44 protein-coding genes (1 of these 44 running past the window's edge) are annotated in these 50,594 nt (G+C 55.9%); 23 read left to right on the top strand and 21 right to left on the bottom strand.

Annotation, left to right across the window (positions count from 1 at the left end; genetic code table 11):
• Positions 1-261 (top strand): transposase (locus tag ACURWW_RS10345; RefSeq protein WP_458618486.1); only part of this gene is annotated, 261 nt, incomplete at its 5' end.
• A 145-nt stretch (positions 262-406) separates the two neighbouring features.
• On the opposite strand, the gene ACURWW_RS10340 is transcribed toward ACURWW_RS10345, so the two are convergent.
• Complete coding sequence (locus ACURWW_RS10340; RefSeq protein ID WP_458618485.1) at positions 407-1,003, bottom strand: hypothetical protein; 597 nt, start codon at positions 1,001-1,003, stop codon at positions 407-409.
• 320 nt (positions 1,004-1,323) lie between these two features.
• Between ACURWW_RS10340 and ACURWW_RS10335 the strand changes: the two genes are divergently transcribed.
• Positions 1,324-1,773: a MarR family winged helix-turn-helix transcriptional regulator gene (locus ACURWW_RS10335; RefSeq protein WP_445618266.1), complete on the top strand. Its 450-nt coding sequence runs from the start codon at positions 1,324-1,326 to the stop codon at positions 1,771-1,773.
• Here ACURWW_RS10335 and ACURWW_RS10330 read toward each other — a convergent pair.
• From ACURWW_RS10330 to ACURWW_RS10320, 3 genes are all read right to left on the bottom strand, one after another.
• The gene (locus tag ACURWW_RS10330) at positions 1,770-2,213 is read right to left on the bottom strand and encodes a DUF6932 family protein (protein WP_445618267.1); all 444 of its coding nucleotides are present in this window, start codon (positions 2,211-2,213) and stop codon (positions 1,770-1,772) included. The genes ACURWW_RS10335 and ACURWW_RS10330 overlap by 4 nt on opposite strands.
• Positions 2,214-2,322: 109 nt before the next feature.
• Complete coding sequence (locus tag ACURWW_RS10325; RefSeq protein ID WP_445618268.1) at positions 2,323-2,742, bottom strand: helix-turn-helix domain-containing protein; 420 nt, start codon at positions 2,740-2,742, stop codon at positions 2,323-2,325.
• Between the two features lie 141 nt (positions 2,743-2,883).
• Entirely contained in the window at positions 2,884-3,708 is an 825-nt protein-coding gene (locus ACURWW_RS10320) for an alpha/beta fold hydrolase (protein ID WP_445618269.1), read from the bottom strand.
• Positions 3,709-3,867: 159 nt separating this feature from the next.
• On the opposite strand from ACURWW_RS10320, the gene ACURWW_RS10315 reads away from it, so the two are divergent.
• Positions 3,868-4,782 (top strand): LysR family transcriptional regulator, encoded by a 915-nt coding sequence (locus tag ACURWW_RS10315; protein ID WP_445618270.1) that lies wholly within the window; start codon positions 3,868-3,870, stop codon positions 4,780-4,782.
• Positions 4,783-4,819: 37 nt separating this feature from the next.
• Here the strand turns inward: ACURWW_RS10315 and ACURWW_RS10310 are convergent, their stop codons facing one another.
• The 6 genes from ACURWW_RS10310 to ACURWW_RS10285 all read right to left on the bottom strand — a co-directional run bounded on the left by ACURWW_RS10310 (position 4,820) and on the right by ACURWW_RS10285 (position 16,753).
• Complete coding sequence (locus tag ACURWW_RS10310; protein ID WP_445618271.1) at positions 4,820-5,209, bottom strand: hypothetical protein; 390 nt, start codon at positions 5,207-5,209, stop codon at positions 4,820-4,822.
• Positions 5,210-5,237: 28 nt separating this feature from the next.
• Complete coding sequence (locus tag ACURWW_RS10305) at positions 5,238-5,510, bottom strand: hypothetical protein (protein WP_445618272.1); 273 nt, start codon at positions 5,508-5,510, stop codon at positions 5,238-5,240.
• A gap of 344 nt (positions 5,511-5,854) precedes the next feature.
• A complete protein-coding gene (locus tag ACURWW_RS10300) occupies positions 5,855-6,259 on the bottom strand; it encodes a hypothetical protein (protein WP_445618273.1) in 405 nt (134 codons plus the stop codon).
• Positions 6,260-7,094: 835 nt separating this feature from the next.
• The gene (locus tag ACURWW_RS10295) at positions 7,095-10,388 is read right to left on the bottom strand and encodes a transglutaminase-like domain-containing protein (protein ID WP_445618274.1); all 3,294 of its coding nucleotides are present in this window, start codon (positions 10,386-10,388) and stop codon (positions 7,095-7,097) included.
• Entirely contained in the window at positions 10,312-13,989 is a 3,678-nt protein-coding gene (locus tag ACURWW_RS10290; RefSeq protein ID WP_445618275.1) for a COG1470 family protein, read from the bottom strand. Before ACURWW_RS10290 ends, ACURWW_RS10295 begins: the two co-directional genes overlap by 77 nt.
• Positions 13,979-16,753 (bottom strand): carboxypeptidase regulatory-like domain-containing protein, encoded by a 2,775-nt coding sequence (locus tag ACURWW_RS10285; RefSeq protein ID WP_445618284.1) that lies wholly within the window; start codon positions 16,751-16,753, stop codon positions 13,979-13,981. Before ACURWW_RS10285 ends, ACURWW_RS10290 begins: the two co-directional genes overlap by 11 nt.
• Positions 16,754-17,118: 365 nt before the next feature.
• Here ACURWW_RS10285 and modB point away from each other — a divergent pair, with 365 nt between their 5' ends.
• The 7 genes from modB to ACURWW_RS10250 all read left to right on the top strand — a co-directional run bounded on the left by modB (position 17,119) and on the right by ACURWW_RS10250 (position 24,704).
• Positions 17,119-17,826: a molybdate ABC transporter permease subunit gene (gene modB, locus ACURWW_RS10280; protein ID WP_445618276.1), complete on the top strand. Its 708-nt coding sequence runs from the start codon at positions 17,119-17,121 to the stop codon at positions 17,824-17,826.
• Entirely contained in the window at positions 17,823-19,001 is a 1,179-nt protein-coding gene (gene modC / locus ACURWW_RS10275; protein WP_445618277.1) for a molybdenum ABC transporter ATP-binding protein, read from the top strand. Before modB ends, modC begins: the two co-directional genes overlap by 4 nt.
• 79 nt (positions 19,002-19,080) lie before the next feature.
• Positions 19,081-20,904, top strand: coding sequence for an anti-phage dCTP deaminase (locus ACURWW_RS10270; RefSeq protein ID WP_445618278.1), 1,824 nt, complete (start codon positions 19,081-19,083; stop codon positions 20,902-20,904).
• A gap of 176 nt (positions 20,905-21,080) precedes the next feature.
• Positions 21,081-21,527, top strand: coding sequence for a hypothetical protein (locus ACURWW_RS10265; RefSeq protein ID WP_445618279.1), 447 nt, complete (start codon positions 21,081-21,083; stop codon positions 21,525-21,527).
• A gap of 36 nt (positions 21,528-21,563) precedes the next feature.
• On the top strand, positions 21,564-22,496 hold the full coding sequence (locus ACURWW_RS10260) for a hypothetical protein (protein WP_445618280.1): 933 nt from the start codon (positions 21,564-21,566) through the stop codon (positions 22,494-22,496).
• 628 nt (positions 22,497-23,124) lie between these two features.
• The gene (locus ACURWW_RS10255) at positions 23,125-23,565 is read left to right on the top strand and encodes an HIT family protein (RefSeq protein WP_445618281.1); all 441 of its coding nucleotides are present in this window, start codon (positions 23,125-23,127) and stop codon (positions 23,563-23,565) included.
• The gene (locus ACURWW_RS10250; RefSeq protein ID WP_445618282.1) at positions 23,520-24,704 is read left to right on the top strand and encodes a DUF3883 domain-containing protein; all 1,185 of its coding nucleotides are present in this window, start codon (positions 23,520-23,522) and stop codon (positions 24,702-24,704) included. The genes ACURWW_RS10255 and ACURWW_RS10250 overlap by 46 nt, the downstream gene beginning before the upstream one ends.
• Before the next feature lie 115 nt (positions 24,705-24,819).
• Here the strand turns inward: ACURWW_RS10250 and ACURWW_RS10245 are convergent, their stop codons facing one another.
• Together ACURWW_RS10245 and ACURWW_RS10240 are read right to left on the bottom strand one after the other, a co-directional pair.
• A complete protein-coding gene (locus tag ACURWW_RS10245) occupies positions 24,820-24,981 on the bottom strand; it encodes a DUF1737 domain-containing protein (RefSeq protein WP_458618484.1) in 162 nt (53 codons plus the stop codon).
• A gap of 22 nt (positions 24,982-25,003) precedes the next feature.
• Positions 25,004-25,219 (bottom strand): helix-turn-helix domain-containing protein, encoded by a 216-nt coding sequence (locus tag ACURWW_RS10240; RefSeq protein ID WP_445618283.1) that lies wholly within the window; start codon positions 25,217-25,219, stop codon positions 25,004-25,006.
• 312 nt (positions 25,220-25,531) lie between these two features.
• Between ACURWW_RS10240 and ACURWW_RS10235 the strand changes: the two genes are divergently transcribed.
• From ACURWW_RS10235 to ACURWW_RS10215, 5 genes are all read left to right on the top strand, one after another.
• Positions 25,532-26,401: a lysozyme gene (locus tag ACURWW_RS10235; protein WP_445617169.1), complete on the top strand. Its 870-nt coding sequence runs from the start codon at positions 25,532-25,534 to the stop codon at positions 26,399-26,401.
• Entirely contained in the window at positions 26,395-26,889 is a 495-nt protein-coding gene (locus ACURWW_RS10230; RefSeq protein WP_445617168.1) for a hypothetical protein, read from the top strand. The genes ACURWW_RS10235 and ACURWW_RS10230 overlap by 7 nt, the downstream gene beginning before the upstream one ends.
• Before the next feature lie 106 nt (positions 26,890-26,995).
• Entirely contained in the window at positions 26,996-27,271 is a 276-nt protein-coding gene (locus ACURWW_RS10225) for a hypothetical protein (protein WP_445617167.1), read from the top strand.
• A complete protein-coding gene (locus ACURWW_RS10220) occupies positions 27,268-27,648 on the top strand; it encodes a Bax inhibitor-1 family protein (RefSeq protein WP_445617166.1) in 381 nt (126 codons plus the stop codon). The genes ACURWW_RS10225 and ACURWW_RS10220 overlap by 4 nt, the downstream gene beginning before the upstream one ends.
• A 386-nt stretch (positions 27,649-28,034) precedes the next feature.
• Positions 28,035-29,816, top strand: a complete 1,782-nt coding sequence (locus tag ACURWW_RS10215) for a histidine kinase (RefSeq protein ID WP_445617165.1) — start codon at positions 28,035-28,037, stop codon at positions 29,814-29,816.
• A gap of 229 nt (positions 29,817-30,045) precedes the next feature.
• Here ACURWW_RS10215 and ACURWW_RS10210 read toward each other — a convergent pair whose 3' ends face one another.
• Positions 30,046-31,899: a hypothetical protein gene (locus ACURWW_RS10210; protein WP_445617164.1), complete on the bottom strand. Its 1,854-nt coding sequence runs from the start codon at positions 31,897-31,899 to the stop codon at positions 30,046-30,048.
• Positions 31,900-32,713: 814 nt separating this feature from the next.
• On the opposite strand from ACURWW_RS10210, the gene ACURWW_RS10205 reads away from it, so the two are divergent.
• Complete coding sequence (locus ACURWW_RS10205) at positions 32,714-33,061, top strand: hypothetical protein (protein WP_445617163.1); 348 nt, start codon at positions 32,714-32,716, stop codon at positions 33,059-33,061.
• A 208-nt stretch (positions 33,062-33,269) separates the two neighbouring features.
• Here the strand turns inward: ACURWW_RS10205 and ACURWW_RS10200 are convergent, their stop codons facing one another.
• From ACURWW_RS10200 to ACURWW_RS10180, 5 genes are all read right to left on the bottom strand, one after another.
• Complete coding sequence (locus tag ACURWW_RS10200; RefSeq protein WP_445617162.1) at positions 33,270-33,503, bottom strand: hypothetical protein; 234 nt, start codon at positions 33,501-33,503, stop codon at positions 33,270-33,272.
• A 241-nt stretch (positions 33,504-33,744) separates the two neighbouring features.
• The gene (locus ACURWW_RS10195; protein WP_445617160.1) at positions 33,745-33,933 is read right to left on the bottom strand and encodes a hypothetical protein; all 189 of its coding nucleotides are present in this window, start codon (positions 33,931-33,933) and stop codon (positions 33,745-33,747) included.
• Positions 33,934-33,976: 43 nt separating this feature from the next.
• Positions 33,977-34,501 carry a hypothetical protein gene (locus tag ACURWW_RS10190; RefSeq protein ID WP_445617159.1) on the bottom strand — a complete coding sequence of 175 codons (525 nt, stop codon included), beginning with the start codon at positions 34,499-34,501 and terminating at the stop codon, positions 33,977-33,979.
• Positions 34,502-34,507: 6 nt separating this feature from the next.
• Positions 34,508-38,251 (bottom strand): RHS repeat domain-containing protein, encoded by a 3,744-nt coding sequence (locus ACURWW_RS10185; RefSeq protein ID WP_445617158.1) that lies wholly within the window; start codon positions 38,249-38,251, stop codon positions 34,508-34,510.
• A 185-nt stretch (positions 38,252-38,436) separates the two neighbouring features.
• A complete protein-coding gene (locus ACURWW_RS10180) occupies positions 38,437-40,242 on the bottom strand; it encodes a SpvB/TcaC N-terminal domain-containing protein (RefSeq protein ID WP_445617157.1) in 1,806 nt (601 codons plus the stop codon).
• Positions 40,243-41,582: 1,340 nt separating this feature from the next.
• On the opposite strand from ACURWW_RS10180, the gene ACURWW_RS10175 reads away from it, so the two are divergent.
• On the top strand, positions 41,583-41,984 hold the full coding sequence (locus tag ACURWW_RS10175; RefSeq protein WP_445617156.1) for a VOC family protein: 402 nt from the start codon (positions 41,583-41,585) through the stop codon (positions 41,982-41,984).
• 15 nt (positions 41,985-41,999) lie between these two features.
• Here the strand turns inward: ACURWW_RS10175 and ACURWW_RS10170 are convergent, their stop codons facing one another.
• Positions 42,000-43,856 (bottom strand): hypothetical protein, encoded by a 1,857-nt coding sequence (locus ACURWW_RS10170; RefSeq protein WP_445617155.1) that lies wholly within the window; start codon positions 43,854-43,856, stop codon positions 42,000-42,002.
• 579 nt (positions 43,857-44,435) lie between these two features.
• Here ACURWW_RS10170 and ACURWW_RS10165 point away from each other — a divergent pair.
• Together ACURWW_RS10165 and ACURWW_RS10160 are read left to right on the top strand one after the other, a co-directional pair.
• The gene (locus ACURWW_RS10165) at positions 44,436-44,843 is read left to right on the top strand and encodes a helix-turn-helix domain-containing protein (RefSeq protein ID WP_445617154.1); all 408 of its coding nucleotides are present in this window, start codon (positions 44,436-44,438) and stop codon (positions 44,841-44,843) included.
• A 93-nt stretch (positions 44,844-44,936) separates the two neighbouring features.
• Positions 44,937-45,323 (top strand): VOC family protein, encoded by a 387-nt coding sequence (locus ACURWW_RS10160; protein WP_445617153.1) that lies wholly within the window; start codon positions 44,937-44,939, stop codon positions 45,321-45,323.
• A gap of 51 nt (positions 45,324-45,374) precedes the next feature.
• Here the strand turns inward: ACURWW_RS10160 and ACURWW_RS10155 are convergent, their stop codons facing one another.
• Positions 45,375-46,490, bottom strand: coding sequence for a cellulase-like family protein (locus ACURWW_RS10155; RefSeq protein ID WP_445617152.1), 1,116 nt, complete (start codon positions 46,488-46,490; stop codon positions 45,375-45,377).
• A 108-nt stretch (positions 46,491-46,598) separates the two neighbouring features.
• Here ACURWW_RS10155 and gcvA point away from each other — a divergent pair, with 108 nt between their 5' ends.
• The 3 genes from gcvA to ACURWW_RS10140 all read left to right on the top strand — a co-directional run bounded on the left by gcvA (position 46,599) and on the right by ACURWW_RS10140 (position 48,673).
• Complete coding sequence (gene gcvA, locus ACURWW_RS10150; RefSeq protein WP_458618483.1) at positions 46,599-47,522, top strand: transcriptional regulator GcvA; 924 nt, start codon at positions 46,599-46,601, stop codon at positions 47,520-47,522.
• Between the two features lie 16 nt (positions 47,523-47,538).
• On the top strand, positions 47,539-48,018 hold the full coding sequence (locus ACURWW_RS10145; RefSeq protein WP_445617150.1) for a GNAT family N-acetyltransferase: 480 nt from the start codon (positions 47,539-47,541) through the stop codon (positions 48,016-48,018).
• Between the two features lie 202 nt (positions 48,019-48,220).
• Positions 48,221-48,673: an SRPBCC family protein gene (locus tag ACURWW_RS10140; protein WP_445617149.1), complete on the top strand. Its 453-nt coding sequence runs from the start codon at positions 48,221-48,223 to the stop codon at positions 48,671-48,673.
• 115 nt (positions 48,674-48,788) lie between these two features.
• Here ACURWW_RS10140 and ACURWW_RS10135 read toward each other — a convergent pair whose 3' ends face one another.
• Positions 48,789-49,184, bottom strand: coding sequence for a hypothetical protein (locus tag ACURWW_RS10135; RefSeq protein WP_445617148.1), 396 nt, complete (start codon positions 49,182-49,184; stop codon positions 48,789-48,791).
• Positions 49,185-49,423: 239 nt separating this feature from the next.
• On the opposite strand from ACURWW_RS10135, the gene ACURWW_RS10130 reads away from it, so the two are divergent.
• A protein-coding gene (locus ACURWW_RS10130; RefSeq protein WP_445617147.1) for a choice-of-anchor D domain-containing protein crosses the window boundary here: on the top strand, positions 49,424-50,594 show its 5' portion. It continues 1,331 nt past the right edge of the window; only the first 1,171 of its 2,502 coding nucleotides appear in the window; the start codon lies at positions 49,424-49,426; its stop codon lies beyond the right edge, outside the window.

Raw genomic sequence — 50,594 nt, 5'->3', positions numbered from 1 at the left:
ATCATGGTCCAGTCAGGCACATCGGTCGATCAGCGGCCACGCTTGAGCAAAGCGGGGGCCGGTCGACTACGCAGCAAACTGTACATGGGGGCCGTCGTCGCGATTCGCCGCAACCCGCTCATCCAGCAGCAGTACGAACGCTTGCTCGCACGAGGAAAGGCTAAAATGAGCGCTCTTGGTGCCGCCATGCGCAAACTGGTGCAGATCGCCTTTGGTGTCTTGAAACACCAAACGGCATACGACCCGCATTGGGCAACATAGCCCGTTGCGGGAAGTTAGGGCAGATGGTATCTACGGGTTGTTCCGCTGCGCACCTTGATCTCTGCAAGGAATGTAGGTTGGGTTAGCGAAGCGTAACCCAACAAAAACCACCTCCGATGCTCCTACCAGGCCCGGCACATCCCGTTCAATTCCCCGCCCCAAGGCTGCGCTGCAGCGCCGCCAGCGCCTGCTTTTCCACATCGGACAATGCAGGCTTCTCTGCACATCGCGGGTCGGTTTTCTGAATGGCCCGAACCATCGCGGGCGTAAATGGCAAAGGGTCGCAGCCGTGGCCCTTTTCACACACCATGTCCCACTGTGGCTCCGCCTTGGCATGGCAGTCCAGACACTTGCCGCCGAACCGGTTGACCACATCCTCAAAGCCCCGCTTGGCAATCTGGCTCCCTCCCGCCGACACCGTCAGCTCGAAGAACTCCCAATCACCGGTCGCGGGGCTGGTGCCCTCGGGCTGCTTTACCATCACCTCCGTGGGCACCAACTGCACCACCGAACCGGCGGGATAGCGCCCCCCGGTGGGCGACTCAGCCACCTCAACAGTCGCCTCAACATCCCCCAACAGGTTGTCCACAAAGAACCCCCGCACCGGCGTCATCTCCGCCAGGCAGGTAAAGCTCTCTTCCGAAATATCGATGCCCTCCTCTGCCGACCCCTGCACAACAAAGCCAACCAGCAGCACCAGGCCCAAAAATGTTCGCCCCACAATCCTCATAAAATGCTCCATTTGTTTTCCAATCAGTTTATTCGTCCACTGTCCCAAATCGCCGGATTCCAAAGTCCACCCCGCGCCTCTCACAAAGCCTCACCACCTGCAGATGCTTGATCTCGCTCGGCAACCCCCATCCCACCTGGTCCTCGTAGGTTGGGTTAGGCGCAGCCGTAACCCAACACATGCACCTCTAACCGGCCAGATCCAACCGGCCAGATTCGGCGCAATCCAATTTATTTTGCGCACAAACTATTTGCACACTCTAAACACTCCAGCTTGCAAGCGCAAACAATTTGCGCGCAAAATAATGTAAATCGCTTCTGGAAAACGACACCATGTCACTGCTGAATCTGGACCTTCAGGTCTGTCACGCCCTGTATTCAAGCACCAACGCGCTAGTGCGCGCTTACCGACCGCTACTGGAGCCCCTGGGCCTCACCTACCCCCAGTACCTGGTCATGATGAGCCTCTGGGAACGGGACGGGGTCAGCATTCGCCATCTGAGCCGCCACACGCGCCTGGACGCAGGCACTCTCACCCCCATCCTCAAGCGTCTGGAAGCGAAGGGCCTGCTGCGGCGGGAGCATTCAAAAGAGGACGAACGGCAGAAGCAGATCGTATTGAGCAAGGAAGGAAAGGAGCTGAAAGCCAGGGCGGAGCAAGTCCCCGAGACCATGGCCTGCCGCTATCTGAAAGACCTGGACAAAGCGCGGAAACTCAGGGAGCTGTGCGAGGAGTTGTACCAGACTCTGGAGCAGAGTGAACCCACCTCCGGCTCACGCTAAACCCGCACCCGCACGATCCCCACCTCCTGGTCCTCGGGCAACCGGGTGTTCCAGCGCAGGAAGTATTCGTGGCTTTGTTCATAGGGCACCTCCAGCACCCCATCAATCTTCTGATCCATCAGGAATTTGGCGCGAGCCGCGCGGCGCTCCGGCAGCTGAAAGACCGGGTCCAGCACCGACCAGTTGATGGCCGGATCGTACCACCAGGCCACATCCACATCCCGGGGCTCCCGTTTGCGGGAGATGAAACTCCCGCCCAGAATGATCCGTTTCACGCCGCTGGCGAACATATTGTCCACCCCCGCCGCCAGCCCCTCGAAAACGTTGCGGCGCGCGTGATTGCCGCGTCCGAAGGCGTAGCGAATCTCGCTCAGATCCAGTTCGTAAGGTTCATTGCGCGGCAGCAGCGTGCCATATCGGGAAAAAAGCAGCTCGTCCATGGTCCCGCATTATTGTTGTTCGTGGGCCTGTGATTTTATACAGAACCGCGCACGCGGGCAGGTTTGAGCCGCAATTCTGTGAAGTGTCCCGGAAAGGGGACCGCCGGAATCAGCCCGCCTCGGAGATGCGCGCGGAATATTGCAAGCTGAAGTGCTCCAACACCCGGTTCACCACATTTGCTGGCGCATTGCGGTAGGCGTGCACTTCGTAACGCTTGAGCTGGCTGAGACTGATCCCCACCTGGTCCGCAAACTCCTGCTGACTCATGCGTTTGGACAGGCGGATCACAATCGGGAATTTGAGGAAATCATCATAGGTATGAAATACGTAGTTGTGCAGATCCGCCCGACAGGCGGCGTCGTATTCCTCAAGTTCGGCGCTCAGGTCCGCGATATGATCGTGAATCTGGGCCCGTGCCATCTCCAGAATATGGGGCGGCACGCCAGCCTTGGCCGGCGCATCCAACTGTGTGCGGAGCGAATCAATCCGCTCCGCCACCGCATTGCGTTGCTGCGTACTGGTGATCATTGCACCTCCCGCCGTTGGGCTTCGATCCCGGCTGCCGGGGCCAGTCAGCATTTGAGCTACCTGCGGGCAGTTTAGCCCCTTTCTCAACATAGTTCAAATGTGAACCATTTCGGGTTGTGGGCGAGCACCAGGCGTCGCGGGTCAGGCCCGGCTTGCCTTTCGCCGGGCCGAAGCCGCGGACAGGAAGCTGGCCACCGCATTGTGAAACTCAACCGGGCATTCGATGTTCGACAGGTGCACGGCATCCAGGACGCACAGTTCCGCGCCGGGGATCGTCTCGGCGATCTGCGTACCATGGCTGGCGAGCGTCACTGTGTCGTGCTGCCCCGCAATCACCAGGGTGGGGCACGAAATCAGCGCATTCGTTCGCCGCAGGTCCGCGTCGCGAACGGCCGCGAATGACCCCGCAAGCCCCAGAGGATCTGTGCTCAGAACCATTCGCCGAAACTCATTCATCAACTCTGTTTCCCGCTCTCGCATCCCAGGAGGAAACCAGTTCCCGAGAAACATTCCCGCGAACTCCGACAAATCCGGTGCTTTATGCACGGCTTCGATTTGCCGGTCCCATTGATCGGCCGGCCCCAGGTAGGGGGATGTATTACACAGGATCAGATGGTCGATCCGCTCCGGCGCATGGACGCCCAACCACTGGCCGATGAAGCCGCCCAGTGACAGACCGCAGAAATGAACACGGGAAAGGCCTAACAGGTCGAGCATTTCCAGCACGTCCCGCCCAAGCCGGTCAAAGGAATAGGCGCCCGGCGTAGCGGCGGATCCGCCATGGCCGCGGGTATCGTAGCGAAGAATACGAAAATCCCCAGAGAGCACCTCCACCACTCCATCCCACATCTCAAGTGTCGTGGCAATGGAGTTTGAAAGCACCAGGACAGGCTTATCCGCAGGCCCATCCCAGCGATAAGCGATTCGGCAGCCATCCCCCAGGGTCAGCAGGTTTCGATCAATCATTGTCATCACTCCGTCAGTTTCATAGAACACACCGCCGGGGGCAGCAGGATCTTCCCGCAGCTCCCGGGGGACGGCCGTGATACTAGGGGCGAACAATGAAAGGCGATATTATAAAGTTTGACTAAACTATGTAATTTTCCCAAACATTTGGGGAGCAACATGACACCATTCACCCTGCACGAGCTCCAATGTTTTGACGCGGTGGTGCGTTGCGGCGGTTTTCAGGCTGCCGCTGACAGCCTGCACCGTTCCCACCCCGCCGTTTTCGCGGCCGTCGGCAAGCTGGAGCGGCAGTTGGGCCTCACCCTGCTGGATCGCAGCGGTTACCGGGTCCAGCCAACCGGAGTTGGCCGGGCCTTCCACCGCCATGCCCGGAACCTGCTGCAGGAAATGGAGCGGCTGCGACTGCACGCCGCCCAACTCGCCATCGGCGAGGAGAGTGAATTGGGAGTAGTGATCGGCGACTTGTGTCCGCGGCCGGAAGCATTGACCCTGCTCGGAAGGTTCTTTGCGCAGAGCACTTCTACACGCATTAACCTGCATTGTGAATCCGTGCGCGGCCCTTGGGAGCGGTTGTTCGCGGATGAAGCTGATCTGATTCTGCACCGAGTGGACAAGAGCGACCCGCGAATCGAATGGATGGATCTCGGCTCGGTGCCCTTTCTACCGGTCGTGGCCCCCGATTTTCTGCCCTTCCCGGTCGGCCCCGCCATAACGCCCGAACAGATGCGCGACTTTACCCAGTGCGTCATTCGCGACTCAGCCCGCCAGTCGGACCCGGTGGATTACTTCATCATTGAGGGCGCGCACCAATGTACTGTCCCCGACCAACTGATCAAGAAAGACATCATCCTGCACGGCATGGCCTGGGGTCACATGCCGCTCTTCCTGATTGAAGACGAGTTGCGCCGCGGGCAGTTGATCTCCATCGAAGGCCGCCACCTGCCCGGCACAGTGGAAGAACTGGTCGCCGCCCGCCGCCGCGACCGACCCCACGGTCCAGTCGCGGAACGCCTGTGGCGCTACCTCGACGAACACTCAACAGAACTGCGCAAGGCAGTACAGGCAGCCTGATACAGCCGGAACCCGCGGGCTGCTCCATCGGCAAGTTTCATGCAGTCAAAAAGATATAAATCAGAACGGCGAAGAGCAGTTGAAAGCCGAGAAGTACCAGCAGATAAAACCATCTGCGGTCGGGACAGCTAAGCCCGACGGAAATCGGGTTCACTCTCATCATAACCACATCTCCTACTCGCACATTCGGAGCGAACCCCAAGCGAAAGAACAGTCCCTGTCTATCCAAAACGTGTTTATTGTTCCCGTACTCGAACTCATAATCCACAACCTTGAACTTCCTTCGACTTGAGGCAATGCTCGGAAATTCTTGAATTCGAGCACCTATGACCTTGCCCTCCACAGTGGGCCAGAACAGGTGCCAAACATAGTAAATAGCATAAGCTATCCCTAATAGACCGGTAATCACCACCAATACTTCGTACATAGTCGGATCGATGCACCTTGGGTAGACTTTATCGCTCGCCCGTCAGAAACCGCTGCAGCAGTGGCGAATTGATAAATACCGCGCAATAACCGGCCGTAATCAGCACCTGGAGAAGCGGGCCTATCATAAAGCGCGTGGATAACAGGACAATAATAAAGAAGGAACTGAATCCCATCAGCAACCCGAAGCCCAGGTAACGAAGTGTCTTCTCGCCACGGCAGCTGACCTTTGCGACGCCCCAGTAGAACGCCACCGCCGTCAAATGCGAGAGGAAAAGCCCGGAAACCAGTTCACCTCGCACATCCACCTCAACCCTCCTCAGGCTAGCCGCTTCATATCAAAGTAGGATGCAAGCAGAAACACCAAGAGACCACTCACGTAGAGAGTGCCGTACTTGATGCGCCCGCCATTTGCCAAGTGATTCTGTGGGACAGTTAGAAATAGGCAGAAGAATGCACCGGCAATCCAGGTCAGCCACGCGTGTTCCAGGAACGAACCGGCCTGGATCACAAATACGATTGTGAAAGTTACCCATCGAAGCAGACCGTTCATACCAATCGCCCGCACGAGAAGTTCGAAACCATGGAAGTAGTGACATGAAATGCCCGTTCCATCAAAGCTCAGGCCACCCGGCTACGCCCTGACCTACGAGATCTGACGCAGAAGGAAAAGGCCGGCAACGACGGAAAAAAGGAGCAAGATCCCGAGCAGAATAAGCCCTTCAAAAAACGGGCGTCGCGGACTGCTCAGCGAAGGAAATGCCTTGCAAACACTCACCCGAAGGTCATCGCCTTTGAGCTTTCGCGGGCCCAGCTCTGCTTTGACGAAGAAACCCTGACGGTTGGAAGTATATTCCTTGCCGTCAAAACGATACTCGTAAACTACCAAGCGATACGCCCTTGGCCCCCTGATTTGGCTGATGTCGGACACTCCTTGGTGTACGCGCACCACCCGAGCGCTGACCACCGGCCAGGTCAAGTACCACCCATAAATCACCACGAACGCCAGCCCGAACAGTGCCAAACCTGCAATAAAAATCACAGCCTCCATGGGTCTCCGGGCGCCCTAAAGCGACAGGATAGCCGGATGAAAACCGAATTGTGCGCCTTTTCAGGTTCCAAGTTCGAACGTATCGTAGATCGGGCAAATGCTAATCATCAAGGAATAGACGAAGTCCAGATCCGTACTCGCCCCTGCAGGCATATCAACGCCAACACCACCACCAGCATTTCAAGCTCTTTCCGCTCCAGGGCCCATGACAGCAAATAACCGCTCCGCCCCGAATCCAGGCTGCAGACGTATGACGTTCCTTCGTACACGAACTTCCGACTGTCCAGCCATACGTGAGGGTTTGGGTCGAGGCACTTATTCCTCTTGAAACGGCCAACTACCCTTCCGTCCTTGAAGAGTATTAATGTTTTCCAAAAGAAAAACCCTGATTTCACCAAGCGGTATTGACTAACACCGTCTGACGCGCGAAATCCATACTCTTGGGTAAGGGGGTGAGTAAAGGTGACACTCCAGAAGAGCTTCCCACCTCTTATAACCTCAAAACTGGCGCTATCACATTTTTCGATGCTGTAGTCCACCTGAACTCCCTAACCCTCGAGGTGTTCTGCGTTCCGACCGACACTACTAGGAACGCCTGCTGATAAGAGCGACTAAAGCTCCAAGTCCAAGCACTCCGGTCACGGTACCGATCAAAAACCATACAGCTGCGCTCAGGCTGTTCCGTCCTGCGATGAACCCGCATAGAGCACCATGACCGATCATATTGAACAGCACAACGGCCCCTATACCCACACGCTCGTATAACATGAGGCTCACACCTGCAATGAACAGGAAATAAATGAGCAAGACTCCGACACGGAACACTGCCTCCATATTAGTTCTCTGGCCTACAGGTAAGATTTTCCAACTGATTTAAGATCATACTCATCAAGAAGCCAATGACTAGCATGAACACGAACCCAATAATCAACCCTATACCTAAAGCTACCAACGCTGCCCCCAGGCCGAGCATGGCCATAGTCGCAAACGTATTGACAATGATAAGGTATCGGGCGCCCCAGATGGAACAATTGGGGTTGCCAGCAATATCGACGATTCCGACTACAAGCGTAAGAACCGCGACTACGCCTTTCACAGCTTCGAGAAAAGCTCCGAACGGGCCTCCTCCCAGCCCATTCAAGAGGTCACCGACGTCAAGACCTATACCCAGGACGTTCAGGAGGGCTTGGATTGCCGAAACCACGGCCGAACCGTTTCCTCCGCCAGCGATCTTATAAGCTCCCGCCCCGGTAACCGGATCAATGATCAGATAGCCCACGCGGTTTCCATTTGCATATACAACAGGTCGCTCGTGTGCCGTCGCAATCTTTCCCACAAGAACTGCATTCCGTATTTCGTTCTCTATGTCGGGATCGAGGTCGATGCTGGACAGCGCGGTCTCCAGATTATCAGCCGTTATTTCCCAAATTCGCTGTCCGCTAGATCCAGCGAGAGCCAGCGCTTTAACCGCGCTGATGCCCTGAGTCGGAGTCGAATCCGTATGGAGCATCTGCTCAGGGACCGCATGCTCCATCGCGCTTGCCCGAATTCCAGAAAGCTGGAGAAAGTCTCGTGCTTGTTTGTCGCTGTTCTCCTTTGAAACGGCCTGTGATGCCAAGTGGTCTACGTCCATCGCCATTCCAACCGAAGTAACGTCTCTGGGAATTCCGAACCAGTAGCTCGTTTGAAGCGCAGTTGAGTAGATTCCGTAGCTCGGAAGACGATAACTGATCACATTAGCAGCTCGAGATTGCTTTTCGTCCTGAACAGTATTTTGAGCGAGATAGGCCTCGATTACTGCGAATAGAATGCTCCCTGTAGTCTCGTGTTTTGTCAGAGTTGATATGACCGCTCCGTCGGCGCTTTGGAGTGTCTCCAATAGCTCCACCAAGCCAAGTTTGCCCTTTTCAAACCGTTGTTTGCTGACACCTTGGTAGCCCAGCCCTATAGTTCTGAACTCGCCCGCCACAGGGTGGTTTACAGCTTGCTCCCATCCTTGGCTCGGTGACCAGAGCGCCAGCGTCTCAAATAACTCGCTCCCCATAGTCCCCGCTTCAGCAGATTGCAGCACCTCGCCGTCATCTGTGAGCTCGACAACCAGATTGATCAGATAGCCAGGCAACGTTTCTGGCAAATCATCAAGAGAATCGTTTTCCATTGGCGTGTAGCTTGCAATGAGGTCCGCGTCAGCAGCCGTTGCAGGTTTGAATGAAATCGCCAGCTTGCTGTTAACCAGCTCTGGCAGTGATCGTTCGAACGTCATCAGGCGAGCACTCTCTGTTCCATAGTGCTCGCTGCCCAGCGTGTATCGAAACTTGTGTCGAACCTGATTAGGAATCTCACTGAAGCTCGACGTTTGTGCGACAAAGCCATAGGGAAGACCAGCCGCAAGTTGAACTATCTCTTTTATTATTATTTTCTCAGATCCCACGATATCGTTAATCGTTGTTTCCCTGGATTGCGAGTTAAGATAGTCTTCGATTTGTTGACGATACTCGTCGAAGGCCGCATTAACTTGCGACTCACCGCTTCCGTGCAGCCATCCTTCTTCGACATTGATCTCTGTAACGTTTTGGACGTCCGCGACCAACCCTTGGGCATCAAAAGGTGCAACACTATCGAGGTCTTGCTTTTCGATATACTCATACTGCTTAAAACTCGCATCCAGCGGAATCCAGCTATCCCCCACCTGGTGTTTGGCGCCGCGGCTGGGCAGGTAGTCGATCCAGGCTTCGACCCAGACGTGCTCCATGCGGATGTGGCTGATTTTCCCTCCACTGACCATGGCCACGTTGGGGATGCCGCCCTGGCCCAGAAGCTGCTGCGCGGCTTCGGGGACTTCAACGCCGCCGACCCAGTTCATGGCCTGGTCAGCCGGTACATCGACGGTGCCGTAGGCATAGCGGGCCGGGATGTTGGAGGCGCGGTACAGGGCGATGAGCAGGCTGGCGGTATCGAAGGCGTTGCCCTTGCCGGTTTGCAGCGTGTAGTCGGCACCCTGAATGGAACCGTAGCTGGGGATAAACTCGATGGTGTTGCGAACCCAGTTGTAGATCTCCACCGGGTCGTGGTTCAGCTCCTCTGCCTTTGCCCTGATCGCATCGGTCAGTTTGACGTCGGGCGTTTCTTCCAGATCTTCAGCCACGGGGCCGCCCGGGTTGCCGAGCATGTCCGGGGTGATGACATTGGTGGCCAGTTGAATGCCCTGGGGCAGCGGCGAGATGCCGGTCACTTGTTGCAGCTCTTCGGCGGTTTCGGCCGGCTTGCGGGTTTTCTTCGGGTCGGGCGTCCCCCAGGGCAGGTTGTCGGGGTCAGTGAACTGATGCCGCTTCTTCAGCTTCTGATCCTTCATGAAGCCGTGCAGGGCCTCTGCCGCCGTCTGCTGCTCCAGCAAACTGCCCGCATTCAGCAGGTTTTGCAGGTGGGCGGTCATATCCGCGTAACGATTGATGTACTGCTCCACCATCGCGTCGTGGCGCTGCAGGATGACCGGCGCTACGCCTTTGTCTTCCAGTGATTCGCGGACCTCCCCGAAATTGAGCACGGCCTGGCGGTGTTCATCTTCCAGCAGGTCCGCCAGTTCACGAATTTGCGCTACATCCTCCAGGGTCAACTGACTGAGGCCAACAAAACTGAGCACCGAGTCCAGCATGCCGCTTTCGTTCTGTACCCGTTCCGCCAGACGAGCCTGCTTGCGCGCGGCAATCTCCTGCACTTTCAGCAGCCCCTGGTTGAGTTTCTGCTCGTTGGTACCGCGCAGAACGATGGCATTGGCCTGACGCTCCCGTTCCAGTTCCTCGCCAATGGCGAAGATCTGGGGAGCCATGAGCGCGTTCACCATCAATACGCAGATGGCCCCCGCGAAAACCCTCAGGCTTCGACGGGGTGTGCGGATTGCTTCCAGAACGGACTGTCCCTGCTGCTGTTGATTGCTCATATCCAATGTCTTCCTGGTTTTTCCAATCGTTTTCCCAAGGTGAATTTGCCCGGAGGGTGGTCGCTTCCCATCGAAGCGACCGGGCTTCACCCCAACAGGCCTCGCGGCCGGATCATCAAAGGTGGCGCTGAACCTGGTAGAGAAGCTCGTCAATGGCAATACGCGCTTCTGCGGAACGGGGGTCTTCGTCACCCTCCAGCTCCTGGGCCGCCTGCAGCAAGGGCTTGATCGCTTTGTCAAAGCGCTGGTCAGCCATGTAGGCGATTCCCGAGTCCAGCTTCTTCGCCGCGAACTTGTACTTGGCGCTGCCGGAGCCATCTGCGACAAGGTCCTGCAGGAGCGCGCGGGCAACGTTCTCCACCGGCTCCCCATAAGGGCGCTGGACGTCCAGTTGCAAGTCCGCGTGGTCGATCATCAGGCTGCGCCGCAGGCCCGCATCGATGTCCACGTCCAGGGTCACCGCCTGCACTGAAGCGGGCATCTCCAGATACAGCAGGTTGAAGGTGGAGCCGGGCGCAGGGAAGTCCCACTGCCACAGCGCGCTGTTTCGGTCCTCGTTCACTTGCAGGGGATAGCGGCTGCCGGTGATGGTCCCGCCGGAGGAGACGGTAAAACGCGCATTGATGCTCGCCACCCGGCTTTCGTTTTCCAGGGTGAGAAGGACCGGCACCGAGCGACCGAAATGAGTGCTCCACTGGTCGGGCTGAATGTGATCCAAGGCATGGAGCAACAGCGCCTCGTGGATCCCCTGAGCCACGGTCGCCAGATCGAGGATGCCGTAGGCAAAGTAGGCGTTGTCGCCGGTGCCGTAGTGGCCGGCCGTCACCGCCGCCCGGCCGTTACCGGTCGCGCAATCGGATTGGGCGGATCGCCCCTCCGAAAAACGCGCCCAGGTGGCAGCTCCGCAATGTGCGAGAGCCAGACCCTGGTTGACCATACCGTCCAGGTACTGCGGGTTCTCGAAGGCGTCCTCGTTCAGAACAATCGATCCGGCTGCCATGTTGCGGCCGGTGAGCTCGATGCCGATGCCCCGCTCCACCTGATTGTTGCGCCGGTTCCAGGCGCCGCCGATCAGCAACCCCACGCCGCTGTTGTGCGCTTCCACCAGCAGTTGCTCGGTTTGCGGAGACAGTTGCACCTTTTCCGAGAACAGGGCGATCGCGCTGTAGATTCCCGAATTGAACTCCGTCGTGAAGTCCCCGGCGTTGTCGACGAGGGTGTAGTCCCAGCCATTCTCCGTGAGTAACTGGTTCAGATAGGCGAGCTGTTCATCCGGCCGGGAGATGAAGTGCGGCGCATCGTGGTCGGGGCTGTCCACCAGCACCAGCAGACGGCCACGACTGGCTAGTTGCAGATGCTGGGTGATGCTCGGGGGATGCAGATAAAAGCCTTTTGCGGCGAGTTCCTGCATCTCTCCGTCAATGCGTGCTGAGAGTACGCACGCGTAGCCGCCGTATTCGGGCAGGTCGTCGCCCAGCAGAACCTGCAGCGTGTGTTCGGCACTGTTGCTGACCGCCACATCTTCCTGCAGAATTTCCTTCACCAGTTCCCCGTCGGAAAGTTTGAGAATCTGGTAAGTGAGGTCTGCGTTCACCGTTGCAGCGTTACTGCGGTTGAGGGTCGCGAACTCACAACTGCGCGGTTCACGGGGGCGCCCCACATCGTAGTGGCTCACCTCCACCTCGCCCAGCAAGGCCTGCAGTTCCGAGCGAACCACCTGGAAGGTGGCCTGGCTGGCAGTGAGTGACTGCCCTTCGGAGCGGATGGTCCAGATCACCTGATAATCACCCGCGGGGCTGTCCGCCAGTGCCAGTTGTACCTGCCGGGTGGCAATTGCGCCGGGGGCAAGGCTGTTCACGGGCAAGCTGCTCTGCTGAATTACCGCGCCTGTGGGGTCGGTCACCACCAGTTCCCCCTGGCCACCCGCGAAGCTGCTGTTCTCCGCAAGGTTGTGAGCGCGGGCGTCGATGATCACCTGATCCCAGGACTGGTAAACGGGCTTGTCCGTGTACACGCTGGAACCCAGGTTCACCGCGGTTCCGTTCTGGGTGACGATGGAGAAAGGCGCGCTGTCCTGACGCAGAACGCGGCCTGAGCTGTCGACAATGGCCGCAACCGCTTCGTACATGCCCACGTGAACGCCGGCCGTGTCGAAGGTGAGGTCGTCCAGCAAGGTGCTGGCCTGGGCCGGAATATCCGCCACACTGAGCGTACCGTAGTCGGTAACCACCGCTTGCTGGTTGTCCCGCACGGTAATGGACACCAGCGCATCCGCAGGCACTTCGCTGAGGTTGTTCACCACGGAGCTGAGCACCGCCTGCTCGTTGGGGCCGTACACGGTCTTGTCCGTCACGATCTCGACTGCGGTCAGAGTGGGAGCGATTTTTACCACCAGCTCCGGCAGTGTCTGGTGTACCTCATCGCCGTTCACATCGTTGTAGTACACATCCACCTGATGGCTGACCAGGCGCTGCTCCCCGGCGCTCACGTTGAACAGAGCCAGGTCGGAGCTGAGGGTTTCCAGTTGCCCCACACTGAAGGTGGGGAAGTGCCAGGTGACCACGGTTTCATCCCCTTCCACGTCCACGCTCTGGGGTGGCAGTGAAAAGGCCGATAAATCGATGGTGTTGTTGCCTGTGGCAATGGTGTCGATGATGCGTACGTTGGAAATCGCCGGCTCGATCACCTCAATGGTTACGGCCACTGGCGATGCGGCGCCGCCGCGGTTGTCGTTGGCCAGGAAGGTGACAATGTGCTCGCCCATGTCTTCCGCGCCCGGCGTCCATTCCAGAATGGCTTCACCCACCGGGCCGCCGGTGACGGTCTGCTCGAATGTGGCTCCGACCGGGAGGCCCACATGGTTGAGGAATACTTCATCTTCCAGGTCCGGGTCCGTGGCCTGTACTACCTGGGTCAGAGTTTGCCCCACCACCGCGAAGATGCGCGAGCCGGCTTCCGGTGTGGGCGGCGTGTCGAATGCCGGACGGGCGTTTGCGCCCTCTTCCTGCAAGTTCAGAATAAAGTCGATTGCCACACTGCTTTTGTGTTGCTCCTCGCTCCAGTCCCCGATGACCACCTGCACCGCGTACAGACCATTGCTGAACGAGTCGCTGCCGTCCCAGGTGAAGATGCCTGTTTCCGGGTCCACCGCCATGCCCGCGGGAATGGAGGAGATGCTGCTCTCCGCCCGGGTCGCCATGCGCCAGCGCAGCGTATCTCCATCCCGATCAACGGCAGGGATCAGAAACTGGCAGTCGTATTTGGAACAGGTAACGATGGGCGGCAGGTTGCTCACGGGCGAGCGGTTGCCGTCCGCCAGGTTTACAAAAGTGCGGACTCGCCAATTGGCATTGCGTGCGTTGCGCAGGCTGCCGATGCGGCAGCAGCCGTCGAACGAAGCCATCCAAGGATTGCCGTTATTGGTTGGAGAGGGATAGGTGTGGCGGACAATCCCGGATTCATTGCCCGGCTGAACCGCTCTCCCGACGATCCAGTCCTCCTGCCGGTTGCGGGCGATCACTTCAAAATTGAAGTTTGCACTGCGCCCGTCACCAAAGCGGAACACGCCGGGCCGAAAGGTCTGGCCGATGTCCGGGTGACTGAAGGCACTGCTGCGAAAGGCCACGGTCAAATTGAAATCCGCCGTGGACGGGGAAATATCCGGCCGCGCCTCGTAAGTGAAGTGCCCGAACCGGAAGTGGCTGGCGCCCGCCGCGCTGGCCCAGGCAAAAAGAAGGACGACCAGCGAGGGGTAAAGGCAGCGTTTGATGAGCCAATGTTCCTTATTCTTCACTGTCGACTCCTTTCACTTCGATGTTGATTTGAACTTCCACGCCTTCGAGCGGTGCCACCTCGTAAGGTGCGAGCGATTGCTGTACATCCAGTCGCGTCGACGGCGGTACGAAAACCTCCCCGGCCTTGATCAGCCCCGGCACCACGCCGGACACAACCTCCGCCTGCAGGGTGTAGCGGCCGCTTTCCGTGAAGTCCTGATTGACGGTCTCCAAGACCTGGCTGTGGTTCACCGTGTCGGGGGCCAGCTCAATGTTGGCCGTACCTTCCGTGATCACCACGCCGGATGGGGTCAGCAAGCGGTAGCGCAGCTCGGTGTTGACCGGCACGTTGGAGCGGTTGAACAGGCTCGCGGTGATCTCCACCTCCGCGCTGGAATCGAGCAGGGCATACTCGGGCGAGGTTCGCAGGTTCAGCGAAGCTATGTCCTCAGTGGCAACGATTTGCGCTTCGCCGCTCAGCTCGGACATGATCTGGCTGGTCGCCGCATCCAGGGCCTGCACGGTGACCTGGTAATCCCCCGGTGGCGTGCGGCCCACGTTCCACCAGCGCTCCAGAGCCACGGTTCGCTCTTCGTGGGGAAGCAGCACTTCAACGGACTCCGCAAGATGCTCCTCGAAGTGGGCGATCTCTTCCTCGCTGGACTGGTCGTCGATGATCGGCAGTTCCACTGCCGGGAAGGAAGTGATCAGCGCACCGCTGCTGTCGGTCACATTCACGTACAGGCGGGCGCGCTGCTCAATGGCCGTTTCGTTGCGCAGGGTCGCCGCGATCTGAACCGGCTCGTAGGCGCCGTAGCCATTCTTGTCCGTCACTACCTGCTTGACGGCGATGCCGCCCATGTCCGCACGGCGCAGAACAATGTCTGCGGTTATGCGGGTGTGCTCGGTCAGGGTAATGAGCTTGCGGCTGAACACGTAGCCGGTGGCGTTCACCGAAATCTCGAACTCCAGCAAATTGATGCCGCTGATTTCGTAAAAGCCATTGGCATCGGTTCGGGCGCTGTTGGGGCCGATCACCACCGAGGCGTTGGCCACGGGCTGGCCGGACCCCATGTCGGTAATCTGGCCGCTCACGGTGGTGGAATCCTGCTCCACCTGGGCGGCCAGTGCGATTTGCCCCAGGTCCGCCGTGGCCCGTTCCGGGACCACAATGGAAGCCTGCACACCCTCGTAGCCACCTTTGGTGAACAACAGGGTCAACTCACCCGCGGCGAGGCCCTCGATAACAAAGCCTCCGCTGGAGTCGGTCGTGGCGCTTGCGTCGGGCGTTGCAACAAGAACCCCTTCCAGCAGCGCGCCCGTATCCGCATCCACAACGGTGCCGAGCACGGTGGACGCCACCGGCTCACCCTCGGAAACCGGCGTAAGGGAAGGTGAGAACACGCTGTGGGTGCCCGCGCGCAGTTCGGTCTGAACGCTGGCCGGGAAGTAACCCGCACTGGTCACCGTCAGAGTCGCCGCACCCGGGGGAACGGTTTGCTGGTAATTACCTTCCACATCACTGGAGGTGGTCAGGCTCGCGTCTCCCAGGTCGATTTCAATCTGCGCTCCGGCGATCGGCGCACCCGTGGATGCATCCCGCACCTGGCCGCTCAACTGTGCCGTTGTGGGAGAAACGTTCAGGCGGATGGTGCCCACGTTGGCCAGTTGCCCCTGGCTCACCGTAAGGCTTTGCACGGCGCTCAGATAACCGGGGGCGCTGTAGGTAAGCTGGTAGGCGCCCGGCTCAAGATTGGCGATGGTAAAGGCGCCGTTGTCGCCGATGTCCGGGCTGACGGAGCTGCCGGACACTTCGATGCTTGCACCGCTGATGGCCGCACCGCTGTCTGCGCTCACCAATTTGCCCGTGATGGAAGCCTTGCTCGGGTCCGCCGGCACAGTGACCGTGCGCAGCAAGTGCACGGCAGCCAAAGCCATGGCGGTCGCGTAGGGGCTTTCATCCCAGTCGCCTTCAATGGACTGGGCAGCGGCCAGCAGCGCGGCTGAATCTTCGTAACGGCTTACGTCCGTAGTGACGGGAACCAACGCGCGCAGGGCCAATGCCGTTTCCCAGTTGTCACCCCAGGCGCCGTCCGCCTGTTGCTGGCTGTACAGATAGTCGATGGCCCCGTTGAGGGACCCGGAGATGTTGTAGCTGAACAGGTGATGCTTCAGCGCGATCACCACCAGTGAGGTTACCGCGACCGAGGACGGTCCGTCGTAACTCACGGAGTAACCGCCGTTCCCGTTCTGCTCCCCCGCGAGGTAGCTGAGCGCGGGGCCCACCACGCTGGCGCCGGCGCCGCCGCTTGCAACCAGTGCGTTCAGTGCGTAGGCCGTATCCATGGGCGTGCTGTCAAAGCCCTGCTGGTGGCCGAACCCGCCGTTGGCATTCTGTCGCGCCAGCAACTGGCTGACGGCCGGCTGGGCATTCTGCCCGGCCAGGGTCTGCAATGTGGCCAGGCGGGAGAGGTATTCCGTGTTGAGGGGTTCGGGCGCAGCGGCAAGGTAGGCCAGCGCGGAGTTCAGGTCCGCCGCGCCGTAATCGAACAAACCGAAGGCATGGGCCGCTTCCGCGGTGGCCTGAAAATCCGTCGCCACGTCCGCGGGTGCGGTAATGGCCCCGTCGGAGCCCTGCTGTACGTCCAGCCAATGGAGGCCCTCTTCGGAGCGATCACCTTCCGATGAGCTATGAACTATTCCTTCATGCGCGACCGAAAAGCTGGAAAAACATGCGCACGTAAGAATCAACAGCCACAAGGCTGGAGTGAAACGCGTTGGCATCACTGCAAAGCTCCCTTTTGTCCTGTTTGGAATTTCCACTTCACCACGGCGAGTGGCGGCTCTTTCTCGCTGAGGATGGCGCGGATTAGAGCACAGAACTTTACAGATGAGCTTGCAGCAACGCGGAATGGTGCGACGTTATAATGCTTTCAGCGCCAGTCAATGTGAACCACTGGGCAACCTGACTTGACGTCTAATACTATCCTCTGAGTGGAATGGAAGCTGGCGCGCAAACAGAGTGGCAAACCACTGCGATCAATCCGCCGGGGGCTGCCGCTTTCTTGTCTGGCCACAACTAAAGCGCCACTATAGCGAGCCATACACCGGGCCCGCCCCGCTGCCCGCAAGAACAACACGAGCATTCAATGGGACTTTCCGCAGCAGACCTCAGCGCCATCTGGCTCACCCTCAAACTCGCCGCAGTCACCACCGTCCTGCTGCTTTTGATCGGCACACCGGTCGCCTGGGCCTTGTCCCGCAGCCAGAGTTGGTGGAAGGGTCCGGTCAGCGCCATCGTCGCCATGCCGCTGGTATTGCCGCCCACAGTTCTCGGTTTTTATCTGCTCATCGCCATGGGGCCGGACGGCCCCGTCGGGCAACTCACCCAAAACCTCGGCATCGGGCTGCTGCCTTTTACCTTCTGGGGGCTGGTCATCGGCTCGGTCATCTACTCCATGCCCTTTGTGGTGCAGCCCATCCAGAACGCCATGGAAGCCATCGGCAACCGCCCCCTGGAAGTGGCCGCCACCCTGCGCGCCGGCCCGTGGGACCGCTTCTTCACCGTGGTACTCCCCCTCGCCCGCCCCGGCTTCCTTACCGCCACCATCCTCGGCTTTGCGCACACGGTTGGTGAGTTCGGCGTGGTGCTGATGATCGGCGGCAACATCCCGGAACAGACCCGCGTGGCCTCCGTGGCCATCTACGATCATGTTGAAGCTCTGGATTACACATCCGCCCACGGCCTCTCCGCCGTGCTGCTGGTGTTCTCCTTTGTGGTGCTGGTGGCCCTGTACAGCTTCAACCGCGACAACCGCGCGGGCGCAAACCTCAATTACGGGGTGAACCCGTCATGAACACGCCAGATCACGCAGAATTGCAAACCAATAACCACAAAAGAGAAATCGAACTGCGCTTTCTCCTCAACTATGCAGGAGCGAACACGCCCGGCTTCACCCTGGACGTGGACCTCACCATTCCCGGCCAGGGCATAACCGCCCTCTTCGGCCCCTCCGGTTCCGGCAAAACCACCCTGCTGCGCTGCATCGCCGGCTTGGAGCGGGCGCAACAGGGGCGCCTCATCGTTAACGGGCAAACATGGCAGGACGGCAGCAACTTTTTGCCCACGCACAAGCGGCCCCTGGGATACGTGTTTCAGGAGGCGAGCCTGTTTCCCCATCTCAGCGCCATGGGCAACCTGCAATACGCCATCAAACGCTCTGGCAACAATCGTTTTGGCAACAAGAACGAAAGCGCGGATCGTCTGGAGCACACCACGGCCCTGCTTGGAATCAGCCACCTGCTGGACCGCCGGCCCCACCAACTCTCCGGCGGCGAACGCCAGCGGGTCGCCATTGCCCGCGCACTGCTGATCGACCCCAAACTGCTGTTGATGGACGAACCCCTCGCGGCCCTGGACCTGGCCCGCAAGCAGGAAATCCTCCCCTATCTGGAAGCCCTGCACCGGGAACTGACCATCCCCATCCTTTACGTGAGCCACTCCCCGGACGAAGTGGCCCGCCTGGCGGACCACCTTGTGGCCATGGACCACGGCAAAGTCCTTGCCTCCGGCCCCTTGAGCGAAACCCTCGCCCGCATCGACTTCCCCATTCCCCTCGGCGCCGACACCGGCGTGGTATGGGAAGCGACTGTTAAAGATATCGACCCCCACTGGCACCTGGCCCGCGCAACATTCCAGGGCGGCGAACTCTGGCTGCGTGATAGCAATTTGCAGGTAAACCAGCACCTGCGCCTGCGTATCCTCGCCAACGACGTCAGCCTGGCCTTGCAGCACCACGCCGACAGCAGTATCTTGAATGTTTTACCCGCCACCGTGACGCAAATTGCCGACGGCGATGACGGCGCTACGCTGGTGCGACTGGATGTTCAGGGCTCACCGTTGCTTGCGAGAGTGACGAGGAAGTCGGTGGAGCATTTGGGGTTGGAGATTGGGAAAGGGGTTTGGGCGCAGGTTAAGTCGGTGGCGCTGGTTGGGTTAGGAGGTGAGTACCGCAGACGTCAACCGTGCTAGTAGGGAACGAACGATCTCATGCGCTGAACGTTTGAGGTGTCTCTTGGAAATACTTTTCAGAACATAGGGTAACTTTCACATGGAGATTCAGAAAACTTCTGTTTCGCACGCGCTAGAACAAGTCTTTAGGGAAGCCGGAAATTTTGTAGTAATCGGACTGTCTGGCCGAACCGGCTCTGGTTGCTCGACCGCCGCGGACATACTGTCATCTACAAATCTCCACCTTCCAGACGTAAGCCAATCACATTACGAAGGCAATGAGAGAAGGAAGTACCGAATCATAAAATCCTATATCGAGTCGAACTGGCACCCTTTCCGTTGGCTTCAGGTAAGGGCAGTCATAACCAGATACATACTGACGCTGAACTACAAAAGCTTTCTGGTCAATTTATCAAACATACTTGGAATCGAACGATCAGCGATAACAAAAGAACTAGAGCCGTTTCGGCCCACTTACAACGAGGCCCATGACCGAATCAACGAATACCTGAATCTTCCAGAGCGTTCACCGGAAGAAATAGATCTCAAAAAAGAGGCCGCTTTTGAGATCTATTTCAACTGGCTGCCCCAGTTCTCTAATGAACTCAGAGATCAACTGAAGAAACTATCGCAAAACGCGTATACCCGATTCTACCAAGCCGTTGGCGACAACATCAGAAGCTCAGGCAAGCCAGCGTCGAGAACTTTCAATTCGAATCGAACGTTTGACTTGGCGATAACCATAAACAAGGTCATAAAATCGGCTCGATACGTGTCCCGCAAAAACAATGAACCTTGCTATATCCTAATTGATGCTATTAGGAATCCGTATGAAGCCATCTATTTCAAAGAAAGGTACGCTGATTTCTACTTAGTGTCTATCAACACTAGCAATGACAACAGGCTTTCTCATCTTCGCAAAAGTCACAAATTTAGCGAGTCTCAAATTTCGGAGCTCGATAATAAAGAGTACCCCAAAAAACTAACTGGCCACGCGAAATTCGTTTCTCAAAACGTTCAAAAGTGTATCGAACTTTCTGACATTCACATCAACAATCCACGGACCGACCAATTCGGTCATAGCGAACTGAGATGCCAACTCGCCTGGTATGTCACACTGATACTTCATCCAGGGTTAATAATGCCTACCGCAATTGAAAGATGCATGCAAATAGCGGCAAGCGCAAAACTAAATTCCGGATGCATATCTCGACAGGTTGGAGCTATCGTCACTGACCAAAACTATTCCGTTAAAGCAATAGGATGGAACAATTCTCCACAAGGACAAGTCCCATGCCTCCTTAGAAGTGCAGAAGACTTAATCAATGGGTCCGATGAGGAAGCTTATAGTACATACGAGAAAAACGATGAGAAGTTTAGAGAGGCTTTACTCGACAAATACGAGCCATACAAATGCTCCAAGCTTTTGAACGGAAGAAACCTATCGTTTTGCTTCAAAGATTTGAAAAACGAGGTTGATAACGACAAGAACCAAGTTCACACACGGTCTCTCCATGCGGAAGAGAATGCGTTTCTCCAGATCACGAAGTATGGAGGGCAGAAAGTAAACGGTGGAATTCTGTTTACAACGGCAAGCCCATGTGAACTTTGCTCAAAAAAGGCATATCAGCTAGGAATAACAGAAGTCATATACATCGATCCTTACCCTGGAATTGCGAATGAACATACTCTTTCTATTGGCAAACATTCACCCAAGCTAACGCTTTTCAGAGGCGCAGTTGGAGAAGCTTACCACAAGCTATATAGGCCTATCATGCCTTACAAGGACGAACTTGAAACGCTTCTTGGTCTGAAGGAGAAGGCAAATCAAAAGGAAATAAAATTGAAAAATCTTGAGACTGAGAATATAAGACTCCGCGAAGAGATAGAACGGCTTAAACATGGATCACGCGAGACCAATTGAAAAACGTGTAACAAAAAGGGGACAGATCTATTTTTATATTTTTCTTTCACTTTCTTGTACTCGGCAAGGCCGACCGCGAAGGAGATATTTGGCAGCTTCTGTAAACCACTTGTCACACGACGAAGAGGGGCGAGCCCATTCGTCCTTAGTCCACAGGCCCGCGTTAGGACAATGCCATGCAGCCCAGACATGATGATGAGGATAGCGCCTTTGCAAAGCAGGAAATCGCAGTGTTCCGGAATTTACTGAAAGGTCTTGGACTGACCTTTGCCATTTTTGTTGGCGTCACAGCGGGAAATCTGGCCAGCAACTACATTATGGTCAGATCGGCAGCATTGGCGCTCGAACGGGAAACTGAGAAGCTGAGTTTGGAAACCCAGGAGCGCATTAAGCGTAGCCGCGAACGAACTGCACAACAACAACGCGCTGCGGCCGAACGCCGGGAACAGCAAGAGAAAGACAGGGCAGAACGTCTTCAGCGTCAGCGCGCAGCTGCGGCAAGGAAGGCTCAGTTGAATAGTACCTGCGATTTCTGGATTGCTGAGTATCGTAAATCTCGCAGCAGTTACGATCAGGCTCAGCGCGATGTCGCCTGCCGAGCGGCGGGACGACCATTCAACTAACTAAATGATTTATTTCCCCAGAACAAATGGGTCGCTATGAAATTACTGTACGTCACGTTGATAACTTCTTCCATCGTCGCTCTGTCGGCCTGCTGGAATGAATCATCCTCGGACGACTCTCCCGCGCCAGCTCCCGAACCCGAGACCGTCGATGAGTGCGAACCCCAGTTTCGCACGTCAGGCGATCCGACTTCCCTCTACGATGTCGAGAACTACAGTTCGTGCGACGCGAGCGATCTGAGCATGACGGGTTTGTGGCTTATAATTTCGGACTACTGGACTACGACGGACACCTATGATGTTCAGCAACAGCAAAGGATGACAATGGTCATTGGAGAGAACAATGCTGGCCATCTAAACGCAAGCATCTGCAACAGAGATCAAACGCTCAGGAATTTCCCGCTTTCAGCAGGAGACAGCGAACTGATCATTCACGACCAGTATGCACGAGCCGATGTCAGCCTGAGCATTGTGAACAACGTACTTATGCAGGGAGAACATTTATCAAGCGCTGAAACCATCGTCCAGCGAAGTACAGTAACCGCGGTAAAGATCGATGATGCTGCTAGAATCGGCTGGCTAGACCTTGACTTTACTCTCGACGGTTACACCTCCAGCGAGAGAAACCTCAATGTTGAATGTTTCGCGCAGCGTTCGGGACGACTTGAGATTATCCCGTATTCAATTCATTTCGAGGGGGAGTCGGCCGTTTTCGTTACCACGGTGGACAATAACGGAACGGACGAAGAGCTTCTCGCCAGTACTTTCACACCCGTTGACCCGAACCGGGAGATTGAGGTCAACTTACATTTCTTCCCCAGCGGATCGGAGATCGAAGGCGAAGAAACAGGCAATACCAGCGTGACATACCTGGAGAATACGAACAGCTCTGTCATCCTAGCCGCTGACGTAATCGATGATGGTTCGCCCAATGATTTTGCATCATTTGAGCTTAGGATAAGTCTTTAACCGCAATGCAATGTTGGGCGACGTAAAGGATAGATCTGTTTTTCTACCTCGGCGCAGAGCCGGGCTTATCCTACGCAATTACGAATCGCATTGTTGGCTGCAGAAACGCAGGATCTCAAAGGATCAGCGCTCTGCATAATGATAACGAGGAGGACAGATACGATATGTCTCAGCTGCGGAGTATAAGGGTACGGCTTGTCAGGTTCGCATTGGAAGAATGCGACATGGACCGAGATCGAGCCGCCAGCCACGCAGAGAAAGAATACAGAAAGCACGTGTGTCGAGAGGTCTCATTCGGAGAATACCAAGATATAGCCGAGCTCACCGATAAGGTTTACGCGGACATGGTCGCGAAAGCGAAACAAAAGATCGCCAAGAATGCCGAGACATACAGGAACCGCAAATAGACGCCCGCAACAAGCGGAGAACAGAGCGGTCATTATAGTCAAGTCAACCGCCTTGGCGCTGAACGGGGGACCAAAAAACTGCGTTTGGAAACGCAGGAGCGTCCTCGTCGCAGCGACCAACGAGCCACCCCACAACAACGCGCTGCGGCCGAACGCCAGGAACAGCAAAAGAAGGGCCGAGCAGAAGACATTCAAATTTCGCTGACGATTTCCAGGAATTCATGATGGAACAGAACTGCCCATTTTGCTCAACTACAGAGCATGTAGTGCAACGTTCTCTGCCCTTTAATACTTTGGCTCATCTTCGCATGGATAGTTTTCCTATCTCTCTAGGCCACTTGTTGATCGTTCCGAATCGTCATGCCGCCGACCTATTCGACCTTACAAGCGCCGAACAACACGCAATCATGGACCTAGTGGAGCAGGGGAAACGATGGCTAGAGCAGCGCTACCAGCCGGATGGCTACAATATCGGTATTAACTGCGGTAAGGCGGCCGGTCAGACGGTGATGCATATGCATTGTCACCTTATTCCCAGGTATACCGGTGATCAAAAGGATCCGCGAGGCGGGGTGCGGTGGATCTTTCCTGAAAAAGCCGATTATTGGGGCAGCCGATGGGCCTGCTCGACTATGAGAAGCGCTTCTCTGCGCTACGCATGAACGTGGCCAAAGGGAACAAGAGCCCCCATAAGGTAGCTTTGTTGCTGGCCATAATAGAGCTCATTGAGTCGCGCGATGTCCCTGTTAACCAATTTTACTTCGATGACAATCTGAAACGCCATTTCACCAAATGCTTCGAGCGGCTGGCCTCTTCTTCAGACAGAAACAACCCCCACCTCCCATTCTTTCATCTGCGGAGTGACGGTTTCTGGCACCACAAGAGTCGACCTGGGCGGCGTGAGAGCTATCAGCTAAACAACCTTGACGAACCGTCTATTCGGAAGATAATTCAACCCGAACGCGGTGGTTGGGACTGGCTTGAATGTGAGTTGCTGGTTGGCGACTACGTCACGATGCTGGAGAAGCAACTCGCGGGCTTCTCCTACAGCAAAACGGAGCATCGAAGGGCCCTGAAATTACAGTTGAGTAATCGTTCAGAAGGGTCCATCGAGTTTAAACATCAGAATGTGAGCGCGGTTCTTCTGGAGCTAGGGCTGCCCTACATTCCCGGATACAAGCCGGCGTTCAACTATCAGCAACAGCTCAAACACGTAGTTGTCTCCTATCTTGCGGGTCGCCAAAGCAACCTCGATGATATGGGTCTCGCTGCAGACAGATGGGCTCCGCTATCTGGCACCAGTCAGCTAACATGGAGTGCGGTGTTTGATCCAGAACCGCCGGAGCACATTCCGCAGGTTACGGAAAGCAAGCCTGGCTACCTGGCGAGCCGTATCGATTTTTCAGAACGTGAGCGCCGGAATCACCAGCTTGGTCAAAGTGCCGAGGAACTGGTCTTTAACCTGGAGAAGAAAAGGCTTGATGCTGAGGGGCGTTCAGATCTGGCCGAGGAGGTCGAATGGTCGAGTAGAGAACGTGGTGACGGGCTAGGCTATGATATTCGGTCTTTCGATGCGCTGCGTGAAGAGGAACGTTTTCTAGAAGTTAAAGCAACCAACTCGGGAAAATACCAGCCGTTCTTTATCAGTGAAAATGAGCGGGCTTTCTCCAATGACCATTCGCAGGCGTTTCTCCTTTACCGGGTTTACGAATTTTGCAGGGGACCCAGAGTATTCATCTTGCCGGGAGCGATTGAGAGCCACGTGCAGCTTTTGCCTCAAATCTATAAGGCGCGGTTCTAAAATCAAGCGCTTTGAGCGGGACAAATAGAATAATCAAGGGGACGGGACGGATTTATTTTTCCTCTTTCCCACGCAGAGCCAAGCACATCTCTACGTGCCTATGAATCACATTGTTTCAGGGGGAAAATTTGATTTGTACAACGCGGGCGATCGCCTGATAGGGGTAGCCTTGACTGAAGGCGATCCCACATCCTTCGCTCAAGAACTTCGTAACCGACTTTTCCAGATCGGAAAAGCCGGTTGTTGAGGTTACAACCTTGTATTCAGCTTTCTTCATCAGCGCCCAAGATGCGGCTGATTTAGTGATCGAGATATACCTCTTGAATTCCTACTTTCAAAGCCCTTGCCAGCAGAACCGCCTCTTCATCAGTAACGCGCCGGACTTGGGATTCGATCTTCGCAAGCGTTCCCCGGCTTACATCCCATGCAAGCAGATTGCAACGCGCCGCCAACTCCTCCTGGGTAATACCCTGAGCTTCTCGGATTCGTCTGATATTCGGACCTACTACGTTCATTCGTTGCTCCGCTAGCGGAGCTTGATTCTGGCAGGAAGATCTGCAAGAATTGCTCCGCTATCGGAACAACCTGCTTCAAGGAGGGAATTAACGTGGGGATTGCTAATACTGCGGGGCACGGTGGTGCTGACCGGCTCCTGGTCTTCTATGACGATTACGTCGAGTTCCAGGAAAGCTGCTCGTTTAAGGCCACAGCCTCAAGAGTCGCCGTGGCCCGAGTAATACTTTGTTCCGATGGATGATGGTCGCAATGTCGCCATAATCCCGTGTTTGGAAGTTTAGATCCCTGTCGAACGCAAAGGATTGAATACCATGTCAATCTCCCAGTTTCCCGTGATTGCCGGCGGCTCATCCGGAAAGCCTCTTCGTTGCGCGCCGGACGTCTATCCCATTCATCAAGAGCTGGTCAAAGCCGGCTCTCGAGGTAGCCATTGGGCTCGACAAGTTACCAAGGAACTAGAAGCCGTCAGCGCCGGTCGCCTTTCACGGTACGGTAGCCGGTGTCAACTGTTGACCGGCGGGACCAGGCGGCATGTGCTCGCTTTCGATGGGGTAACTTTTGTACTGGATGGTCATAGCAAAGGCCTGTATGTGTTAACGGGAGTGGAGTTTCAGTCTGGCGGCACCTTAGATGCAGCTAGGAAAACCTTGAAGACCCACGCCTCGGTCGACGTTGCGCCACCAATAGCAACCACCTTGAGCTCAAAAGGCGAAGCGTTCTTGAAGAGCATCGAGGTGTTAAGGCTAAAGCCTTATGACGATCAGTCTGGTGAATCAATCGACGCTTGGGTAAATGGCGCCACGGTGGGCTACGGGCACCTTATTCCGAAGTCGGAATGGACATTATTCAAGAACGGTGTTACCGCAGCGCAGGCTGAAACCCTGTTTCGTGGCGATCTGTCCCCCTTTGTTGATGCGGTTAGTAAACACGTTAGTACACCGCTGAACACCCATCAGTTCGACGCGCTGGTTATATTGGCGTTCAACATCGGAATCTCGGCTTTTTCAGAATCGTCGGTCGTAGCACTGATTAATGACCCACACGCGACCACGCCTTATGCCAGTATTGAACAAGCCTGGAAGGCATGGCGAAAGTCGCAAGGTGCGGTGAATCGGGGATTGGTTAACCGAAGAGCTGCCGAGTGGAGAATTTATACCAAGGGGGTATACCAGCGATGGTGAATCACGTCAGCCGCTTCAAAACCCAGCCACCTGTCCGTCTAACCTGGCTTCTTTTGCTAATTTTGTTCGGTGGTTGTACCCCTGAATCGCAGGCTTGTACGGGCGTGCCCGTGGAGCAGTATTTCGGCGCCTATAAGGTAGAGAGCGTCGAGCAGTATCGCGGTGGTCTTACGAGTGCGGAGCAGGCGCAACAGCGAATCGGAAGAATGGTCTTGGTTTCTGCTGAGAAGATGATCAGCGACTTCGCATCAATTGAGAACCCTCGATATGAAGTTAAATGCTATCCAAACACTCCGGAAGGAGAGGTACCAAATCGAAAGTTGAGCACATTCTATGGCCTAGGCCAGCAGCGCGAGTCAGTCGATGTTTTGCAGGTATATGCTGAGGGGGACAAGGAAGGCGAGCCGTCATACTACTTTGAGATCATAGAAGGCGGTTTATGGGAGCTGTTCGATGGTTGGGTTTACCAATTGGAACCTGAAGGATAGAAGCCGAACATGCGAAGGCCTAGCATTCAACTCCTCCCCCCGCTCAATGCTCACTGAGGCGCTTCTCCCGCAGCCGCCCGCGACCCCGCAACGCCAAGGAACTAACATGGAAGTAGACGTTTTTGAAAGAAGTACCAGTAATGATCGAACCATCAATGCGGCCGCCTACAATGTCATCATGGGCTTGACGCTCTGTTGGGGGTTCGCCGTGAACTGGTTGATGGTTGCCAAAATCGACCCGCAAATGATAACGGAGATCATCCCCTGGTGGATGTTCTTTGTCGGGTACTTCGCTTCGTGCTTCTTTGGTGTTTACCTCTTCAACGGATCTGACAATCCACTCGTTAGCTTCGTCGGCTACAATTTTGTAGTGCTTCCGTGATTATAAATCTGGTAGTAAGTCAATACGATGCCAATCTCGTACTGGAAGCAGTACGAGTCACGGGGCTGGTCACCGTCGGTATGATGTTCCTGGGGAGCATGTTCCCTGACTTTTTCGCGAGAATATCCGTGGCGCTAGCGGTCGCGTTGCTTCTTGCCATAGTTGTGCAACTTGTCCATTTATTCATCCTCGGTTTTTATCCCGAGGTGGTCGACTGGATATTGGTGTTGATTTTCTGTGGCTACATCGGTTTCGACTGGGGGCGGGCCAATCAGATTCCCAGGACACTGGACAATGCAGTGGACAGTGCTGCGGCCCTGTACATGGATATTATCAATCTGTTCCTCCATATTCTCAGGATAATGGGCCGCAAATAAAGGGACGCGAAAGTAACCCGCCAATGTTGAACGGCTCTCGTTGAGCGAACAGAGGTTTATGCCCTAGGCGAGGCGGCAACCCGGGTTTGTTCGCCGGTAATACCGCCACGACCTATCCCACCTGTATTCCCGCTTCTACCCAGCCTTCCACGTGCTACTACCCTGCCCCCGTTCTGTATGTTTCCTGATGTTCGCATAAGTCCACTACCCTGTTCGTATCAGCCCTGGCCCGGCCGTGAAGCTGGTGGAAAACTGTGCCAGCATCAACTCACGCAAGAGGGCTTCTTATGCGATTCTCGGGGATAGGCTCCAAACTGGTTTTGATATTTCTCACCTCGCTCTTCCTGACCGCCTGCGGAGGCGGGGGCAGTAGCAGTAGTCCACCTGTGGCCACTTCACAGCCGCCCGGTTCGGACGATTCGGGCGATTCATCGGATTCAGATGATCCATCAGATCACGACGATCCTCCCGCGCCGCCCGAAGCCCCGAGTGTCAGCCTCACTCCACAGCCGATCAAATCCTTTCTATTCAGTTGGGATGCTGTGGATGGTGCCACGCAGTACCGCCTCCTGGAGAATCCGGATGGTCAATCGGGCTTTGTCGAGGTGGCGATCCTTGAGGAAGGAACCGCGGAGTATCGCCACGAGGTATTCCTGCCCTCGCGGGTGAGCGCCAGCTACATACTGCAGGCGTGCAATGACGTTGATTGCACCGATTCAGCGCCGGTGATGGTGGATGGCAGCCTTGCCGAGGCGGCGGGCTACATAAAAGCATCCAACACCCACATGATCGGCGACGGATTCACTGATGTAGCGGACGATTTCGGCCATGCTGTAGCACTGTCGGCTGATGGCTCAACTCTCGCGGTCGGCGCTTACGGGGAGGACGGTGCCGGCGCAGGGGTCAACGGCGATCAGCATGACCACAGCGCGATGGGTAACGGCGCGGTCTATGTTTTTCGTCGCGAAGCCGGGGTTTGGCAGCAGCATGCGTACCTGAAAGCCTCGGTACCCGCCAATACCTACCGGTTCGGCTATTCGCTGGCCCTCTCTGCGGATGGACGCACACTCGCTGTAGGCGCGGAGCGGGATCATACGGCGGTCCGTGAAAGCGGAAGCGTTTACGTGTTCGTTCTGGATGAATCGGGCTGGCGGGAGGAGGCCTTGCTGAAAACCTCAAATGCCGATGTTGGGGATTACTTCGGCACAGCCCTTGCCCTCTCCTCGGACGGCAACCGACTGGCTGCAAGCTCCCCACGAGAGGACAGCGATGGAAACGACAACAGTGACAACAGCGTTAGCAACAGCGGTGCGGTTTACATCTTTGATCGGGTAGATGGAAGCTGGACAGAACAGGCTTTGCTCAAAGCACCCAACCCCGATGCAGAGGATCACTTCGGATCGTCACTCGCCCTATCGGTCGACGGACTCGTATTGGGAGTTACGGCCCGAGGCGAAGACAGCGACGCCCGGGGTGTAGACGACACGGAAAAACTCGCTGACAACAGCGCTGAGGACAGTGGTGCAGCTTACGTGTTCGAGTTCGACGCAGAAAGCGGCTGGGCCTTCAAAAACTATTTGAAGGCCTCCAACTCCGAAGCCGGCGACCAGTTTGGTTCAAGCCTCGCCCTGTCCGGCGATGGACAGACCATGGTGGTCGGGGCCACTCTGGAAGACAGCAGCGCCACCGGCGTCGACGGAGATCAAACCTACAATTCCGCCGTTTACAGTGGTGCGGCCTATGTCTTCGTCCGAAACGCGGACGGTTGGCAGCAGCAGGCCTACCTGAAGGCCTCCAATTCCCAGAACAACGATCACTTCGGGTCCGCCGTGGCGCTGTCCGACGATGGGAGTACACTGGTGATCGGCGCTCCCGACGAAGATGGCGCCACCACAGGTTTAAATGGTGATGAGTACGACGACCAGTCGAATATGAACAGCGGAGCAGTATACGGCTTTGTAAGAAGCGATGGCGTATGGCAACAGTTCAGCTATGTGAAAGCATCGAACACAGGAGGTTGGGATTACTTCGGCGGCGCTTTGGCTTTATCGGCCGATGCTACAACGCTGGCAGTTGGGGCCAAAGGTGAAGACAGCGCGGCGACAGGGATTGGTGGAGATCAGGAGGACAACGGTGCAGAAAAGAGTGGAGCGGTTTATCTTTACTGATGACTAGCGCCTTCCCGGGGTGGGCTGCCTGCACAGCGATGGACATGGTCCAAGGGAAAGCTCTGCAGTCACCCACCTACCTCTTATCCAGTTAAAATCCATCCTGGTGCTGAAATCGAATTTCCACCGGAACTCGTCGGAAATGGCCCGCGAAAACACATGTGTGCTGTGAGCCCGGTGGAAACAGGATCGAGTTTATCTGGAGCGGTGGCTAGCCGGCAATATCCCCTTAGTGCCAGCTACTGAGCAAATGGAACAGTCCATCATCCAAGAGCTCGTAGCTGTACTTCTTAATGTTGCTCAAATCCCAGATTCCATCCAGATCTGTGTCTTCACGACCTCTCTCCATCAAAAGGTTGCCGTGCTGGTCGTAGTTGCGCTCTACCATGGATCGACCCGACAGAACACCTTCAGCCAACTCTTCCCGCAGCTGTTCCACCACCCTTCCGTTATCATCAAATTCGAACGTGTCTGTTCTTACAACATCGAAATCTGAATCGGAATCATTATCAAGGTGGGAGATTACCTTTTCGGCACGACCTTTATCGTCATAGGTGATTTCTCGCAGCTCCTGTTCATCAATCACATCGTCGCCATCGCTGTCATCACTGTATCGATAACTTACTAGCCGTCCGCTGGATGATTGACTGTAATTATAGGTGTATGTGTGCACCCTCGTGGAGTCTGGATTTCCATCGTCGTTATTATCGATTGAGACTCTCTGCTCCACGATATTACCTGCATCATCGTAGCTGCGCGTGGTGGTGGTTATTTTGCTCGATGTCCACGTGTCGTGCGAGTCCGTGAACACGTTTTCTACTTCCCGGCCTTCCGTGTCATATCGGTAGATATAGGCCTGGGTGCCCTCGAAGGATCCGTCATTGTCGCTGTCGGTTTTATCCTCGCGGGCGAGCAAGAGTCCGGTATCAGGGTCGTAGGTGTAGGTCTCTTCTCTTACGCTGGCGGGCGTTTCAGTACCCACGGCGCCGAAATGCTGGGAAAGCTGGGTTACACGACCATTTTCATCGTAACTCCAGCGAGATTTTACCCAGTCTGTACTGCTTCGTGATTCCCTGTAGATCCGGTGCCCCTGCTCGCTCCATTGGTTGGTGGTGATAACCGTGGACTCGGGTACACCGTCCGCGTGTTCGTCGGTTTCACTTCGGGTTTCAACAACACGCCCAAAATCATCGTAACTCGTAGTCGACGTGTAGAGATCATCTGTAGCGCCATCCGCGTCGGTGTCCTCGTGACGCTCCTGGCTTACTAATCGTCCCCTGGGGTCATAGCTGTATTCGAGGACCGTGTCGAAGTTGCCGGTGTCTCCCACGTCGATGCTGAAAGCGAGCTTGAAACCAAGCGCGTCATAATCATAGACGTCACGCCTCTCGACACTGCCATCCTCACCGAAGTCGGTGACCAACTCCGACAGCGCGTGAGCCGGTACAGTGATGGAAAGCTGCTCATACAAGGAAGGGAGGGCCGCGGAAGCGTTGATCTCGTACCAGGGGCCCGTTGCTGCTCTGAGATCAGAGAATTCATCGGTTTCGTAGAATAAGAAGACGTGCTCGTCAAAGCTCAGAGAAGCTCGGGCCAGCGTCTGGTTCCACTCACCGACGTCCAGGCCATTGGCGGGGTCGCCGTCCTTGTCCAGCAGAAGGAGAAAGAACGTGATGTTGGAAGCGCGGTCAAAGTCCGTAACCGCTTCGCTTTCAAGGTAATTGCGAATCGCCAGTTCGGTATCGGGAGGTGACATACCGAAGAAGTCGAATGGAGTGATCTGCTTCGCACCCGGCGCGGCCCCCAGTACTATGCCACCAACTGAAAAGGTGACGGTTTCACCGGGTACGAATTGAAACTCGCCACGAGCGTTTGTCACACCGGTATGGCTGGTTGATTCGTACTGCAGGCCTTCTATGGGGCCAGGCAGGAATGTGCCGGTCTCCGTTTGCGGCTGTGAGTTCGCCATCGCGTCGTTGACCACACTGCTCCCGCCGCTGCTGCAGGCACCGAGCAAGGATGCGGTTATCAGAGCCGCTAAAGAAAAAGTTAATTGGATGGTGGGTTGTACGAGCCTTTTCATTGAATTTTTCCTTTTCCCTGTGTCAGCCAACTGGCTGTTCTAACATGCTACGCCCTTGTCGTGTTTCACATTGGTGAATTACCCCTCACCAGAATTCTGCGAAAGCAATGGCAGGCTACGGCGGATAGCGTTCGGTAAGATAAACGAAGATTGGTACGGCGGGCTCTTGATCAGCGTCACAGCATCACCGCATAGGACTTTGCAACAGCAGCGAGGCGCAATGGAGCTCTGGCGCGAGAATAGGATTAAATGACTCGAATATCAACGGCAAGGTGCAATCGGAGACTTCTTTGCGACAAAGTTAACGCTTTTGTCTGATCAAAATTGTAGGGCTTCCGGGCCATTACTGGCTATGAAGTGACAACGGCAGCTACGCATTACCGAAACGTCGGGGACACGCATTGTACTTCGATGCGCAGCTGGCAAAACGTACGTAGTAGGCCCCTGGCCGCTTGCGTGGCCTATGTGGACCTCAATCCCATACGCGCCAAGATGGCCATCAGCCCGGAAACGTCCGAGCACACCTCCATTCAAAAGCGTATCGCGGCCTGGCGGCATTCATCGCAACAACCCAACTCTTTAATGCCCTTCGTGGGAAATCCCCGCGAACCGATGCCGAAAGGCCCACCCTTTCGTCTCGATGACTATCTACAGCTCGTCGACTGGTCCGGAGTTCCGATTCAAATCCAAGGTCGGCGGTTGGCATCGCCTGAAGATGGCCTATCGCAACCTCGGCTATCGACGAACGCCTGGCTTGAGAACCTGCAAGCAGCTCTTATAGCCAACCATTTCCCTTCCTGTCAATGCGGCCCGAATGGAATCTGTCCCCCGCGACTTCTCGGCCCATCGGACCATAGCGCATTGGGTATTCTTCCCCATTGCCGACGACATCATGGCTACGTTCCACTTCATGCCAAGCCGCCTGCTCGGTCTTCCCCGCTCGGAGCTGGACAAACGGGCCAGCGTTGCTCCCATGTACGACTTGATGGAGAAGATCATCAACAGTATAGAACTGGAGCTCTCACCTGATGCCAAGGCGCAGCAAGCCCGCGCCCTGGCCGGGCTGACCGATACCAGTTTGGTGAAGGAGTACCCTCCCTTGAAATGGGACAAGGCCGCTCCGGGTGCCGAATTGAGATACCTCAGCAATAACACCACCTGATCGCCAACCCGCACCCGGGCGCTGAGATATTGCTTTGCCTAGCCTGTCTGTCCGACTTATTTCTTGCTATCAATCGGACTTATCTTGTACCGGCTTTCCCACAATGACCCACCGCGGGAGTCCAGCTTGTTCACCCAGCGACTCTGCCGGCCGGCCAAGCGCTCCATCAGTCTTCCAATGCTGCCAATCTCGTCGTTCGCACCAACTATCAAGTAACGTGATTGGTCATCAGGCAATAGCTGTAAACCTCAAGCCCCTGTTCCTTCTTCCATTCCGCGAGGTTTTCCAGGTAGTAGCAATAATCCTTGTCTTGCACAAACACCGCCTGCGGCAACCCAGGTAAAATGACTCGTGTGCCCGCGTTGGCATCATCACTCCTTGTAGTTTTTCCTTTGTTTTCACTGGCTCCATGCGTTCTGAGGAGAAAAGATTTTGTCGCCATTTTGTGCTTCTTGCTGACCTACGGGTAGCGCTGAGTTGAAAAATAATTCTGTCCCCTTTCTTCACGCGTTGGCATCATCACCCCTTGTAGTTTTTCCTTTGTTTTCACTGGCTCCATGCGTTCTGAGGAGAAAAGATTTTGTCGCCATTTTGTGCTTCTTGCTGACCTACGGGTAGCGCCGAGTTGAAAAATAATTCTGTCCCCTTTTTTCCAATCACTCCTTGTAGTTTTTCCTTTGTTTTCACTGGCTCCGTGCGTTCTGAGGAGAAAAGATTTTGTCGCCATTTTGTGCTTCTTGCTGACCTACGGGTAGCGCTGAGTTGAAAAATAATTCTGTCCCCTTTTTTCTGCTGTTGCCAATTTGTGCTTCTTGTTTACCTAGGGGTAGCGCTGAGTTGAAAAATAATTCTGTCCCCTTTCTTCGTTCCATTGGTGCTCAGCAGACCTGCTCTTGATTAATAGTGCGATGTGCGTCATCTTTTGTTAATCGCCGTCGATGAAGGCACATACTGATCGAACTTCTTTTCCCAGCCAATTATAAGCTTTCGCGAATCGCTCTCAGGACAATTTAATAAAACCTGGGCACAACTTTTTGAACCGCGATCAAGCACATATAGGTTTGCGATGCTTTCCCATGGAAGCAAACAAGAGAAGAGTCCGAAACTATAGATGTAAATCCCCTCGCGGCTTACGGTAATCGCTGAAGCATACGAATTGTCATTAAAGTAAACAAAATCCTGAAGCGGAGGGTTGCTATCCAAATCTACATCACCAACCGGAATAGATTTTCCACTTTTCGCAAGAAACCGCTTTAGAGCTTGCCCCCTCAATGTTGAATACAACAGCACAAGAAACCCATAGGAAAAACAGACCGCAGCTCCCGCTGAGAAAGCAAGGAATAGGCTCCCGGTTTTTTGGTAACCCCAAAAGACCGCCGCGCAACACAATACAAACGCGGCAGATCGATATAGCCACTTCTTCTCTACTTCAATTCGCACAGCGTGCTACCTTGGTGCTGATATGGTGTATGGCGGATTGATCTGCCTCGGAACTACGTGGGGTCCTGGGCCGCTCGGAAGATCGACCCCCAACGTCTCTTCGACTCCCATATTCATAATTCTTCTAGTGATATTCATAAATATCAATTTGTTAGCCGGAGTCATATTCGACCAAACGCTAGGCGCAGATCTCAGAACGCCGATGCCGACTAGGTTAATAGATGTAGCGGCAACTGACGAAAGGGACGCATCCAGGTGGGCGTTGTAGGCCGCTGTACCTGGTGAACCTGGGTCTATATTTGCAGCATGGAGGAGGCAGTTGGTATTACCGCATTCGCTTAGGGGGTTCAAATAGTTCGCCGCTCTAGGTCGGTCCTTAACGAGACTGTCTGCGAAATCTGAAAGCCATTCGTCGAGCGGGAAAGATCCCGGTTGTATACCTAGAATCTCTCTTACTTGGGACTTTATTCCCCCATTGGTGCCATAAAAAGACCGCGAAACGACACTACCATATCCATGTCCTCCCGCACCACCGGACCCTGGCCGCGGACCTTCGCCGGCGCTTAAAGCGCCTTCCCAATCTATGCCGGACAAGAGGTCGAAGAAATCTGATACATCCCACCAAATAACGATGGGCCCAGGCGCGCAGTATCCCCCACACCATGCTGCATCTGCGTAAGATTCGCCACCCAAGTCATAGTAGGTAAAACAATCGCTGAGCTGGAGGCAAGGCGGTCGGGGCTCGCGGGGAGAGTCGGGGTTGAATTCGTAGGTCCTACCGGCCGCAAACCCGCTGGGGTCAGCAAATGATAGCGGTGAATTGAAGACGTATGCATACCGATTATAGCTCTGGCTGTAGGTTGGCGCTTGAACTATAGGATCCGCACTGATGAATCTACCCAAAGTCGGGTCAAAGATTCGCCCGTTCATGTGAATCAGCCCGGTTCTATCCAAATGTTCGTGACCGGTAAATCCGCGCCTGGTCGTCAGGCCCTGACCCTCCAGAAGCTCCTCAAGTTCGCTTTCGCTGAGCTCGCCAGTCCAATGAGCGTTTCTCCGGTTTCCGTGAGGATCGAAAGCGGTAGCGAGTATTACAGCTCCCGTTTCATCTGTGACCTTCTCGACAGAACCCAAGTGGTCACGATGCACGTACTCAAGGACCGTGTTGCTAATCCCCAAGTGATCCGTCGTAGTGACCTGGAGAATGTTCTCGTCAATTCGAGTCTTGTGTATCCTCTGGTAATCCGGGTCGTTGGCGGGCAACACGTCTTCATATTTGCCAATAATAAAGGCCTTTTCTGTTACGAGTTGCTGTGCTTGCTCGTCCCACCAACTACTTTCCCGGTAGTAGCGTTGCCCGTTCGGGCCGTAGCGGAAGCGATCCCGCGCGGTCGGGGTGGCCGTACCCTGGGCATCACCGAGGACAATCTCTTCCGGCAATTGTCGAGGGCTCCAGCTGATCCACTTGTCATCTCCAGTAGCGGCGTCATAGCGGGTGACAGCACCATTTGCGTCATAGTAAAGGGTGTTGGCAATGCCGTCGATCGTCACCTGGCTTATTGCGTGGGGGCCCGCATTGCCGTTTTGGCCGTACTGGTAGCCTGTAACCTCGGTGCCTCCGGGCTGGCTGCTGGTTTTGCTCAGGATGTTGCCCAGGGTGTCATAGAGTGTGCTCAAGGTCTGGCCACTGCTGCCGTCCACCAGGGTTTCGGCCTCCACGAGGCGCCTCAGGCTATCGTAGGTAAAGCGCTCCTCTTTCTGAACCCCTCCCGCTTGGGCCAGCCGGCTTTCCAGAATTCCATCGCTGCGCCAACGGTAATGATTATCCTGAACGCTGCCATTCCCGGTATTGATGGATTCCAGTCGCCCGGTGTTCGGATCATACTGACGGGTGGTAATCACACCGTTCCCATAGACTTCTTCCACAGCGTGGCCGAAGGCATTCATATCGTTGAACGTCTTCAACGGGTTGACGCCGTCGGTGATCTGCAGCAGATAGCCCTGCCCCGTGTATTGGTAATGGACCTCGTTAGCTGCGGGGTAGACCACCTTGTTCAAGCGTCCATGGCCGTCGTAGCCATAGCTGTGGCTGTAGTTGCGAGCACCAGCTCCAACATCGATTGCGGTATCAACGCGATTCAGTTTCCCAGTATCGGTATAGCCGTAGCTTTCCGCAAAGCCGGTAATCCCGCTCTCCGTATAACTTCGACTTGCGAGACTGCCGAGGCCATTAGCCGGATCATAGGTCCACTGCGCCACACCCGCTTCATCGATCTGCTGCAGCAGGCGGCCCAGTTTGTCGTAGCCGTAACTGGTCGACTGGCCCATATTGTCCATCTGACCTATCACCTGTCCCAGCGCGTTATAGCTGTTGGTCACGGTGCCTACGTTGGGCCCTGTCATACTGATCCGGTTGCCGGCATCGTCATACGTAAAACTGGATCGAGTGGACTCATCACTATTGATGACGACAGACTGTAACAACCCGCTGCCGTCATAGGCATAGATTGTCGCCACCTCGTTGATGCTGCCTGCAGCATCAACGGCTTTGACCAAATCGCCACCAAGATTGTAGAACTCATGCCGAACTTGAGTATCCACCATGGCGCCGCTGCTATCGAGCACATCCTCGGTCACGGCCACCTGTAGCTGGTGGCTGGCCGGCACCGGAATATAGTCTGTTCGCGCCTCGCTGCCGTCCGGACGCAAGACCTTGGTGAGTCGATTACGGATATCGTATTCGTAGCTCGTGAGAGGCTTTTTCTCGCCGGGGTAGAAGGGGGCAACCTCGAGATAGAGCCGACCAAGCGGGTCGTAATTGAACTCCTGCCTGGACACCCGTACCCCGTCGAAAGCGGCCGTGTCTTGTTGGATGAGACGACCCAACAGATCGTAGTAGCGATCCACAGTGGGAGAGATTGCCGATCTCGTGGTCACTTTATAAGCAGCCAACATACTCCCGTAAACCGGACAGCTACCCGCCAGACATTGAGTATACTCGGTTTGAAATTGAACGCCGTCCGCGTTGACACGCTCGGCTTCGCGGCCAAATGGATCGTATTCGGCATCCGTCACGCGGTTATTGGCATCAATAACACGAGTCGCAAACCCGAAGCGGCCATCGTAGGAGACACTGATTGACTGCCCAAGCGCGTTAGTGATGGTGCCCGGGTAGCGGCCGTCGATAAAGCCAGCCGCCGTTACACTGCGACTTTCGATGTTGGCACCGCTGGTGGCCTCGCTGATTACATTGCCCTTTTGGTCATAGTCATAATCGATTGCGAGTTCCAGATCTTGATGTCCGGGGAAGCGCGTCAAGCTCGCAAGTTTGTTTGTATCACCATAAGGAGAAGACACTGCGCTGCGAACACGGTCCGGAGTACCGGAAACATCTCCCGAGTAATCCCTTGATTCCTCACTTTCCACAAATCCGACTAACCAGCTGCCCCCGGTACGATTCAGAATTGTGGTGATCTTCTGGTGGCTGCGCTCGATACCGCTAACGTTGGCGATTGGAACTTCACCCCAGAAGCTCTGCTCCGTGGAAAAACTGGCATAGCGTGCAATCTTTTGTGTATCCACCAACCCATCTGTAAGTTCGCCAACAGTGTCGTAGTTTCCTTTGACATGGTCTCGGGTCTGGAGGCGGTAGCCAAGCGGCTGGTTTCCTTCGATGATGGTCTCAGTGCGTTGCTCCAGAACGGACTGGTAGGTGGTCCCAGCGCCGGCCGAGAACGTAAGCTCTTTCAAGCGAGACTGCCGCTCGCTCAGCTGCTGGGCCGCTGCCTCATAGCTGCTTTGGAACTGTAGCTGTCGTGCGATTTTGCCAAAGTGTGGAAAATCCTGGCGGAATTGGCGGTAGGTGACGATGTCGGATTGCAGGTCGTGAATCTTCTGCGCATAGAACCCAAGGAAACCCCAGTTATTTGTACTGATCAGGCCGACTCCCTGGTAGAAGTAGGCAGTCTTGTGCCAGCCGTCGGATGTACCGTTGGACCTATGAACCTCTCCAACAACAGTGCGGTAGTCTCCGTCTTCCGGTCGAGCTCTTTTGCATTGGAAGGAATAATCCCTTCGTCAAACGGGCGCTCGAAGAAAAGCCCGTCACTGGACCCTTCTCTGATCATTGTGTGATAGAAACGGGTCGCCTTACCCAGTCCATCGACAACTTCGCCTATACCCGTATTGATATCTATCGGGTTGGCGCTGCCCGGCTCAAACCAGCTGAAGTTCAACGGATTCAGACACTGGGCGCCATAACCGAATTGATCATAACCGCACAGTTGGACCTGCTGCAGGCGTCTATAATGGTCGACCTCAGAGTCAGCCGGTGCCTCTTCTGTGATAAGCCGGTATTCCCGCAGTGGTTTGTCATCCAGCGATACGTTGATATGGTGAAGAAGTACAAGCTGCTCCTGATCAATCTCTCCCGGATCCAGCGGCTGGGGCGGTGCATCGTCCCTGGTACCGTATGCAAATTCAATCTTTGCGTCGCCACCGTTTCCATAGACGATATTCAGGGGGTAGTTGATCCCTTGCACAGTATCTCTGTGGTAAGAATACTCGATGGTATTACCGAAGGCGTCAGTGACCTTGTTCAAGCTCCAGCCAAAATATGGGGAGTCCTCCACCCTTAGGCGACTGTCTTGAGTGTAGCCATACTGACTGACTCGACCATCCGGAGAGGAAACCTGGAACCAAATCTTACCATCCGTCTCCTTGAGCTCTACAAGGTTGAAGCTTTCTCGCAATGTGCGATAAAGCGAACCGGCTGCCCAATTATCTCCAGAAACAAGAACGAGTGGCTCACCATTGAGGCAGAGGGAGTCGCTATCATCCATCCTGATAAAGTCTTCGCTCGGGCGGTTCTTGACGCATCTGCGGATTTCGCCCAGCCCCGCTAAACGCCATCCGTAGCCAAGAATATCTTCGGGCAGCACCTCATTATTTCTCTCCCTGTAGCGCGCACCTGAGTATTCGATCGAAAGGTTGGGAACAAGGCCGTTCAAGCCGGGGGCCACTTTAACCGGAATGGAAACCTGTGCATCGCCTTGGTTGCTTACGCCTGCATTGTAATCCATCGTGCCGGGCACGTCGGCGATCGCCAGGCCCACTGCGGGCGCAATCCCCTCCAGGTTGTGGACATCGATCCAATCCCCTACCTTCCAGCCGGAACACGCGTCGGCGTTACAAGCGCGAACTCGGTAGCGGTACTTGCCTTCGACCCTGCCGCGTACAAGGTACTGAGTATCCTGACCTGAGAGCACAGTGCTCCAACAGTCGGTTTCGCATTGAGGGTCCGCATCTCCCTTTGTCTGCTGTTGAAGCTCGTACGAGGTTACGACACCGTTTGGTCGGGACCACTCGACATCGTAATCACCGAAATCACTTTCAAGCGGATAACCCGTAAACTCTGGCTCGCCCGGTTCGACCAGTGGAGTGTTTACCTGTACCACTTTTTGGTGTTCTGTTGGGGTCCAGGAGCCACAGCCCTGCGCGTTGCACGCTCTGGCGCGGAATCGAAATTCTCCAGCTGTTCCCTCCTCGATAAGCACCGGCATTCTAGTATTGGTGCCAAGATCGCTGCTACCGCATATAGCAAAGTCAAAGGCAGAGCCATCGATACTGCACTGAAGCTCATAACGGGTTACCGGGTCAAATGTACCAGAGACCGCGGACCAGGCCACCTCAAAACTCCCGCTTTGTTCCTCGCCGTCGGCAGGTTGCGTGAAATTGTCCACGGCGTCTGGCCTGCGATTTACCGTGACCGTGGATGATGTTCGCCAACCGCTATATTGTACGTGGGTACCGCCTTTGGCATAGGCCCGTACGCGGTATTTATAGGTACCGTTTGTTAACGCTCCTGAAGCGGGAACGGAAATAGAACGGGTGCTTGTACTGGCCGCTGAGTAAATTCGGCTCCAGTCTGAGGAGGTACTGCAGGCTCCCTTGCACTGATACACCTGATATCCGGTAACCGCAGGCGTGGCGCTGGAGGCCCCCCAATTCACCGTGAATTTTCCTTCTCGGTCGGTGTCACCTCCATCGGTAACGTCGCTTAGTCCAATGCTGGGAGGGGTATTTGGTGCGATGGCAAGGTTTACCCGTTTTTCAGCTGTATAGGCACTGCACCCGGCGAAGTTACAGGCTCGCACCCTGAAATCCCAGGCTCCGGTAGTGAGTGAGGAAACAGTAACCGATGTTCCGCTCGTCTTGGTTGGAGAAGACCAGTTTCCATTATCTTTCTGCCTGTACAGCTCATATATATTCACCAGACCCGATGCGGCAGACCACGAAACAGCCACCGAGCTCGACCCGCTAGTCGCTGGGGCACTTATCGAACCAGGTTTCCCTGGAGCTGGAACGTTGACGTAAACATTCGCACTGGCAACCTTTACGTGGCTGATGTCGAATCCACCGCAGCAGCGCGCGTCCAGCCACAATTCAAAGGTATAGGTCCCATTAGCGCTCGGTGTGAAAGTTCCCGAATGATTGCCCGTCCTCACTCCAGTCCGGAACGTCCCCCTGGCAGCCCCAGTGTATTTAACGTACCAGCGGACCAAGTTGGGATCTTGATGTATATTCCAACTCAGGTTGAACGCCCCATTCGCTGAGGATGGCACGCTGGTAAAGCTGTGTGAAAGGGCTGCTTCTGAGAAAAGGAGGAGAACAAGTGAAGGAGTCTGGATGGCTAATCGCATGGCGAGCTCCGTTTGTTATTTTTGTATCCCTAGTCCGAATTGTTATTGCTCCATACAATGCTGTCACGATTGAACAGCTTGTATTTTTTCCAATCTGATCGCTGGGCATCATATTCGCAAAACCGAAGGGGTGACTTCTCCCTATTTTCTGGTTAAATCGGCAGGAATGCTGCTCCAGGTCGCACTGCCTCAAGAGCTGGAACGGGATCGACTCACACGTTTTCGTAGACTGATGAACAATGATTGAACGATGGGTTCGATTTGACGGCGGCATCGGCTGGCAAGCGGGACACGCAGTGTTCAACTGCTCTTACGGCAACCCGAATATGTAGACTTTCCTACAACTGGCCGACTGCGAATCAACACCAAGGAGAACAAAAATGCCCGAAACACAAGGAATCAACCATCTGGGCTTGGCGGTAAAGGACCTGGAAGCGACCAAGTCCTTCTTTATCGAGGCCCTCGGGTGGGAGGAATCCGGGTACGATGAGTCCTACCCCCGAACGGCCGTGTCCGATGGCAAGGTACGACTCACCCTCTGGCAGGTTGATTCCGCGCTCCCGGTGGAAGAGTTTCATCGGCGCAAGAACATTGGGCTGCACCACCTGGCACTCGAGGTTCAGTCTGAGCAGCAACTGAACCGTGTGTGTGAGCGGGTCAAACTCCATCCTGGTGTTGAGATCGAGTTTCCACCGGAACTCGTCGGAAACGGCCCAAGGAAGCACATGATGTGCTACGAGCCCGGTGGAATCAGGATCGAGTTTATCTGGAGTGGTGTCTAGGGAAATGACACAGATTTATTGCCAGCTACTCAGTATATGGAACAACCCATCCTCCAGGGGCTCGTAGCTGTACTGTAAAAGATCGGTCACATCCCAATTTCCGTCCAGATCCGTGTCTTCACGATCTCTCTCGGTCAGTAGGTTTCCGTTCTGGTCGTAGCTCCGCTCCTGCATATAGCGACTCGCCAGAGCACCTTCATTTATCTCTTCCCGGAACTCTTCTATCACCCTTCCGTTGTCATCGAAAACGAACGTGCTGGTGCTTACGGTATCAAAATTTGTGTCGGCATCATTATCAAATTTGGAAACTATTTTTTCGGGCAGACCGTTATCGCCATAGGTGATTTCTCGCAGTTCCTGTTCATCAAATACGCCGTTGGCGTTGCTGTCATGGCCGTAATGATACCTGACTAGCCTTCCGCCGGGCACTTGGCTGTAATCATAGGTGTATGTTTCCACCTTCGTGGATTCTGGACTTCCGTCATCATCCGGGTCGTACGAGATTCTCACCTCCAGGATATTTCCTGCATCATCATAGCTGCGGGTGGCCGTGGTTACTTGGCTCGAAGTCCAGGAATCATAAAATTCCGTGTACACTTGTTCCACTTCCCGACCTTCACTGTCGTATCGGTAGATGGTGGTTTTGGTTCCCTCGAACGTTCCGTCATTGGCGTTATCGACCTTTTCCTCACGGGCGAGTAACAGACCGGTATCAGGGTCGTAGGAGTAGCTTGTTTCTGTTCGGCTTTTTGGCGTATCAGTACCCGTGGTGCCCGATTGCGAATGAGCCGCTGTAACAAGGCCACGCTCGTTGTAATCCCACTGATCCACGCTCCAGGTCGCGGTGTTTCTTGACTCCCGGTAGCTGCGGTTTCCCTCCTCGTTCCACTGCTGGGTGATGATTGAGATTGACTCCGGTATACCATCTGCGTCCTGGTCAGTTTCCCGTCGGGTTTCAACGGTGCGCCCAAAGTCATCGTAGATCATCGTCGAGACGACGACTTCATTTGTAGTGCCATCGTCATCGTTGTCCCGGCGGCGCTCTTCCTTCACCAAGCGTCCTCTGGCATCAAAGCTGTACTGGACGACATTATTGTAATTGCCTGTGTCGCCGGTATCCGTACTCACCGACTCCCTCAGACCAAGTGCATTGTAAACGTACACCTCGCGGCTCTCGACACTTCCATCTTCATCGTCATCCGTGACGAGCTCCGATAGAGCATGAGCGGGTACGGTGATGGAAAGCTGCTCATACAGGTAAGGCAGGGCCGCAGTAGCGTAACCCCTGTACCAGGGCCCGGTTCCGGCTCTGAGATCGGAAAATTCGTCGGTTTCGTAAAAATAGTAGAAGTGCTCGTCAAAGCTCAGGGAGGCGTTGGCCAGCGTCTGGTTCCACGCACTCACCTCCAGGCCGTTGCCGGGATCCCCGTCCTTGTCCAGCAGAAGAAGAAAAAATGTAATGTTAGAAGCCCGGTCAAAGTCAGTCACCGCTACGCTCTCCACATAATTGCGAACAACCAGTTCGGTATCGGGAGGTGACATACCGAAGAAGTCGAATGGAGTGATCTGCTTCGCACCCGGCGCGGCCCCCAGTACTATGCCACCCACTGAAAACGTGATGGTTTCACCTGGCTCGTACTGAAACTCGCCACGTTCGTTGGTCACACCGGAATGGCTGGTTGATTCATATTGGAGACCCTTTATGGGGCCGGGCAGGAATGTCCCTGTCTCTGTTTGCAGCTTCGAGTCCGCCGCCGCATCCCTGATAACACTGCTTCCTCCGCTTCCGCCGCAGGCATTCAGCAAGGATGCTGTTATCAGAACAGCCAGGCAAAGAGTTGATTGGAAGGTGGTTTGTATGAGCCGTTTCATTGAATGTTTCCTTTTCCCTGTATCAGCCAACAGGCTGTTTTAACGTGCTACGCCCTTGTCGTGTTTCCCATTGGTGAATTACCCCTCACCAGAATTCTGCGAAAGCAATGGCAGCCTACGGCGAAATAGCGCTCGGTAAGATGATCTCAATATGAAGAGTGGTACGTCGGTGGGCTCTTAATCAGCGTCACAGCATCACCGCCAACAACTTTGAAGCAGCAGTGAGGCGCAGTGGAGCTCTGGCACGAGAATAGGATTTACTGACTCGAATATCAACGGGAAGGTGCGAGTGGGGAAGTCTTTGCGACAAAGTTAACGCTTTCGTCTGATCAAATTGTAGGGGTTCCTGGCGATTATTGGCTGAGATGCGAATGACGCAGAAACAGGGGCACACGCATTGTGCCAACGTGTTAAAGAGCGGTGAACTCGTGCATCCGCTGACCGAACAAGCCGACTTGGTCTCGACGTGAGCATCTTGTGGGTTAAAACGCCGCATCTGCCCTTTCGGCTGCGCGTAGCCATTGATGCATTGGCAGAGTCGCTGCCAAAATTCATGGCCGATTAGAGGGAATCGCGATTATGCTGTCCAGCAGCTTACTCATCAGGTTGAGCCGAGCGCGGAGTCTGCTCGACATTGTGAACGAGTCCGCGCCCCCGGTTGAAGAGGTGGCGGCGGACATCGGAATGTCGACGTACCACTTCATTCGGCTTTACAAAACAGTGTTCGGGGAGACCCCTCATCAGCACCGAATCCGTGCCCGGTTAACCAAAGCCAAACATCTGCTGATGGCGAGCGAATTTTCCGTGACGGAGGTGTGCCTGGCCGTGGGATATACCAGTATGGGAAGCTTCAGCGAGCTCTTTGTACGCCGCTTCGCTGTAACCCCGAGCGACTACCGGCGGCGATTCCGCCCGATGGTAACCGCGGGCACCCCAAAGCAACTGATGCCTTGCTGTTTTTCGCTAATGGGCGGAGCGCCGAAATAAAGACCGCAATTTTCAAGAAGAAGGGTTGCTTCACCGCCCGGTAAACTGCCGGCCACATTCTTAAAAGCCACTCGCCAGCCCGACGGAGGCTCCATGCGAATCAAACTCAACAGTATTTTTGTCGACGATCAGGACAAAGCGCTGCAGTTCTACACCGAAATTCTCGGATTCATCAAAAGCAAGGAAATCCAGGCCGGGGAGTTCAGGTGGCTCACCGTGGTTTCCCCCGAAGGCCCCCAGGATGTGGAGCTTGTGCTGGAGCCGAATGCCAACCCCGCCGCAAAAACATTCCAGCAATCCCTGTTTGAGCAGGGTATCCCGCTGACGGCCTTTGAAGTTGATGATGTAAAGGCCGAGTACGAACGGCTCAAGGATCTGGGGGTAAGGTTCACCATGGAGCCCACCGACATGGGCGAGGTGACGATTGCGATTTTTGCCGATACCTGCGGCAATCTGATCCAGCTGTATCAGCCGCGATGAGCTGGCACCTGTTCCGGTAAAAATAAGCACCGGAACAGGGCCCCAAAGGCGTCAGTCGATTCGTCCCTCGTGAATCAGGTCCGTCAGGCGCCGGTGCCAATCGATATCCCGCCACATCCCTACAAATTGCGGGCCGCAGAAATGGCTTGTGGACAAGCCGATCCAGCGTCCGGTTTTTACAGCCTCCTCTACGCCGAATGCGCACAACTCCTTGACCCAACCCCAGTCGAGAAGCGCCCCGTCCCTGTAGGCCACCAAAGCCCACCCTTCGGTGGTAATCAGGGGTTCGTCGGCCTGCCGTGACCACTCCGCCAGCAGGTTAATCCCCCTCTTCAGGCACTGCTTCCAGTGGTCGGGTTCTGCCCGGTAAAGGCTTTCGGCATTGCGCGCCAGAATCTCGTACATTTTAGGGTTGAAGCTCGCGTCGCCGAGGTCGAAGCCCATTCGTTGATCGAAGTCGCTGACCTCCGTTTGCGACATCCAGATATGAGGCTCGAGCAGATCCATGAATGAAACATCCTGCTCCCGCCAGTTAAGATATTCCGCAGTGTAGGAAAAGCAGTATCCAAGACCGGGATGCGCCTGCCGCAGTATGGCAATGGAGTCCTTCATCCAGCGCGTGACATCGGGCCGGGTGCGCGACGGCCCCACACCTTCCGGGCCCGATCCGAGCCGCAGAAAAGGTGCCCACAACGGTGCCGGCCATTCGTTACAGAGGTCCACCCACAGAATATTGTCGAGCAGCCCTGCACTCGCGATGGAGTCCAGCGTGCGTGTCCAGATACGAGCCAGGTCTTCGGGGGAGGCGATTCGCATCCGCAAGTCGTCACTGTCCTGCCGGAACCAGCTTGAGAGCGCGACTTTGACGCCCCGCTCCGCACACAAGCCGATAAATTCGTTCAGTGCGGGCTGCACCCGGACTCTGGTCAGCCCCGGGCTTCCCCAGTCGTGCTGATTCCAGACCGGCAGCAATTCCCATTCACGGCCCGGATCGGCGTCGATGAGGTGGGGATAGGGGTCGATACGCACCGCGTCGTAGCCCCGCTCCTTCAGCTCGTCCAGTACCTTGCCCCAGTCCTCATAGCCCGCGCCTGGCCAGCGGCGCTCCAACCAGGAGAAATCCCACATCGCAATCGCCAACGGGTGGGTCAGTCCGGATTTCAGCATCTTCAAACTCCTTCAATAGATGAACATGAAGCCGCTACTATTGCCCATTGATCTCGCGCTGGGAAACGAGTAGTTTTCGAAAGATTGTTAAAGAGAGTTTGAAGATCCATGCAGCGAATGCTCCCAGGAACCCGCGCACTCCGAACCTTCGAAGCGGCCGGGCGTTACCTGAACTTTACCCGCGCGGCCGAGGAGTTGGGCCTGACGCCGGCGGCCGTGAGCTACCAGATCAAGGAGATCGAGGAGCAACTCGAGGTCGTCCTGTTCACCCGCTCCAGCCGCCGCATTCAACTCACTGCAGCCGGTGCGATGCTGCTCGAAGCAACCAGTGAGGCCTTGGAGAAGCTTCACCGGGCGGCCAGCCGCGCCCGCAAAATGGCCCGGGGCACCGCCCACCTGCGCCTCTCGGTCGGGGCGAGGTTTGCGGCCCACTGGCTTTTGCCGCGTTTGTCGCGCTTCCGCGAAACCAACCCGGATCTGGAACTCACATTCGACGTTACGGATCGAGTGCGGGATTTCGAGATCGACGATGTCGACGCCGCCATCCGCTTTGGCAGCGGGCGCTATGCCGGCGCACTCTCGGATCGGTTATTCGATACGGTCATTGTTCCGGTGTGCAGCCCGAAGCTTCTCGAATCCAGCCCGCCTCTGAATGAACCCGGAGACTTGCTCCACCACACCCTGTGCCATGTGGATTGCCAGACCGAGGGGATGATCTGGCCAAACTGGCCCACCTGGATGGCCGCGGCCGGCATCGACAATTTTGACGATAGGCGGTGCCTGTCCTTTACGGACTCGAGCCACGTGGTCCAGGCCGTAAGCGACGGCAACGCGATCGGCCTGGTTGAACTGGCGATGATCGAGAACGAACTGGCTCAGGGGCGATTGGTGCGGCTGTTCGATATCCACGTCAGCCCAGCCGACGAATACGCCTACCACCTGGTCTACCCGGAGAGCAGCCGCCACAATCCCGGCCTGCAGGCACTTCGCAGGTGGATCTTGAATGAGGTGTTGCGCCCACTAAACCCTTGAAACCGGATGTAAACCCATGTCACCAACGCTTCACTACAGACGCGCGACCAACCAGGACGTGGCCACCCTGCGCCACATTATTTACCCCACACTGAAGGAATACGGCCTCGAGCCGGACCCGGATTCCACCGATGCGGATGTGGAGGATGTTGAGGGGCACTATGGCGGACCGGGCGGTTACTTCTGCATCCTGGAGGCAGACGGCCAGCCCATCGCCACCGGTGGCATCAGGCCCATGACCGCAAACCGCTGCGAACTGCGCAAGATGTACATGCTCAAGGAGGCGCGGGGCAAGGGCTACGGCAAACAGTTACTTCGACATCTCTTGGAGGAAGCCGGGCGCATGGGTTACAAGGAGGTGATGCTGGAGACCGCCTCGGTTCTCACGGAAGCGATTGCCCTGTATCGGGCCTTCGGCTTCCGGGATGCGAACGACCTGCTGGAAACCGCGCGCTGCGACCAGGCGATGGTACTTTCATTGGAAAACGAGCGGTAAATCCCGACGCACCGGACCGGGCTCCGATGGTAGCCAGAACAATAATACTGATGTGTGTCGATTGGGGAGACCATCGCGCGACTAGTGAAGAGCAAGGCGACGGGACAAATGAATGACCGCGTCGCCGTACTGACCGGAGCTGGGCAATACTCGTCCGGCTCCACACCTAAAGCGCATATGGCACTGCACCAGGAGACGTATCATGGCAAACGAGACGGGCACGGTTCGGCTACACAGGGTGTTGCGAGCGCCGGCCGAGCGGATTTACAAGGCGTTTACGGACAAGAGCGCCCTGGAACGCTGGCTTCCGCCTTACGGCTTTACGGGCACCATTCACGAAATGGACGCCCGGGTGGGCGGCGGATACCGGATGTCGTTTTCGAACTTCGGCACGGGAAACAGCCATTCGTTTACCGCCGAATACCTTGAACTGAGCAAGGGACGTATTCGGCACGTGGATCGTTTCGACGACGAGGCGCTGCCCGGCGACATCCTTGTTACGATCGATCTCAAGCCGGTCTCCTGCGGTACGGATCTCCGCATCGTTCAGGAGAACATTCCCTCAGTGATTCCCGAGGAAATGTGCTACCTGGGTTGGCAGGATTCACTCGAGCAGCTTGCAAAACTGGTGGAGCCGGAGATTCCGGACAACTAAGACAAGGCAGACGCGATCGGCGCTCGAACAAAAACACCGGCTGGCCATCGCCTCGCACGTTCAGGCGCTGGCATGCCGCGTCTACAAAAGTTTGCGCCATCGGCGCCGGTCCTGCCTAGCGGGGCCGGTGCTGTGTGCCCTCGCCGGCTGTGATAAACAGCACCGTTGCCTCCTCTTCCACGTCGGCGGTATGCCATACGCCCGGCTCGTTGATGGCATATTGCCCGGGACCAAGTTCAACGGTGGCGACGGTGCCGTCCTTACTCTCCTGGTGCAGTCTAACGCGCCCCGCAACGCACAACACCACTTCACTGCCGCTGGGGTGCATTTCCCACATCTGCCACGGTTCGGCAAAGGTGTGCATGGCCACGAGGCGCCCCTCCGCACCGTCGGCCGCGTGGCGTGCGCTGTAGTCCTCGTACCACTCCATGGCACCGGTGAATCTGGGCTCTGGTTCGGCGCTCGCTCCCAGCCCCAGGTGGATCGGGTGTTCATTTATGTCGTGTTTCATACTGGCCTCCGTCGAAAGTTCGGTTGCGGTTACACCAGCGACTCGGTTTACCCCCCGCTTTGCGACAAACCATCCGGGTGCGTCGTGCTCCGGACTGGCCCCATCAGTACCCCACAGGTGGTACTAACACCGCAACTACCGTCCGCCTCATCTTAGGAGCGCTGTTAGCCGGTCCCCTGCTGCGCGTTTGCTTGCGGCGGGAGTCCGTTCCGCTCAATAACAATAATTCAGGTGCGACTATGAGACCCTGCCCCAAATTGCGCTGGGCGCTGCTGGCGCCCGCCCTGGCTTTGCCACTGGCCGCTACGGCTGCCACCATTCTCTCTGAGGATTTCTCGGACGGCAACATCAGCGCTTGGTCCATTTCCGGTAATGTGGACGCCTATAACAACGAATCCATCCGCCTGCGCGCAACGTCCACCGCGACCCGCGCGGTACCCACGACCGGCTATTCGTCGGTGTCGGCTGATTTGGTGATGTCCGCCTCTTCCCTGGAGAACGGCGAATTCTGCTACGGGGAAGTCTCCACGGATGGAGGGTCGAGTTGGACGACCGCGCTGACCATCAGCAATGGTCAGGACAACGGTGTCCACTACAGCGCCAACACTTCACCGGCCGGTATGGACAACAACCCCCAGGTGCAAGTGCGCTTCCGCGGCACCGGGGCCACGACGGGTGATTACTGCTATGGGCAGTCCATCCTGGTGACCGGCAACGGAGGCGCGCCCACGGACCCGGATATCGACGCGCCCTCCAGCCTGGATTTTGGCACCGTCGCCCCCGCTGGCAGCAAGACACTCAGTGCGGTCGTGAGCAACACCGGTACCGCCGATCTGGTGATCAGCAACGTCAGCAGCCCGGGCGCACCCTTCAGCATTAGCAGCCACGATTGCGCGACTGTAGCTGCCGCCGGAAGCTGTCAGATCAGTGTGGAGTTTGCGCCCGCGGCCGAGGGCAGTTTTGCCAGTTCGATCACAGTGGCCTCGAACGATCCGGATGAAGGCAGTGTTGTCATCGGCCTGTCGGGCAGCGCCCAGCAGGGTGGCGGTAGCGTGGAGAACTTCGATCCGCTCACTGGGGATGGCAACGTCAGCCGCAGCGAGCTGACTTTCAGCACTCTGACCACTGGCTCCGACCCGGGCGCGCTGGTGGACTACAGCAACTATGCTTTGCCGTCCGGCGCAGCCATGCCCAGCAACAACTTCGAAGGCACACTGGAGCTGTTCGGCGAGAGCGGGGGCGGCGCCTTCGATGAGCATGTGGACACCTTCCGTTACACGGGAGCGCAGGACACCACACGCAAGCACCTGCCGGAGTTTGAGTTCGAATTTGTCCAGACTGGCAGTCACATCTTCCCCGTTGAGCGCGGCTCCATACCCAGCTCGCACCCGGAGTGGGAATATGTGCTGA

It is taken from the genome of Gilvimarinus sp. F26214L (assembly GCF_054401055.1).
Note: the sequence above shows the minus strand (reverse complement) of the source record. Positions and strands in the feature narration are given on the sequence as shown.

What these genes read in the sequence shown, in the direction of transcription:
- ACURWW_RS10340 (WP_458618485.1), bottom strand. Translation starts at nt 1,003, where the DNA reads ATGGAGCATTTTATGAGGATTGTGGGGCGAACATTTTTGGGCCTGGTG.
- ACURWW_RS10335 (WP_445618266.1), top strand. Translation starts at nt 1,324, where the DNA reads ATGTCACTGCTGAATCTGGACCTTCAGGTCTGTCACGCCCTGTATTCA.
- ACURWW_RS10330 (WP_445618267.1), bottom strand. Translation starts at nt 2,213, where the DNA reads ATGGACGAGCTGCTTTTTTCCCGATATGGCACGCTGCTGCCGCGCAAT.
- ACURWW_RS10325 (WP_445618268.1), bottom strand. Translation starts at nt 2,742, where the DNA reads ATGATCACCAGTACGCAGCAACGCAATGCGGTGGCGGAGCGGATTGAT.
- ACURWW_RS10320 (WP_445618269.1), bottom strand. Translation starts at nt 3,708, where the DNA reads ATGATTGATCGAAACCTGCTGACCCTGGGGGATGGCTGCCGAATCGCT.
- ACURWW_RS10315 (WP_445618270.1), top strand. Translation starts at nt 3,868, where the DNA reads ATGACACCATTCACCCTGCACGAGCTCCAATGTTTTGACGCGGTGGTG.
- ACURWW_RS10310 (WP_445618271.1), bottom strand. Translation starts at nt 5,209, where the DNA reads ATGTACGAAGTATTGGTGGTGATTACCGGTCTATTAGGGATAGCTTAT.
- ACURWW_RS10300 (WP_445618273.1), bottom strand. Translation starts at nt 6,259, where the DNA reads ATGGAGGCTGTGATTTTTATTGCAGGTTTGGCACTGTTCGGGCTGGCG.
- ACURWW_RS10285 (WP_445618284.1), bottom strand. Translation starts at nt 16,753, where the DNA reads ATGCCAACGCGTTTCACTCCAGCCTTGTGGCTGTTGATTCTTACGTGC.
- modB (WP_445618276.1), top strand. Translation starts at nt 17,119, where the DNA reads ATGGGACTTTCCGCAGCAGACCTCAGCGCCATCTGGCTCACCCTCAAA.
- modC (WP_445618277.1), top strand. Translation starts at nt 17,823, where the DNA reads ATGAACACGCCAGATCACGCAGAATTGCAAACCAATAACCACAAAAGA.
- ACURWW_RS10270 (WP_445618278.1), top strand. Translation starts at nt 19,081, where the DNA reads ATGGAGATTCAGAAAACTTCTGTTTCGCACGCGCTAGAACAAGTCTTT.
- ACURWW_RS10265 (WP_445618279.1), top strand. Translation starts at nt 21,081, where the DNA reads ATGCAGCCCAGACATGATGATGAGGATAGCGCCTTTGCAAAGCAGGAA.
- ACURWW_RS10260 (WP_445618280.1), top strand. Translation starts at nt 21,564, where the DNA reads ATGAAATTACTGTACGTCACGTTGATAACTTCTTCCATCGTCGCTCTG.
- ACURWW_RS10255 (WP_445618281.1), top strand. Translation starts at nt 23,125, where the DNA reads ATGATGGAACAGAACTGCCCATTTTGCTCAACTACAGAGCATGTAGTG.
- ACURWW_RS10250 (WP_445618282.1), top strand. Translation starts at nt 23,520, where the DNA reads ATGGGCCTGCTCGACTATGAGAAGCGCTTCTCTGCGCTACGCATGAAC.
- ACURWW_RS10245 (WP_458618484.1), bottom strand. Translation starts at nt 24,981, where the DNA reads ATGAAGAAAGCTGAATACAAGGTTGTAACCTCAACAACCGGCTTTTCC.
- ACURWW_RS10240 (WP_445618283.1), bottom strand. Translation starts at nt 25,219, where the DNA reads ATGAACGTAGTAGGTCCGAATATCAGACGAATCCGAGAAGCTCAGGGT.
- ACURWW_RS10235 (WP_445617169.1), top strand. Translation starts at nt 25,532, where the DNA reads ATGTCAATCTCCCAGTTTCCCGTGATTGCCGGCGGCTCATCCGGAAAG.
- ACURWW_RS10230 (WP_445617168.1), top strand. Translation starts at nt 26,395, where the DNA reads ATGGTGAATCACGTCAGCCGCTTCAAAACCCAGCCACCTGTCCGTCTA.
- ACURWW_RS10225 (WP_445617167.1), top strand. Translation starts at nt 26,996, where the DNA reads ATGGAAGTAGACGTTTTTGAAAGAAGTACCAGTAATGATCGAACCATC.
- ACURWW_RS10210 (WP_445617164.1), bottom strand. Translation starts at nt 31,899, where the DNA reads ATGAAAAGGCTCGTACAACCCACCATCCAATTAACTTTTTCTTTAGCG.
- ACURWW_RS10205 (WP_445617163.1), top strand. Translation starts at nt 32,714, where the DNA reads ATGGAATCTGTCCCCCGCGACTTCTCGGCCCATCGGACCATAGCGCAT.
- ACURWW_RS10200 (WP_445617162.1), bottom strand. Translation starts at nt 33,503, where the DNA reads ATGGCGACAAAATCTTTTCTCCTCAGAACGCATGGAGCCAGTGAAAAC.
- ACURWW_RS10195 (WP_445617160.1), bottom strand. Translation starts at nt 33,933, where the DNA reads ATGGAACGAAGAAAGGGGACAGAATTATTTTTCAACTCAGCGCTACCC.
- ACURWW_RS10175 (WP_445617156.1), top strand. Translation starts at nt 41,583, where the DNA reads ATGCCCGAAACACAAGGAATCAACCATCTGGGCTTGGCGGTAAAGGAC.
- ACURWW_RS10170 (WP_445617155.1), bottom strand. Translation starts at nt 43,856, where the DNA reads ATGAAACGGCTCATACAAACCACCTTCCAATCAACTCTTTGCCTGGCT.
- ACURWW_RS10165 (WP_445617154.1), top strand. Translation starts at nt 44,436, where the DNA reads ATGCTGTCCAGCAGCTTACTCATCAGGTTGAGCCGAGCGCGGAGTCTG.
- ACURWW_RS10160 (WP_445617153.1), top strand. Translation starts at nt 44,937, where the DNA reads ATGCGAATCAAACTCAACAGTATTTTTGTCGACGATCAGGACAAAGCG.
- ACURWW_RS10155 (WP_445617152.1), bottom strand. Translation starts at nt 46,490, where the DNA reads ATGCTGAAATCCGGACTGACCCACCCGTTGGCGATTGCGATGTGGGAT.
- gcvA (WP_458618483.1), top strand. Translation starts at nt 46,599, where the DNA reads ATGCAGCGAATGCTCCCAGGAACCCGCGCACTCCGAACCTTCGAAGCG.
- ACURWW_RS10145 (WP_445617150.1), top strand. Translation starts at nt 47,539, where the DNA reads ATGTCACCAACGCTTCACTACAGACGCGCGACCAACCAGGACGTGGCC.
- ACURWW_RS10140 (WP_445617149.1), top strand. Translation starts at nt 48,221, where the DNA reads ATGGCAAACGAGACGGGCACGGTTCGGCTACACAGGGTGTTGCGAGCG.
- ACURWW_RS10135 (WP_445617148.1), bottom strand. Translation starts at nt 49,184, where the DNA reads ATGAAACACGACATAAATGAACACCCGATCCACCTGGGGCTGGGAGCG.